The sequence below is a fragment of the Sphingobacterium sp. UBA7631 genome (assembly GCF_002483935.1).
Lineage (GTDB): Bacteria > Bacteroidota > Bacteroidia > Sphingobacteriales > Sphingobacteriaceae > Sphingobacterium > Sphingobacterium multivorum.
Genome location: NZ_DLIX01000003.1, coordinates 57672 through 115342, shown reverse-complemented (window position 1 = coordinate 115342; position 57671 = coordinate 57672). Strand labels below are relative to the sequence as shown.

Genomic DNA, 57671 nt, shown 5'->3' with positions numbered 1-57671 from the left:
TTTTTTCGTACCGCCTGACTAAAATATGGTGCAAGATATTTACTCAACGACAGACTGGAGGATTGATACTGCGCTGATTCTTTTATAATTGTTTCGTAAAAGTTCTTCTCTTCTATCGAGGAATTGGAATCCATTAAATCCATCCCATAGACCACATGACAAGGTATGATTGCTAGGAAAAGAAAAAATAGAAGATATCGAAACATATCGGCGCAGGCATTGAATTTCGCAATAAAAATAAAAAATAATTTTAATTAAATCAGCATGCGACAAAATCAACCAACTACTTATCAAAAAAATGATAAATATGATCTGGCGTAATGGCCTGCGTCAATTGGACATCGTATTCATTTTTATCCGCAATAACATCAATTGGATCAAAAAAAGATAGTCCAACACGCTGCACATCAACTTTACAGGACGAGAAAAAACGGTCGTAAAACCCTTTTCCGTAACCTACCCTGTAGCCCAAAAGATCAAAAATTAACAAAGGAACTATAATCATATCAATAAGCGATGAATTCACCTTAATGCCGGATACTGGCTCAGGAATACCCCAGTTGTTCGTCTCAAATAGGGTATGCTCATCCAATATGAAATGTTGCATCGAATAGTCCTCAAAATTAGATCGCGAAACGACGATCTTTATCTGTGGAAAAGATTCTTGAATATAGTTGATTATTAAATATGTATTGGGTTCGTGATATTTCCCTATGGGAATGAAAATATGCAAAAATTCGACCTCCGACAGATCAAGCTTTGTAAACTGCGAAAGTAGTCGTTCATTGAGCGTAGTTTCTGTCTCTACAGACAATTGACAACGCTTAGTTTTATACTCAAGTCGTAATTCTTGTTTTGATTTCATTTGTAAAATAGTTATTTCTAAATTTTATTTCCCTTCTTCACCAAAATCCCCATTTAAGTCTACCACTTATGCCACGATTAATCAAAAATAGCATTCCTCCCAATTCAATTTTTATTTGATCTTCAAAAGCCATTAGAAATTCTTATTCAGAATCGAAAACCATATGCTCAACTCAGTTGAAACTTTTGTAAAAAAAAACGGCCTTGTAGCGAGCGCTAACAAGACCGAATAATCAACCTAAACCTAAAATCTTTGTATTATTTTACGCGTTCGATATAATTACCTGTTTGCGTATCAACTCTTACTTTCTCACCTTGATTAATGAACAACGGCACCATAATTTCAACACCAGTCTCTACAGTTGCTTTTTTCAATGCATTTGTAGAAGTATCTCCTTTTACAGCCGGTTCAGTATATGTAATTTCCAACTCAACACTTTTTGGAGCTTCTGCCATGATAGGCTCATCACTTTCAAAAGCAATAATTACAGTCATTCCCTCTTTCAAGAAACGAGCTGAATCACCGAACAAAAATTTAGGAATATTGAATTGCTCGTAGGTATTGTTATCCATTACCACGAAGAAATCTCCATCCTCATACAAATACTGATAATCGCTAGTTTCTACACGCGCTATTTCTACAGATTCGTCAACTCTAAAACGGTATTCAACTAACTTACCAGTTTTAACATTACGCATTCTCGCTTGATAAAACGCGCGTAAATTACCTGGTGTGCGGTGTATATATTCTTCTACGGATACTAATTCTCCGTTAAATCTTAAGATATTTCCTGATTTTACCTCTGATGCCTTAGCCATTCTTTGAATTGAACTTTAAACGGTTATCTCATTATTGAGTCGTCAAAAGTACAAAAACTAATTGTGTTATTAAAATTTCATTCGCTACTTTTTTTCTGAACCTGTTTGTTTTTATTGGCCGGAGAGAACCTTCAGTTCACTTTTGTAGCTGCTCATGATGATACAGTCTTGACGGTTTTATTGAAAGTAACTATTTTTAATACAGGACAAGAACTTTTCGCCTATTTTCGATGTGATAGCAACAAATTGTCGATCTCCCTAAGACTTAAAATCGACTATAGAAATACTTTCATCGCAGAATTCATACTCTTTTTTTTGGTTCGAACAGACGATAAACAATCTAGACTCCAATTTTGTACGCTCAATTAAACGAAGATACCATTGTTCACCCGCACTATCCAAATTACTTGTAGGCTCATCCAACAAAACCAAGGCAGATGCAGAACAACAAGCTAGCGCTAGCTTGACACGTTGACGCATACCTGATGAAAAAAAACGGATCTCTCTGTCAAGCGCATGTTCCAATCCCAATAGCTTTACAACAGTTGCTTTATCAAAAGAAGGAAGATAATTTTTAAATTTAAAATGAAAATCAATCAGCTCGTTTAAGGTAAATTCCTCGATCAGTTCAACATAAGGAGCTGCGAGAGACAGCTGCTGATATATCGTATCCACACCCAGGACTTGGTCTCCATCGGTGTAGATCAGTTCACCCGCTGAGGGTGTCAAACTACTTGAAAGCACTTTTAAGAAAGTGGACTTCCCTGAACCATTATGGCCAAGGATGGCATAACTCTTGCCGGACTCGAAGGTATAGTTTATATGCCTAAAAATCCATTCATTGTTATACCTCCTACCAATATCTTTTAATGTAATTTTCAAATTCACTAGAATCGACAAAGCGACTACATCGCTCTATTATTGAATCCTTTCATGATACCCCGGCCTGAGTTTCGAATAAAATCCAAAATTTCATCACGGATTTCCGTTGCCTGATATTCAGCTTCTATAATTTCTATTGCTTTAGCCAGATTTCTGTTTTGAACAAAAAGAATGCGATAAAGATTCTGAATCTCGGCAATTTGCTCTTCCGAAAATCCTCTTCTTCTCAATCCAACAGAATTAATACCCGCATAAGAAATCGGTTCACGCGCGGCCTTAACAAAAGGTGGAATATCCTTACGTACCAATGAACCACCGGTAACAAATGCATGCGAACCAATTTTAACAAATTGGTGAACAGCGACCATCCCAGCAAGTACAACATAATCGCCCACTGTAATATGTCCAGCAAGTGTACTGTTGTTCGAAAAAACACAATTATCACCTACTTCACAATCATGTGCAACATGACTATACGCTTGGATCAAACAATTTTTTCCAATGACCGTTCTATACCTATCCTTAGTTCCTCTATTGATTGTTACACACTCACGAATGGTTGTATTGTCTCCAATTTCGGCTGTCGTAATCTCACCATCAAATTTTAAATCTTGAGGTTCGCCAGAGATTACTGCACCGGGATATATTTTACAGTTTTTTCCAATTCGAGCTCCATCCATGATCGTCACATTTGATCCTATCCAAGTGCCTTCGCCAATGACGACATCTTTATAAATGGTTACAAATGGCTCGATGACCACATTTTTTGCAATTTTTGCCTCCGGATGAATATAAGCTAATGGCTGTATCATCTATACTACTTTAGTTGTTATTTACTCTTACGATCTGTGCCATAAGCTCCGCTTCGCACACAATTTTCTCTCCTACCATAGCCACACCTTTCATTTTTGCGATACCTCTTCGGATCGGCTCCATCAAGTCGCATCTAAAAATAACAGAATCCCCTGGAGTTACCTGCGCTTTAAAACGTGCATTTTCAATTTTAAGGAATAAGGTCAGCCAATTCTCTGGATCAGGAACCGTCTTCAGCACTAAAATTCCCCCTGTCTGTGCCATAGCCTCTACCTGCAAAACCCCGGGAAATAATGGCGCACCAGGAAAATGTCCCATAAATAGATCTTCGTTCATGGTAACATTTTTCAAACCCACCACATGTGTTTCCGTCAACTCAAGAATTTTATCGACCATAAGCATGGGCTGACGATGCGGTAAAATCTTCATGATTTCTACTGTATCGTATAATGCAGGCATATTGGGATCGTAAACTTTAATTTTTTTACGTGTTTTATCTTTTTTGATCTGCTCCTTTATCTTTTTTGCAAAAGCCACATTCGCTGCATGACCTGGTCGTGCAGCCATAATATGCCCTTTCAAAGGTCTTCCGACAAGTGCCAAATCTCCAACCATGTCCAACAATTTATGTCGAGCAGGTTCATTTTGGTAACGCAATTGATTATTGTTTAATATTCCTTCCTTAGCAACTGCAACGGTTTCTTTATGAAAAAGATGCGCTAATTTCTGCAATTCCTCAGGAGAAGTCTCCTTGTCCACAATAACGATTGCATTACTCAAATCACCACCTTTAATTAGGCCATGATCAACCAACATTTCCAATTCGTGTAAAAAACAAAACGTACGTGAAGAGGCTATTTCTGATTTAAAGTCCTCAATCGATGTTATTGCGGCATGTTGGCTTCCCAACACCGGCGAATTAAAATCGATCATACAAGTCAAACGATACCCGTCCATCGGCATACCCAGTATTTCAACTTTGCGATCTGGCTCTGCATAATGGATATTATTGGATATCTCATAATAATCCCGGTCAGCATCTTGTTCTTCAAATCCCGCTTCCTCCAGCAACTTCACAAAAATAGCTGAGCTACCATCGAGTATGGGTATTTCAGGGCCATCAATATCAATCAGCACATTATCGATTTGTAAACCAATTAACGATGCCATCAAATGTTCAATTGTACTCACACTTGCTCCATTCTGCGTTATTGTCGTCCCTCTGGAGGTATCCGTCACATTATCCGCATCAACCAAAATTTCTGGTTGTCCCGCTAAATCTACACGTCTGAACTTAAACCAGTGATTTTCCGGAGCTGGCTTGATCGTCATCGATACAATTTTCCCTGTATGAAGACCTACCCCCGAAATTTCAACCTCGTTTTTGATGGTTCGCTGTTTTACATTCATTTCTAATAACATATTTTTAAATCAAAACTTCTTTTGACAAAACATTTATTCCTTAAGCTACATCGATGTTGCCATAGCCGTGCCTGGAATGCTTATTTCATCACCATTAAAGAACAGTTTATTTTCAATGAAAAATAATTATTTCAATTTTTTTTCTACTAACTTTTCTAACTCTTGGATTCGTTTTTCCAACTCAGGGAGGCGTGCAAAAATCACATTAGAACGCAATTGAGGCTGATAAGGCATCACTGGTGTACCGCCCCACTTTTTACCTTCTTCTTTAATCGATCTATTCACTCCTGATTGCGCCTGGATTTGAGAGCCCTTTGCAACAACAATATGACCAACAACCCCAACCTGGCCTCCTAAAACCACATGTTCTCCAATTTTTGAGCTACCAGAAATACCTGTTTGCGCTGCGATCACAGTATTCTTTCCAATATCAACATTATGTGCAATTTGAATCAAATTATCCAACTTAACACCATCACGCACGATTGTAGCACCCATTGTTGCTCTATCGATTACTGTATTGGCGCCGATCTCAACATTATCCTCCACTTGCACATAACCAATCTGAGGTACTTTTTTATATGTTCCGTCTTCTTGTGGTGCAAATCCAAATCCATCCGATCCAATCACAACACCAGAATGTACGACGACATTTTTCCCAATCTTACAATCATGATAAATCTTCACCCCTGGATAGAGTGTTGTATTATCTCCAATCGTTACTTTATCGCCAATATAGACCTGTGGGTAAATTTTCACGTTATCTCCAATGGAAGCTCCGCGTCCAATATATACAAATGCACCGATATAACCTCCTTGGCCGATCTCCGCTTCAGTATGTATAAAATGAGGCTCCTCACGTCCGCTTTTGTCAAGACGGAACTCATTATACATATTCAGAATAGTAGAGAAAGCAGCATATGCATTCTTCACCCGTATGATCGTTAAAGTCGGCTTAGTTGCTTGGGTCAATTGTAAATCTTCATTCACAATTACAATCGAGGCGTCAGTAGTATAAATAAAATGCTCATATTTTGGATTTGACAAAAAAGAAAGATCGCCTTTTTTACCTTCCTCAATTTTGGCAAGGTTACCTACAGTAACTTCTGGATTTCCTTCAATCCGTCCTTCTAATAATGTCCCTATTTGTTGAGCAGTAAATTGCATGGTACAAATCTATGTTTTTTTATTAAAAAATAACTACTTGATGGAAGTAATTGCAACATATCCCACCTCTTTTGGATAACATAAGGCGTATTTAGCCACATTTTTCGATAGTGCTTCTAAATTCCCTAGATCAGAGGCCTCTGTTATATCCACGAGCTCACCGGATTTCAATAATATTTTTATTTGATCCTTGGAAGAATTATAGGCACGGTTTTGAATTTCCTGCATAAATACATAATAATGAATATCCTCCTGAGCCACACCCAGCTCAGCTTGTACTTTCGATTTCACTAAATCTACATATGCTGGCGAGAATGGTTTATTGCTCATGACAGAGCGATATAGATTACGTTTCATAACGCGCTGGCACATTGTACTTAAAATAGAATCCTCATGATGTTCCCATGTTTTTATCGCAGACATAATATCCGTATCATCTAAACGAGTAAACCAATCCAAATGTAACGGGTCATCCAAAAAATTAGTTTTGTTGACCTGCTGGCTTAAAAACCAATGAAAAGCCGGGGTAGAAAAGAGCTTATGACCAGTAGCCGTTAAATATTTTGCCCGCTGCAGAATTTTAATCAATAATTGTTCAGCACCGATAACGGTCTTATGTAAATAGACTTGCCAATACATGAGCCGTCGTGCAATCAGGAATTTCTCCACAGAATACAGCCCTTTATATTCCACCACGATTTCATCCGCCACGACATTGAGCATTTTTATGATACGATCAAATGAGATCACGCCTTCCGATACACCGGTAAAAAAACTATCTCTATTGAGGTAATCCATTCGATCAACGTCCAATTGGCTCGACACCAATTGATGGAGAAATCTGCGTTCATATTTATTGTTAAAGATTGTAATTGCCAAGCTTAACCTTCCGTCCAAATCCTGGTTGATACGATCCATCAACAGGGAGGACAATAACTCATGTGAAACTCCTTCAATCAAACTATGCTCCAAAGAATGGGAAAAAGGACCATGACCGATATCATGCAGCAAAATTGCCGAAAGAACAGCCTCCTCTTCATCCGCAGAAATGATGACACCTTTACTCCGCAAAGTTTCCAAAGCCATTGACATCAAATGCATCGCCCCTATGGCGTGCTGAAAACGAGTATGTAAAGCTCCGGGATAGACAAGATGCGTCATGCTCACCTGCTTAATATAGCGGAGCCTTTGAAAATAAGGATGTTGCACTAAGTCGAAGACCAATCCTGTAGGAATAGCGACAAATCCATATACCGGATCATTAATAATTTTATTTTTGTTCAACGTGGCGACAAATTAATACGATCATCAACACTATAAATTATGAAACCGAGCGCTTTAATTACGAAGCCTTGGGTAACACTAGTATAAACTTAAAACAAAGATAGTTAGTTCACCGTTAAGAAATGTTAAAAATAAAATCTAAAGCACGATATTTGCTTATGTTAGCATGAGATCGAAAATCCGATCCTCCCCTCTACTAATAGACATATAATAACAAGATGCAAAAAACACATATCCTTTGGGCTGACGATGAGATTGACTTTCTAAAACCACACATATTATTTTTAGAAAGCAAAGGTTACAAAGTTGACACGGTCAACAATGGAAATGATGCCGTTGAAGCCTTTAAGAATGGTTTTTTCCACCTCGTTTTCCTAGACGAAAATATGCCTGGGCTAACCGGGCTCGAAACACTTGCTATACTCAAATCGATCAACCCTACTGTCCCTGTTGTTCTGGTTACAAAAAACGAAGAAGAACATGTCATGGAAGATGCCATCGGCTCCAAAATAGATGATTATCTGATCAAGCCGGTCAACCCCAAGCAGATCTTGATGACAATTAAAAAATTAACGGAGAACAAGCGTCTTGTCAATGAGAAAACATCCATGGCCTATCAACAAGACTTCCGCAATTTAGGGATGATTCTAAATGACAATTTGGATTTCAATCAATGGTCAGAAGTCTACAAAAAATTGGTCTACTGGGAATTGTCTCTCGAAAAGCTTGAAGATAACAATATGCATGAAATTCTGACGATGCAAAAATCCGAAGCAAACATGCAATTCTCAAAATTTATTGAAAACAACTATATACAATGGATTAATCGTCCCGAAAACGCGCCCATTCTATCCCACCAGCTATTTAAGAAGAAGGTATTTCCGACCATAGAAGATCATATACCGACATTTTTCTTTCTAATAGACAATTTGCGTTTCGATCAATGGAAAATTATCAATGAGGTCATTACCGATTATTTTAGACTTGAGGAGGAGATAACCTATTACAGTATTTTACCAACAGCAACACAATATGCTAGAAATGCCATCTTTAGTGGCTTAACTCCACTGGAAATGGAAAAACGCTTTCCGAAATTATGGCAAAACGATGAAGATGAAGGCGGCAAGAATTTATATGAGGATAAATTTTTGGAAGATCAGATCAAACGACTTTACCGCAAGTCCATAAAACACTCCTACACGAAAATTTTGACCCTGGAACAAGGAAAGGATGTGTTAGACAATCTTGGTAATTTGATGCACAATCAACTGAATGTATTGGTGTATAACTTTGTTGACATGCTTTCTCACGCACGTACAGACAGCTCTATGATTCGTGAATTAGCAAACGACGAAGCGGCATATCGCTCGCTTACATTGTCATGGTTTGAACACTCACCTTTATTAGAGGTTATAAAATGGCTCTCTCAAAAGAAAGTTCGTGTGATCATTACAACCGACCACGGCACGATCCGGGTAAAAAAACCAAGTAAAATAGTTGGTGACCGCAACACAAATACAAATTTGAGATATAAGCAAGGGAAAAACCTGAACTATATTGACAAAGATGTTTTTGCTATCAAAAATCCCCACGAGGCGCAGCTGCCTAAACTTCATGTAAGTTCAACATACGTTTTTGCCAAAGAAGATTCGTATTTTGTTTACCCCAACAACTACAATCAATTTGTCAATTACTTTAATGGAACATTCCAACATGGTGGAATATCGCTGGAAGAAATGATTATCCCCTTTGCGACATACCTACCGAAATAGTAATTTTGCAACATGGAAATTATTGTAAATACCACAGCAGATCTATCTCAAGCGGCTCAGACACTTTTAAATAGTTTTCCAAAGGACCGGATTTTTCTATTATATGGTTCCATGGGAGCAGGAAAGACAACTTTTGTAAAACACCTGTGTAAACAATTGAATGTACAAGATAGTACATCTAGTCCAACATTCTCCATTGTTAATGAATATGAGTCTCCAGCTGGCCCCGTATATCACTTTGATTTTTACCGCATTAAAGATGAACAGGAGGCATTCGATTTTGGTTATGAGGAATATTTCTATTCAGGTGCTTATTGCTTTGTTGAGTGGCCGGAGAAAATCCCCAACTTACTTCCTGAAGAAGCAAAAGAGATACATATTAGCATCCTAGATGCAACAACACGTCAAATTTCTATTCGTTAACTACCTTTTTTTCGACTCCCTACTATGGCTCATTCATCCTCTTGTCAATATATTCCAACTGATATCCATGTGCCCGGATTAGCGGCTATACATGCCGAACACTTGAGCTTTTCCTTTCATGAGAACAATATGCAGTTTGCTGTTGAAAATAGTTCTTTCGATATCGACGAAGGAAAAATAACAGCGATCATTGGTGAATCTGGTAGTGGAAAAAGTACCTTGCTTAGACTTATATACGGTCTTTTGGAACCAACTGGTGGCATTGTGCGCTATAAAGGTTGGCAGGTCCCGACGCGCAAGGACAAGCTGATCCCCGGACATGATGCCATGAAATTAGTCTCGCAAGGCTTTGACGATTTGAATACGTATGCCAATGTATGGGATAATGTTGCTTCCCAATTGCCAAACACAGATATCAAACGCAAACAAGACAAAACTGCGGAAATATTACAACGTCTACGGATTGATCACCTCGCTAAAAAAAGAGTAGCCGACATCAGTGGCGGAGAAAAACAACGCGTCGCAATCTGTCGTGCACTAATCAACGAGCCTGAAGTCTTACTTATGGATGAACCATTCAATCAGGTCGATGCCTCTTTTAGGGATACCTTACAACAGGACATCAAGGATATTGTTAAAGAAACCGGGCTAACCGTCATTTTAGTTTCACACGATCCGACGGAAGTACTTGCCCTGGCAGATAATCTTATTGTGATGAAATCTGGCAAAATCCTGGATCAAAACAACCCACATGTATTGTACAGCAATCCATCGCACCCTTATACTGCCCAATTATTGGCAAAAAGCAATATATTACAGGTTGAGCAAGCTCAAAATTTAGGCATAGCAAGCGAAAAACCAATCGCGATACATCAAGAATGGATCTCAATCAGTCCTGCCGAGCAGTCTACTTTTTTTGTGAAAGATGTCCGATTCAGAGGTTTTTATTATGAAATCGTCGTCAGCAATAATGAGATTAACTTACATGCGATTATTACATCGCAAATAATTCCACAAAAACAACAGGCTGTTGACCTAACAATATCTTACTGGATCTCTTTTGACCATTAATTGCATAGCTTAGTCCTGTGTATCAAGCCAAGATAAAAATGCGTCAAACCATAACTTATCCGAAGTTTTGTTAATTAATCCAAAACCGTGTCCCCCTTGCTCAAAGGTATAAAGCTTGTTGGGTACTTTTGACTTGTCCAGAGCAGCAATCATTCTATAACTGTTTTCTATCGGTACAGCTGTATCGTCTTTGGCATGTACAAAGAAAACCGGACAAACTTCAGGAGATACCTGCAAATTGGAAGAAAAAAGGTTGATTTGGTCTTCTGAAGGGTTTTCTCCGATGAGATTTATACGCGAACCTTTGTGTGTGATATCATTTTGCATAGAGATTACAGGATAAATTAATCCAGCAAAATCAGGTCTTAGGGATACATGTGAAGGATTCACTATATAGTCTTTCTTAAACTTCGTTATTAAAGTGGAAGCCAAATGTCCGCCTGCGGAAAATCCGATAACCCCCACCTTTCGAAGTCCGGGGTGCAGGGTTCTGATCAATTGCATTGCCCGCTGCGCATCCTGAAGAGGCCCTATAGATTTGTCACGCATGATATTCGGCGAAGGCAATCGATATTGCAAAACATATGCCGAATACCCATTTTTCACCAACTCTTTAGCAACGGCATGTCCCTCATGATCCATTGCGATATGAGCATACCCGCCCCCAGGAATAACCAGTACGGCGATATTTTTATCGACACTTTTATCTGCTGTATAGGCAAATAGCTTGGGGACGTTCTTTTCTAAATTTACCTGCTCTTTATCAGTCGCATTTGGAATAGAATCTGCATAAAGGTTGATTGCCTCCTGCGCTTTAACAAGCGAGATCAAGGAACATAAAATCATAAAAACTTTTTTCATTTAAATAACATTTAAAAAAGATCGCAAAATTATATTTACTAGAAATATCCTTCCATTTTACATGCAACATCTGCATGGAGTAGATCAAGAAGCAGCTGGATACGCTTAGAATTTATAACGAAGAGACGACTAATAAATCTAAATCCTTTGCTGTCATATTAAACCTGGAGGCCATATCTATATTCGTCAGATTACCTTGATACAAATAAATGGAACTTCGAATACCAGGGTTCTTCCAAATGGCATTTTTCAATCCCCCGAGTTCAGCGAAATCGAGCAAAATCGAAGTGAAGATATTGCTCATGGCATAGGTGGCTGTTCGCGCTACCCGAGACGCTATATTAGGAACACAATAGTGAATAACATCAAATTTCCGAAAGATAGGTTTATCGTGAGAGGTCACCTCCGAAGTCTCAAAATTACCACCTTGATCAATGCTTACATCTATAACAACGGAATTGGGTTTCATTTTAGAAACGGTCTCTTCCGAAATCACGCAAGCGGAACGTCCATTAAGCGCTCGTAAAGCACCGATAACAACGTCTGAACTGATCACGGCTTTGTTTAAAATAATAGGTTGTATAACAGATGTAAACACACGACTACCCAGGTTATTTTGTAGGCGTCTAAGTTTATAAATCGAATTATCAAATACTTTTACCTCTGCTCCTAGCGCCAAAGCCGTCCGAGCAGCTTGTTCACCAACGGTCCCTGCGCCGATAATAACAACTTCGGTCGAGGCTACCCCGGTAACGCCGCCGAGCATCAGTCCCTTGCCTCCAAATGCATTGCTCAGATACTCTCCAGCAATTAAAGTTGCCGTCGCCCCTACGATTTCACTCATAGCACGAACCACAGCTAGGCAACCGCCCTCATCTCTTAAATATTCGTAAGAAATTGCGGTAATTTTTTTATGCATTAATGCCTTTAAGACATCCAAGTTCATAAGTGAAGGTTGCTGAGAAGATAATAAAAGCTGTCTTTCTTTCATCAGCTTGACTTCACTAATTACAGGGCTGCCAACCTTGATGATCAGATCCGCTTGGTACACTTCTTCTCTTGAAGATACAATACGGGCTCCCTGCTCACTATAATGGTGATCCAAAAAATTGGCTCCTGCTCCTGCTCCCGTCTCAATGATTACTTCGTGCCCATTTTCTACCAATAATGCAACCGCTAATGGTGTCAGGCAAATTCGCTTTTCCTGAAGCGAGATTTCTTTTGGAATGCCAATAAATAAACTTTTTGCATTCTTTTTCTTCTCAAACAGCATCTCTTTTGGAGAAATCATAGCCTGACTCGCAAGCTTTCCTAACTCATTCATCTTGTAAAATTGATCGTTAGCTAAAATTACAACAAATAATCAATCTTATCAAACGAAGATAAATTTGGTTTGGCACAGCTTTGGAATGAAACAAATTTATCTACATTTGTTTTAAATTAATCAGATATAATACCATGCTCAGTAAAGTCAATATAGTGCCACGGTGGATCATTTTTTTATTGGACATCTTTAGTGTATCCGTCGCTTATCTCCTCGCAAATGTCATTTATTATGATTTTAATTTCGATTTTTTACTCGATATTGATTTTAGCATTCGTTACATTTTATTTATCGGTGTATGTTCTTTGTCGTTCTATCTCTTTAAAATGTATACTGGGATCGTTCGTTACACAAGCGCCATCGATTCCATACGTATATTATCAACGATAACATTCAGTGTGTTTGTTCTCCTCGTTATAAAACTAGTTATCCAAGCAAATGAAATCGAGCGCAACATTCCAACGGCACTCATTATCTTCTTTGCCCTATTCTCCTTTCTTATTTTAACTGTATATAGAACAATTATTAAGATTTTCTTTCTATACACCAAAAAAGTCAACGGTTCCAGAAAAAAAACACTGATCTACGGAGCTGGTGATTTGGGGATTGCTGTAAAAAGAACCTTAGACCATGATGTACGTTCCAAAAATGCTATTGTAGGATTCTTGGATGATAATGATCAAAAAATCAACAAAGTAATTGATGGGACCAAAATTTACTCTTCTCAAAAGTTTAGCCACCTCATCAACACACTAAATATTGAAGAGGTCATCATCGCGTCACACAACATCCCTTCGGACCGCAAAAATGAAATAACAGATGTCGCGCTCGAAAAAAACGTCAATATTTTAACACTTCCGCCCGTTAAAAAGATCATGAATGGCGACCTTAACCCCAATCAGATTCAGAAAATAAAAATTGAAGATTTGTTGGAAAGGGAGCCGATCAAGATTAACGACGACCACATCTTAAGCCAGACGAAGGGCAAAAGAATCCTTGTTACTGGAGCAGCCGGTTCTATCGGAAGTGAAATTGCAACCCAATTGGGAAGATACGAGCCCCAGATGATTATTCTTTGTGACCAAGCAGAGTCCCCCTTACATAATCTCCAGCTTGACCTTCAAGATGAATTCCCAAATCAAGTCTATCATACTTATATAGCAGACGTCCGAAGTACAAAAAGGATGCAATTGCTTTTTGACACGTTCAAGCCGCACTATGTTTATCATGCGGCAGCATACAAACATGTGCCAATGATGGAAAACCATCCTTTGGAAGCGGTACAGACCAATGTTATGGGAACAAAGAATTTGGCGGATTTAGCCGTAGAATTTCAGGTTGAAAAATTTGTCTTTGTCTCTACCGATAAAGCTGTAAATCCCACGAATATCATGGGGGCGACAAAACGTATCGCAGAAATCTATGTACAATCGTTAAACAATCATTTGGAAAATACATTGGGGGCAAGTGTTCACACCAAATTTATAACAACACGCTTTGGCAATGTCTTAGGCTCCAATGGATCTGTTATCCCCCGATTCAGGGACCAGATTCAGAAAGGTGGCCCTGTAACCGTTACTCATCCAGAAATTACACGGTATTTTATGACCATTCCCGAAGCATGCCGACTAGTCCTTGAAGCTGGAACAATGGGACAAGGTGGCGAAATTTTTGTCTTTGATATGGGTAAATCTGTAAAAATAGTAGAGCTAGCTAAAAAAATGATTCGCCTTTCGGGATTTAAACCGAATGAAGATATTGAAATAAAATTCACGGGATTAAGGCCTGGTGAAAAACTATATGAGGAATTACTAAATGATTTAGAGAATACCTTACCGACGCACCACGAGAAAATCATGATCGCCAAAGTCAGAGAAAATAATTATGATAGGGTGTGTATGAAAATCGGAGAATTGCAACAGCGTTTAGCGACACAGAACAAAAACGAAGTTGTCTATCAAATGAAAATTATTGTACCTGAATTTAAAAGTAAAAACTCCATCTACGAACAGCTAGATAAGGAAATTGAACTATCGAATGAGTCGGAAAACCAAAGTTAATTCACGTTAAAATTTGCAAAACACTTGCAAATTTGCTCGAAAAGTGTATTTTTGCAATCCATATTTTACTGATTAGTAATGTCTAAAAACACAAATAATACAAATCAAGGTTTCAAACCTTCAAAAGGATCTTTTTTTCAAGATAACCAAAAAAGTGTCGTGTTCATTTTAGGTGGTATCGTTGTATTGATCTTACTTTATTTTGGATATCAAAAGCTTTATCTAGATCCAAGAGCAGAAGAAGCTTCGAATCGTATGTACAAAGCAGAACAGCTTGCTACAATTGATTCGTTACAAAGTAAAGCAATCATGGGCGATGGTGCATTTCTTGGATTTAAACAAATTGCGGACGAATATTCCAATACAAAATCCGCAAATATTGCAAACGCATATTTAGGAGGTTTGTATTTGCGTCAAGGTAAATTCGATGAAGCTGCAAAAGCGCTTGAAAAATATGCTCCGACAGGAAGTCAAATTCTAGATCCACTCGTAATTGGTTTAACAGGTGATGCTTATTCAGAATTAAAAGACTACAAAAAAGCTGCAGACTACTATAAGCAGGCTTCTGAAAAATCAAGCAACTCGTATACAACTCCACTCTTTTTGAAAAAACTAGGACTTGTATATGAAGCCCAAAATGACTACAAAAGTGCAGAGACAGCTTACAAGAAGATTAAAACAGATTTTCCGGAGAGCCAAGAAGCTTCAACAATTGATGGTTTATTAGGCCGTGTACAAGCACATTTATAATAGAATAATTATAAAAATATACTAAAAAGAGGCTATTTGATAGCCTCTTTTTTTGTGACCATCTAAAATCACTATCTTTGTTCCTATTATGGCAAGTAGCATTAAAAATTTATCCGACTTTTCGCATATTCAGGTTGCGGATGCAAGTCCATTCAAATTTGCAATCGTTGTTGCACAATGGAATGCAGAAATCACAGGTGCATTATTGAATGGTGCAATTACAGGCTTAGAGAAGCATGGCGCTCAAGAAAAAAATATCCAAGTCATCGAGGTTCCTGGAAGTTTCGAATTAATTTCGGGAGCAGATCTTGTGTTCAGAAACCAGAATTTTGATGCTGTTATTTGTTTAGGCTGCGTCATTCAGGGTGAGACGAGACACTTTGATTTTATCTGCGATGCAGTTGCAAATGGCATTGCCAATGTAGGGCTCAAATACAATAAACCAGCCATTTTTGGTGTATTAACTACTGATAACCTTCAGCAAGCATTGGATCGTGCTGGTGGAAAACATGGCAACAAAGGCGAAGAAGCTGCTATTACAGCAATACAAATGGCTCATATTGCCAAAAAATTCTAGTTTGGTATTAATTTTGCCTACCATTCAATGATGAAAAGTATTACTGAGCACAGCTTATTACTCAGTTACTTATATTTTGGACAAATCGATTAATAACATATTCAGTTATCTTATTAATCGATTTTTATTTTTTCACTGGAATAAATTGTTATTGAATTGTTTTGATTGTATTGTAAATCAGATGTACAACAATCGATAGTTTTATAGACAATGACGCAATGATGAAGTTTATCCCGATCAATTTTGATACGGCTTACTTGATGATTGTTTCTTAAAAAAATAGGATTATGAAAACATTATCGAATGTACTCTTGGTCGTTATGCTGACGTTATTCTGTCAGCTGGATCTAGTGGCACAAGACGATAGTCTAAACAAGCAGATTTGGCAAAGTATTGGTGGCCAGGAAAAATGGGATTCTTTGCAATATTTGGCATTCTCAGCAAAGGGAAATACCATCTCCGACCAATTGTCAAAAGAAGAGCGAAAATTCTTGTTCAATCGCAGCACCGGAGCATGTCGATTTGACGGCTATAGCGGCACAGATCAGGTGACCTATCTGTTTAATTTTAAGAATCCAGGGGCCGATAAACTCTTTATTGGAGGGAATATAGCTGGAGATGGGCCAGAGCTAAAAAAGTCAATTAAAAACCAGCTATTTTCGGATCTCAATCTACTACTTTTACCCACCTTGATCGGACAGAAGAATGTGCAGCTAAAAAGTCAGAAGGAAAGTTTCAGCGCTGGACAAAAATTAACGATAGCAACTATCAGCTCGTCAGGCCCTATCTTTGGTTCAAAGATGGATGGTTTGCTTTACATTGATCAAAATACCGGTGAGATTGTACGTTACGAATACACAGATAAGGGCGAAAAAAACACTTATGAAGTGAGCAAATATAAGGAGATTGGCGATGGTATACGTTTACCTAGTTTCTTCAATTCGACAAGCAATGACCAAAAGAGTTGTATATTCTCCGCTATTTCGTCTTTTGTACAAGTAGAACAGAAAAAATTTACAGAACTATAATATGATTAACTGGATAGAATTAAATACAGAGGAACAGTTACAGGAGCTTTATCAATCTGATAAAGTTGCAGCCATCTTTAAACATAGCACGACTTGTGGTATCAGCAATATGGCTAAGCGCAGTCTTGAGCGTATGTCTGCGACTTCAGACCATGATTATGCAATCTATCTTTTAGATCTTTTGCGCTACCGTCCATTATCAAATGAGATTGCCCAACGTTGGAATGTAACACATCAATCCCCTCAGATACTGATTGTTGAAGGAAAAGAAAGTCTATATGATGCTTCCCATGGCGATATTCAATTTGATGAGATTGAACAATACCTGACGGCAATTTAAATAGTATAGGCCGTAATCGCTGTTCAATAAAAAATAGTTAACAAAATTTATCCCAAGGGGTTAATATGTTATATTGATCCCTTGGGATATATTATGATGATGAAAACAGCTGTGCTGGCTATTTATAAATTTCTACTGTTATCTTACCGTCTTTGGTCACGGTACCCCGGTACATCCCGGCAGTATTAAAAGGCATAGCAACATGTCCATTTTTATCCAGTGCGATCAGGCCGCCATTTCCGCCCATTTCACCAATCCGATCGATCACTTGCTGGCTCGCCTTATCAACACGCTCACCTTTGTATTCCATAAAAGCCGACACCGAATATGCAGCCACGGTGCGGATATAATATTCTCCCCATCCAGTACAGGAAACAGCACAGGTATTATTGTTCGCATACGTTCCAGCACCAATAATTGGCGAATCTCCGACACGTCCAAACTTCTTGTTTGTCATCCCTCCTGTAGATGTACCGGCGGCCAGGTTACCTGCTTTATCCAAAGCAACACAACCAACTGTACCAAATTTAGCATCCTTATTGATGATTCCTAAACGTGAGCTTTGTTTTTGATCGTGATCTAGTTGTGTTTGCGTACTGTCCTCCCTGTTCACTTTCTGCAAAGCATCCCAACGTGCTTTAGTCCAAAAATAAGAAGGATCGACGATGGTTAGCCCCACTTTTCTTGCAAATTGTTCGGCACCTTTCCCCACCATCATAACGTGCTCAGACTGTTCCATCACCGCTTTTGCTGCTGAGATTGGATTTTTGATCGTCGTCACTCCTGCAACTGCGCCCGCAGCCAAGGATTTACCATCCATAATGGAGGCATCCAGCTCGTTGCGTCCGTCATGTGTAAAAACCGCTCCTTTCCCTGCATTAAACAAAGGTGAGTCTTCCATCACATGGATAGCCGATTCGACGGCATCCAAACTGGATTTACCTTCTTGCAACTTTTGGTAGCCTATACGAAGTGCTTGCTCTAAGACAATCCGATAAGCTTGTTCCATCGAATCTGTCATATTCTTTTTCAAGATCGTCCCCGCTCCACCATGGATCGCCAAAACAAATCCGCCCTCTGTCACGTTTACAGATTTTTTATACGACTTACAGGAGATAGCCAACAGGGCTCCCGCAATTATCACAGCACTTATCTTGAGCTTATTCATCTTCTTTCTCCCACCATTCTGAAGATTGTAAATCATCTATCTCACGACGGTCTTTTTTCGTAGGACGCCCTGTACCGCGATCGCGTTTTAGGACAGGAGCATGAAATACGGATTTAAACCCTACCGTTTCTTCTACAGGCGTCTGATCTTCGTAGAATTGAACAGCAGTCTTGGCGTCAACACGACGGTCTAAAAGACCTGTCACCTGCACCACTTTTTTTTCAATTCCCTTTTGGATATGGTATACATCTCCGATCTTAACTTCATAAGAGGGTTTTATATTTTGGCCTTTGAGTTTTACTCGTCCAGCCTTACAGGCCTCTGTTGCCAAGGTTCTTGTCTTAAATAAGCGAATTGACCACAAATATTTATCAATTCTCAATTTTTCTGATGTTCCAGCCATATTTACAAAAATAATTATATTCAGAAACTATCGGGGCCCCTTCCAGGTAAATTAACATATTTCCGTTATAAATATATGCTTAAAGCACAAGGAGCCATGGATAAAGTTGCTTTTAACTGCAACTTTATCTAAGTTTGTACATCAAAATAAACTAATTCAAATAAGCAAACAAATAATATGGTAGAGCCACTTAAAAAATTGATTGAGGAAGCTTGGGAAGATAGACAATTATTGGAGTATAAAGAATATACAGAAGCGATCCGCGCTGTTATCATGAAGTTGGATAGCGGTGAAATCCGTGTGGCTGAGATGATCGGTACAAGATGGCATGTAAATGATTGGATAAAAAAAGCGGTCATCTTATATTTTCCAATCAATGATATGCGCGAAATGACTGCAGGTCCTTTTGTGTTTCATGATAAAATGAAATTAAAAACAGACTACAAGCACACAGGTGTACGTGTTGTACCTGGAGCTTCCGCTCGTTTAGGTGCATATTTGGCTAAAGGAGTGATTATGATGCCTTCTTACGTTAATATCGGTGCTTATGTAGACGAAGGTACCATGGTGGATACCTGGGCAACTGTTGGCTCTTGTGCGCAAATTGGGAAACATGTACACTTAAGTGGCGGCGTCGGAATTGGAGGTGTATTGGAGCCGGTACAAGCAGCCCCGGTTATTATTGAGGACAATGTTTTTATCGGTTCAAGAGCGATCGTAGTAGAAGGCATTCGTGTAGAAAAAGAGGCTGTATTAGGTGCCAATGTTGTATTGACAGCCTCAACAAAAATTATCGACGTTACGGGACCTGAACCTGTAGAATATAAAGGTTATGTACCTGCCCGCTCTGTTGTTATTCCGGGTTCTTACACCAAGAAATTTGCAGCGGGGGAATACCAAGTTCCTTGCGCTTTGATCATTGGTCAACGTAAAGAGTCTACAGACAAAAAGACTTCATTAAATGACGCACTACGTGATCATAATGTAGCTGTATAAAGTTAAAACTAGTATAAAGATAAGATGAGTGCATTCGTAGATCGTGAGGATTTGAATAAGGCCTTGGAGACGTTAAAAAACGGCGGATTAATTCTATACCCCACCGACACCATTTGGGGGATAGGCTGTGATGCCACCAATCCAGAAGCCGTGGAGAAAGTTTTCCAACTAAAAGGAAGAGATAAATCCAAAAGTCTGATCGTCCTTTTACACAACGACAATCAATTAGCGAGTTATGTCAATGAAATCCCGGATGTGGCTTATCAACTTATTGAATATACAGAAAAACCCTTGACAATTGTCTATTCGAATGCCAAAAATCTTGCGCCCAATGCAATTGCTGAGGACGGTTCAATTGGCATTCGAATTGTCAAACACCCTTTTTGTGAACAGCTTTTGCAACGGTTTCGCAAACCGATCATTTCAACTTCGGCAAATATCAGTGGTGAGCCAACGGCAAAAGATTTTGACGAAATATCGGATGCCATCAAGGATGGGGTAGACTATATTGTTACCTATGACAGAAACGTAACAACAGATGGGAAATCATCTACTGTCATGAAGCTGGACCCTAGTGGTAAATTTGAATTTATTAGAAAATAGCATGAAAAAGATCGTTTTATTTTTTGCATTAGCCTTTGCTGTTACCAATATATCTTTGGCACAGCAAAAGGATATTCCCGGCGCCAAACCTGGTGTAAAATATGGGAAAGAAATCTCTGCGTCCAATGCGATTTCAGTAGCAAAGCTTGAAAAAGAACTTACGCAAAAGAACGCATTCAACGGAAAGGTAGCCGGTAAGGTCGTTGAGGTATGTAAGAAAAAAGGCTGTTTCATGACGTTGCAACGGGAAGGTGAAGAGCCTATTACCGTTCGTTTTAAGGACTATGGTTTCTTCATGCCAGCAGACATTGTCGGTAAAACGGTTGTTGTCGAGGGTATTGCGAAGAAAAAAGAAGTTTCTGTAGCGTCGTTACAACATGCGGCAAAGGATCTGGGTAAATCACAGGCTGAAATAGATCAGATTACTCAACCTAAAAAAGATATTAGCATTATTGCCGACGGCGTTTTGGTTGTCAAATAAGCCCTTCTCACCAAGCCTAGCATTGTTCTGATGAAAATATTCCAGCCTTCACCCTGTCATTCCATACTGGTCGATGGTACCTTAATGGCTTTCGAAAAGCCCATTATTATGGGGATACTCAATGTGACTCCAGATTCATTTTATGATGGTGGCGACAATACAACCGTCGAACTTGCGGTAGAGAAAGCCAAGAAGCTATTGCTTGAAGGTGCTCAAATCCTTGATATTGGCGCCTATTCCTCACGTCCAGGTGCTCCATTGATTTCATCACAGGAGGAAATGGATCGAGCTCTTCCTGCTATTCGGGCGATTAAAACTGCATTTCCTGACGCAATTTTATCAATAGATACCTTTAGGGCAGACGTTGCCGCTGCGGCAATCGATGCGGGAGTGCACATCATAAATGATGTTTCGGGAGGTACACTCGACGATAACATGTTCGCCACGGTAGCAAAATATCAAGTTCCGTATATTCTCATGCATATGCGCGGTATTCCCGAAAATATGCAGGAAAAAACCGATTACAACGATATTGTAACTGACGTAGCCACCTTTTTAGGTGACCGCATTGCGACGCTAAGAAGTATGGGGGTGAAAGATATTATTCTTGATCCGGGATTTGGTTTTGCAAAGACAGTGGAACAAAACTATGAGTTACTCTATCGTGTCAATGAACTTCATTACTTTGAATTACCAATTTTGGGCGGAATATCCCGTAAATCCATGATTTATAAAAAAATCGGAATCACTGCCCAGGAAGCTTTAAACGGCACCACTGCTTTAAATACGCTACTTCTCGAAAGAGGTGTACAAATTCTCCGCGTACATGATGTAAAGGAAGCGAAGCAATTGGTTGATCTCTTCTATTCGTAAATCAGCATTATTTGCCTACAAATTTCGGATCACTTAATGTTTTAATAAAAGCGATGATCGCTTCCTTTTCTTCTTCTGTCATAGGAATTCTTTTTCCATTTTCTTTCAAAATCGGATCAAGGTTAGCTGCATCCAAAACACCCTTGTCGAAATAATCCAGCACAGATTTCAACGTTGGGAACTGCCCAAAACTTCCATAAGGCGCTGTATACTCCGCATTTCTTAAAGAAGGTACCCGAAAAGCCATATAGTCTGTATCAATACCTGTGATACGTGCTCGCCCGGCCTCATCTGGATGTTTGTTTAACGGAAACCCGACATTTCTAAAACTCTGATCGGTAAATAATTCTGATGCATGGCAGCTTTCACATTTCAATTTAAACAGCTGATACCCCCGTTCTTCCTCAATAGTGAATTGCTCCCCTTCACCTCGTTTTACCTTGTCATATTTACTGTCGGCTGAAATTAGGGTATACTCATATTGTCCAATGCTTTTATAAATTCGTTCAGGTGTAATATTCTCATCGCCAAAAGCCTTCTTGAACAATACTTTGTAGTCAAAATCCCCATTAATTTTGCCGATAACCTCCAAGATAGAAGAGTTCATCTCTTCATGCGTGATAATTGGAACTAAAGGTTGCTTTTCCAGTTCGAGTATATTGCCATCCCAATTATAAAATTTCATAAAAGCCAAATTCTGCAAAGGCGGCGTATTCCGAAATCCAACACGATCATCTATCCCTACCGCCTGCATTTTTCCATCGGAAAAAGCCAATGCGGGGTTATGGCAACTGGCACATGATATCGTATTATTTCCACTGAATCTTTTCTCATGAAACAGCTTTCCCCCCAATTCAACACCATATTTTGTTGGCTTATTGCTCTTAAACGCATTATTTAGACTCGGAAAATCCGCAGGAATGTTGAAAGTGACTATAGGGTTATCTTCCAGCTTAGAATCAACAATATCATCCCTACTACAGGATAAAGCAATCACTATAATGGTCAGGATTAAGATGACTTTTTTCATCCTATTAATTTTATCAAGGGTTGATGAATATTCAAAATGTACACAATAGTCTGATGCAGAAAGCATCCGTTCGCTTTTATGCCTAATGTGTTTTCCATAAATGGCTACAATCGCATTCCAGATCATAGCCATTTACATCATATTTAGTTAGAAACACCTTCAACAGTGAACATCCCTGCTGTATCGCTGCTTCCGTTGCCGCCAAGATTATCAACAAACTTCACCATTTCCACTGCTGAATGAATACTAGGTGTAGCATTATTGGCCCCCAAGGTGATGGTATTCGTTTTACCGCTTAGGAGCTTATCGAAATCTGCCCTGATGTTAATCTGTGGTATACTTTTTCCAACAGTAACTATGGAAGGTAAATTCAAGGTAATGTCCCGGTAAGCATCTACGCCCTGTTTATAAGTGGATTCATCGCCGTTTGTACCGTTGACCGTACTCCCTGTGTGAATAGACAACTCTTTATGATCAACACCATAAAAGCCCTCCAATTTCGTAAATCGGTAACCTGTCCCCCATTCCCAATGCATTTTAGTATCATTTGCTCCTGCTGTTGCATAGAAAACTGGGAATCTCAGTTGATCCAGAGTATTTATTTCCTGTTTTACCCCCAAACCGAATTTGATCTGTTTATACTCGCCAACAGGTATATTACTCAGTACATAATTTAAAGTTGCTGCTTTCGCCTGATCAATTACTGTAGCCCCTTTATCCAGGTCATTTACATTATAAGGGATCTCAGACCCGTCGGCTTTAATAAGTCTGATATTGCTAATTACATACTTTAGCTCAGAAAACTGATACAGTTGTCCGCTGGCGGATGTATTTGTCGTGGCAGCTGGGGAATCTGCACTACCCAGCACAATTGTTGTATTTTTAAATGTATTGTTGAAATGTAAGTTAACACTGTTAGCGACGTCTTCACTTTTGCTACAAGAAACCATAACCAAAGAGATCATCAGGAGTTTAATTGCATTGTTTTTCATTTTATTTTTAAGTTCTAAGGTATTTAAAAATTGATTTTTAAGGATGTAAAGATATTCCTACCCATGCGTGGTATATTTCCCCAATCCGCATAGGTACTATAGTATTCATTGAAAAGGTTCTCCGCACCGACCTGAAACGCGGCATTTAATTTCCCAATATTGAAGTTATAATCTGCCGAAACATTCCAAATCTTATAGGATGCAGTTTGGTCCTCTCCGTATTCAGGACTAAAATTGACTTGACTAAAGTCCCCGTTCATTGAAGTTTGCACGCCGATCATTTTGTATCGGTAATGCAGTGATGTTTGATAACTTAAGGGACGTATAAAGGGCAGGTTTCCGCCCATATTGTCTTGCCCTCTGGCATAGGTAAGTATAGCTTTCCAATCTAGACCTGGCAAAATTTGATATTGCGCATTGAGTGCCAGATTAAACAGCGTCGCATGATCTAAAGAGGTATAGCCTTTTACGCCTACCGATTGATAGTTCATGGGGCTACCCAAACTCAAAATCCGGCCAATAATGTAGTCTTGTATAAAGAAATAATTGGCCTTGGCCCCAATGCTTAGCTTTCCGGTCTTAAATCCGGCACTGGCATTGGCTTCATAAGAAACTTCATTTTTTAAATTTGGATTTCCGATATAGTCATAACGATCGAAACTGTTATAGATGTAGTAACCATACGCTTCCGAAACAGAAGGAGCACGATGCCCAAACCCTGTTCCTAGAGAAAAGTCAAACTGACCAATATTTAACTGATAGCTAGCATGTAGGCTCGGCAGAATTCTATTTTTCTTCTGTGGAGAACCCGGATGGAAGATCCAGTTGAATTCAACGTATTTCGAATAGTTATAGTTCAAACCCAATGAACCCCCAAAGACAAGTCTACTGATATCAGAAAGATCTAACGAGTTATTAATGGCTACACTCGCGAATCGTGTGGTCACCCATGGCCAGCTATAGGCAAACATGGTCTGTTTGGATCGATCTTGCGGATACATACGCATCTCAGCTATCGATAGATTATCGTAAGCATTTACCTGTATTTCCGAAGAATAACGATCTTTCTGCAGATTAATTTTAGATAAAAGACCGTAGGTCGTACTCCAGCCTGGCATATCCATATGGACCAAATTCTCCGGACGGGTTGTATCATCCATATAGTGCTCAACAGCATTAAAATAAACTTTGGTGTCCCATACTTTTACCAAGCCCTCTTCAAACAACTGTTTGTATGTAGCGGAAGTGATGATCGCTCTGGATAAGGATAGGTCCATTGGTAAAGCTGGAAATCCCACATCTTTTGCCCGATCAAAAATAGCATCCACCCTAACGGCAGAGAGCGGACTTGTTTTATAGGCCAAGCCCAAAGACGCATTGAATTTATTATATTGCGAATGCCGTACTTCATCGTCATTTCCATCATAATAATTTCCAGCCTTCCGGAAGGCAATACTTCCATCTGCCACAAATTTGTCGCTCGAGTAATATAAATTTCCAAGATTGAACGTCTGCTTATTATTGAATTCAAAACCTGTCTGATAGGCTCCGCCAATTTTTTTCTGCAGCCCAAACGAGGTATTCCTTCTTTTTAGATCTATACTGCCCGCGACCGTAGCGCCATGCAGATTACCCTCCTGCCCCGATTTAATATCGATGGCAGCAAGATTATTACTTTCTACATAAGAGGTTATCGGGTCCATTTTATCCGTACATGCTCCAAAGACATGCATCCCGTCGATCGTAATTATCGAACGCTCGCTACTCATATTATTGAGTAGGGGTTCCCAAGCGTAGGCACCACGTTTGATGAAGCTGATATTACTTGCAGAAGCCAAATATTCATCCACGGAGACTGTCATCTTTAGATCGTTTTCGATCCTCCTTTTAGTAGCTGCGGTGACTGTAACCTCCGCTAGACGTCTCGTGGTATCGCGCGTAATAGGATTGTTTTGTCCGTGTACGTTCCATCCCAAAGACAACATAAAGAGCATAACACTTATTTTCTTCATAGCCTCTAAAATAGAATGTCGATGTATAACTCACTTTTACGCCCTTCTACCCCAGGTGTAAAGTCTTTGGGTACCTCAGTTCCTGCTATTACCCTTCCATTTTGGTTGACCAAAATAAAATTCAACGTCCAGTTGCCTGTCATGGTGTAATTCACAACACCTTGGTACAATCCGTTGGCCTGTTGGACCAAGTCCTTATTATTGGGGGAAGAATGGTTACCCATCGAAGGTTCTGGCATACGCGGATCTAACTGCAAGGTGTATCCGTTGACTCTTGTATAAGACAATTGCGCAGTGTCTAATTTATAAATACCTGCGACCAGTTTATTTTCAGCAACATTTGGTTTCCAAGGAGCAATCAAGGCGATTAAATAGTGTTCGCCATCTTTCCCGGTAAAGGTGGTTATATTACGATTTTTATTGGTCTGCGGCATTACAGTTACATGCTGTGCAGCAGAGAAAGTCTGATCGCCAATTTTAAAATCGATTTCCAAACTCCAGTTTGCTGCTGCAGAACTTTCATCTGTAAACACACTGTAACCCGAAAAGTAGCTCCCATCCAACGTATGGTCCATTACGGACTGGTTTGGACAAACAATTTTCATTCCTTGCATATTGGTTTGGATGGGCAGCAATTTGACTGCGGAAACGGCTACAGATTCATTATTTTGCTGCTTATTGATTTTCACGCGGATATCATTATAACCGCGGTACAATACCCCTCCCGGGGCTTCAATATGAATATTGTACCCTGAAGAAATAAGGCTTGTAACCTCTTTAAACTCCATATTCTCTTCAACAGTATTTCCTCGTTCGGCCTCATAGTCTGTTTTCGCCTTGGTACAGCCGACTACAAGAAGACCTATAATCGCGATATAAAAACCCGCTTTTTTTATAAATAAATCTCTCATCTATAATATTTCATGTATAAGGAAGCTTTCCGATTTACTTCGTGAACTCGCAAGCCCGGTTTAAATAAATCATGCTGGCATCCTATATGACAAATGGATATATTTTTGTAGCGAAATGAAATCATCCTGTTGATTTTAAATAGATTACTAACCACGATCAACATTATAATGATTCAGAGCCACATCGCAATGTAGTCCAAATAACCATATTGGTTTCTTTGAAATAAATACTGAATAAGTAGTTTAATCGGAAGATTGATTACTTTGACAAGACATCGCTAAACGCATTTTGACAACGCAATTCTAAAGCGATGCTAGCGTTAGCATACACTGTAAATCATCATCAGCGATCGATTACTTATTCAAATAAATTACTAGCTGGATTTAAACCAAAGGGGGATGAAATATTGTAAAGATGGGATTATAGGAATAATCTTCTTTATATACTGGAAGTAGGCGCTCCACAGTGTCTTCATAAAGAGCCGTGTTTTTAAACGTAAAATCTTGCGTATTATTTATAAAAACAACATCAATGATACGTAATTCAAGATTTTTTTGTTCCTTTTCCTCATGTTCGCGCATTTTCTTCATCAAAATACACTGGCCTCGACAGGCAAGCGCATTATCGTTAAAACGATTGATACATTCGTAACGTGCGATATAATCTCGATTCAACTCGAAGACTGTCCATAGCCATACCGTTGAGAAGCTCTGCAGGAGCATCAAGGGTAATAGAATCCATATAAACAGTCTGATTTTCATTCGAATATTTTATTCTCAATAGCAGCTTACATCAGGAAGATTACTTCATTATCTTGTAAACTGGCCAACTCATGATAATCTGTGTGAGTTTGGGCAAATATAACAAATGAATCTTGGAATAAACAAATGCTATTTAAAAGAAAAAGTCCTAGGAAGACTACTACCTAGGACTTATAAGACTCAATTATAATTATTTTGTCGCAATCGTCAAGACAGCTTTCTTATTGCCTGCAGCTAAATCCAATGTAAAAACATAGGTTTTACCGGTCTCTAATACTTTAGCGGTTTTGATGCCAAGATTGCCCGAGTCGCGTCCATTCTTTCCATCCCCCACAAAAACGATATCACTTGTCGTTGTCAGGTCTGTGCCACCAAATTCACCGCCCCATCCTTTTTGATGGAAAAATTTGAAATTGATGTTATCAGAATTTATAGACTCTCCTGCCTTAACAGTTATCTGGTATTTCTTGTTGCCTAGCGGCACCAGACAAAGCGCTTTATCTGTGTTCCAGCCTACCTGATTACTGGATACCTTAGGTTTTCCGATTCCTTCACCAATAATCCAAACCGCCCCACTTCCGTCATCTTGTAATTTTGCTAAATCATTACCTGTCATCGCTTCAACCACAAAATATTTTAAGGTAAAGTCCGCAGTAACGCGATACTTACCGTTCATTCCGTTGAAAGCGATTGATCCGTCAGGAGCTTGTGTAAAATAGTCCGGATCAATCCACCAATTCTTCAGATCTTCTATTCCGTCAATAACCACCTTCTCGCCTTTTACCATATTCAACTCTGCCTTAAAGTGCTCATCATCAAGGCGACTGAATACCGTTCCATTAATGGCATAAGCAATAATAAACGGTGAAGCTTGATAAGTTGAGGTATTAAATGCGATGCTATAGGTTCCAGAAGTTGAATTTGAAAATGGGATTTCAGCCGTAGACCCTAGGTTTATAACATTATTGACCCAACCAAAATTCATCAGATTGCCTTGTGCGCCCACTTTTGGTGCTTGAATATAGCCCTTTACCGAAAATGGAAAATTCTCTTTTGCCGCATATTGATTACGCCCTACCCTTTCCATGCGATAGGACTTAGATGCTGTGACTAAAGTTAAATATGGAAAGTCGGGTCTGCTCAGATTAATATCAAAAGATTGTTCCGTTATTTTTTGGCTAATATTCTGTAAGACAAACTTAAGGGTTGCTTTTCCATCGGGAATATCTTTCAGGAACGGAACATAAATTTTTCCAGTATAATCTCCATTTTGTTTGGTACGAATGACGGTTTCTGTTACCTTGTCGTCTGTAAAATACAATTGTGCTTTAACCGTAGACAGCGCTACTTCACTATCCGACACGTGCAGCTGAAATTCGAGACTGTCCCCAAAGTTTGCGGCTGAAATAGGTGATTTCAATTCGATTTTAGGATCCCCTATTTGATAGGTATATTTTTCATCCTTTTTACAGGAACTGACTGCGGTAATTGCAGCAGTTCCCAATAGTATATTGATGAGATATCTTTTCATTTGTTCATAATTTATGCGCTATCCATGTGATAGCGCTTAAGGTTTATCATCCTCCAATTAATAGGTCCAGCGGTAAGAAACAACCGACTTAGCTGGTACATCATAGCTAAAATGATGTTTACCATCTGCCAAGGTAATTTTACGACTATCGCCCGATTCGTTTAACAGAACAACAGCATAGGTTCCGTCTGTATTTTGGAATGCAGTATAAACCAACCCTTCCGCTGTATATCCAGAAGCGCCAATCCGTGTGGCCCCTGATTTGACCACTGAGGAAAGATGACCAACAATATAATAGTGCGAATTACGTGTTATATTCTTATAATTTGCCTTACTAATATCCACGGCTCCATAACATGTCTGACAGCCTCCCTCGCGATTCGGTCCTTTATCGGTATCTAGCATCAGATTCCATACAATGACACCCTTACTCCAATTGTTCACTGTACCCAGAGCCACTTCACGCATGTCTTCCATCAAACGTTTTTCGAGATTCCGGCCATCATTCCATTCCCCAATAGATGTTTCTGTAAATACAAGCTCCTTATCTGGGCGTTGATTATGAATATCGATAAGTTCAGCCTTATCCCCACCATAATTATGGTACGCCGCTCCGGCGAAGAATGAAGCCGCTCCGGCATCGTTATAGATCTTTACAGGGTAATCAGCCTGATCAGCAATGTTATCATAGTTATAATTATGATCAAATGCATAGATCTTTGTTGATAAGTTAGCCGCTTTTAACTGTGGGCCCAAAGCTTGTTTGACAAAAGCTTGTTGCTCTTGCCATGACATATAAAGCGAAGCGGAATTTTTTCTGTTCAATGGTTCATTTTGAACAGTAATCGAATAAATATTAATGCCTTCTTTCTTCATTGCTTGGATCCATTGAACGAAATACCAACCATAGTCCTGATAATACTTTGGATTTAACTGACCACTGGTCCACGAATCAAAGGGCTTTAAATCAGTTAAGTTGTTAACTTTCATCCATTTCGGTGAAGTCCATGGAGAGCCCATGATTTTTATGGATGGATTGATGGCAAGTATTTCTTTCAGCACTGGAATGATATATTGTGTTTCTTCCGACTGTAGTCCAAAATTTTCCTTTCCTTCCTTATCCCAGCAGGTATATTCACTCAAAGAGAAGTCGGAACATCCAATAGCAATACGGATGTAATTCATTCCCATTCCATCTTTATCTGAGAAAGTCTCCGTAAGAAATTTTGTTCGATCTTCCTTACTCATCTTCATCAGATTATAGCAGGTAGAGCCTGTAACTGCTGCACCGAAGCCGTCCATTGTCTGAAATTTCTTAGCTGGATCTAGCGTAATTTTATTGGGCGACATGTTAAATTTGGAACTGAAATCAACAAAGCGTTTTCCAAAATCCAAAGACCGACTGCCTGTCGTCGTATAAATGGTAACGTCACCACTTTTTTTAATTTCATCACCTTGTGAAGGTGTATAGCTGTCACGGTTACAAGATGTTGCCGTCACTAGACAGGACAACAAGAATGTATATATCATAGTTTTTTTATTATTGCGTTTCATCTGTTAATAAATTTTTCGCCATCCATCAAATGAGGATTTCCGTTGTTAAATCAGTTAATACCCCGGATTCTGAACTAGATTAGGATTCTGATCAATTTTTGGTTGCGGAATCGGTAAACGGTAAGAGTTCTTCGTGAAGGGATACACCTGTGCCTTTCTTCCAGCATCTTTAGCATAAACAGCATTCATGACAGATTCCACCTTATCTAAGCGCACGAGATCAAACCATCTTTGTCCTTCGAAGGCCAATTCAAGACGACGTTCTTTCAAATAAGCGTCTAATAAAGCATCCTTATTTGAACGTACGGCAGCGGATATTTTAGGCAATTTAGCACGGGTGCGAATTTTGTCAATAATGTCTGCCGCTCCAGATAGATCTGATCCCTGCTGAATTAATGCTTCCGCTTTTAACAATAAAAGGTCTGCGTAACGAAGCTTGACAATACTATTAAATGCAGAACGTAATTTAAACATGAATGGATAATGGTTTGACGGATAATAGTTGCTCCAAGTAGTGGAATAATAAACAATAGATTGCCCCAAACGAACCTGGTCCCCTTCATTCGTATACGCTTGAATCAAGTCCCGAGATGGGGTTATCCATTTGGCCCATGTGAAGTTATTATCATAATTGGACAAATCCCTTCCAAACATCCAAGTCGCCCAATTACCTCCACCCGAAGTAAACTGTGCTTCCAAAATCGATTCTTTCGTATTCCGCTGTGCAAGATCTGTGTTGCTTGCATTCATTGCATATAGATCTGAGTAATTGGTATTCAGATCAAATCCATCCGCAGTCAATGCGTCAACATATTGGATAACTTTAGCGTAATCGCGAATTGGTTTTTCGGCATAGATCTTTGCCAGCATCGCTCGTGCGACGGATTTGGTAAATAAAGTCTTATTCCCATTATTGTTGGCTGGTGCATCAGCCAATCCGTCCATCAAGTCTTTTTCGATCTGCTTATAGGCTTCTTCTTCTGTGGCTTGTTTTGGAAAATATTGCGGATAAACTTCATTGACATTGTCACCAGTAATATCGGGTGCAATTGTGGTAATGACAGGGATAGATCCGAATATACGGACCATATCAAACATCGCCAATGCTCTGAATAGTTTAGCTTGTGCCTTATACGTTCTAATATCCGTATCGCTCAACGATTTATCAGCAACACTATCAACGTAAATGATCAATCGATTTGCACGTCCAACATCTTCCAGATATCTTCCCCAATCCCGGTCAACAACCGAATTAGACCCTTCAATAGAATTATTTTCAAAAGGTACAACTTCCGCTCCCGTCGTTCCCGCATAGGAATTATCGGCATGGGAATCTCCGATTAGGAGCAGATCGAGATACCAATGTTCCTGCCGATCTTTCATTTGCTGATAAATCCCCGCCAAATAGGTCTCAACCTCAGCTCTATTCTTAAAAACAATCTGCGTTCCTGTCTCGGTCTTCCCTTGACTCACATCCGAATAATCTGAAAGTGGATCACGGTTCAAAGAGCAAGAAAATAAAAACAAAGAGCCGGTTAGCAAAGAAAGAGCATTACTTATATATTTTTTCATGATACAGACAATTAAAACTCAATATTAAGACCTAAAACAAATGAACGATTCTGTGGATAGGTACCCCAATCTATACCTTGGATTCTGGAATCGGATCCGCCCGAATATTGGTTTACTTCCGGATCCATACCTGAATACTTAGTCAAGGTAAACAGATTGCTTACAGATAGATAAGGCTGAATTTTATGGATACCAATACGCTTCAGTCTCTCCGGAGAAATCGAATAGCCCAAGGACACATTTTTCATCCGCAAATAACTACCATCTTCAACAAAATAGGTTGAATTTTTCATGTCAAACCCAGCTTTAGGAACATGTGTAATCTGTCCCGGTACCCGCCAGCGATCCAATACAACTGTCGTTTGATTTCGACCATCATACATCCCCTCTGTTTCCATACGGCTGGCATTGAAGATGTCGTTTCCATAAGTTCCCTGAATGAATATGCTTAGATCGAAATTTTTCCAAGAGAAACTATTTGTCATACCATACACAAACTTTGGCAGGGGATTGCCGATATACGTACGGTCGCTTGACGAGATCTTGCCATCTCCGTTCAGGTCGCGATACATGAGCTCACCGGTTTCAGGGTTTACGCCATCTGAAATATAACCGAAGAATCCTGCAAGCGATCTTCCGGGCTCATTTTTCACCACAAAATCATTGACATAATCGTTCGTTTTGACATCATAATACACCTGTTGTAAGTCGAGCTGCTGAAGCTTATTTCTGTTGAAAGAGATATTAAAATCTGTATTCCAAGTCAAGTTTCCGGTCAGATTTTTCGAATTTACCGCAAATTCAAAACCATGATTATTCAACCTTCCACCATTTCTTTGGATTGTAGTTGCTTGCTGTCCTGCAGGCAAGCTCGCATTCATTAAAAGATTCTTGGTATCCTTGTTGTAGTAATCTGCGCTGATGCTGAGTCGATTATTCAACATCGTGATATCAAAACCGATACTGGTTGTGCTTGTCGTTTCCCAAGTTAAATCTTTCGCTCTTAAGATTGTTGGTTTATTGATATTTGGTACAGCATTGTCTTTTCCCTCAACAAACCATTGTTGACGTTGGATACCGCTCAATTGCAGGTAAGCATAATCGCCTAATCCGTATTGATTACCTGTCTGTCCCCATCCCCCCCGGATTTTTAAGTCGTTTATCCAGGTTACATCTTTCATAAAATCTTCAGCAGAGATTCTCCAAGCAACCGATACCGATGGAAAATAGCCCCAGCGTCGTTCTGGACTTAGCTTGGAAGAACCATCGGCACGCATATTTGCGGTCAATAAATACTTGCCATCATAATTGTACATTGCGCGTGCGAAATAGGACATAATCCCCCAATTGGATGCTGTAGATCCTGTTCTATCCCAAGAGATCTTATTTGCAGCATTAAGTGTCTCAATGATTCCATTAGCATAGTTTGAACCATAGATATAGCTTCTGGAGTACTTAGAATCCGTCCATGACGAACCGCCCATTACTTCCAAATTATGCTTTCCGAAGTTCTTCGTGTATGTCAAGAAATTGTCCCACGTTAACACGGTATTTGTATTACGAATATCTGAAGCTTCCCCGAATTGATTTCTTCCCCACGCTGTCGTCCAAGGATCCAAAAAAGTGGTCATCACCCCGGATCTTCGATCTAATGAAAACGAAGTTTTCCATGTTAAGTTAGGCATAAAGGAAATCAATGCACTTCCTGTGGCAACAAGACGGTTTTCGCGGTTATTGTTATTCCTTGTCCGGGCTAAGTTTTCCAATGGACTTGTAATGTTGTTGATCCCATAAAAATTATTATAGAATCGATCTGGATTTGTTGGATCCCATACAGGGGCGTAAGTAGGTGTTGTGATTACAGATGTAACTACTCCACCACGGTTAGAACCCAATCCGGAGGTAATTCCATTATCATTGTTATCGGAATAATTGATATTCGCATTCACCTTTAGCCATTTTCGAACTTGGTTATCAATATTAGCACGAAAATTATATCGTCTAAAAAAGGATCCTTGTAATGTTCCTTTTTCGTTCAAATACCCCCCACCTAAATAGTAACGAAGCTTCTCATTGCCATCCGAGATGGATATCTGATGATTTTGTTGAATACCTGTCTTGTAGGTTTCTTTGAACCAATCCGTTTGATCCAACAATCCCTCTGGCAGATTTATCATACCTATTTCATCCTGTAAGTCTTTGTATTGACTGGTATTTAAAACGTTGACAGTGTTATTGACAACATTGGCTGTCCACTGTGTTCCAAGCGTAATTTTTGCCTCGCCGGCTTTTCCTGATTTTGTCGTAACCAAGATGACACCGTTTGAACCACGCGAGCCGTAGATCGCTGCCGATGAGGCGTCCTTTAGAATTTGAATGTCCGTGATATCATTGGGAGACAAGAACTTAATATCTTCCACAGGAACTCCATCAACAACATATAAGGGAGTCGTATTGCTATTAAAAGACGTTATCCCCCGAATTTGTATCTGAGGTGCTGCACCTGGCTGACCACTCGGCTGAATAACAGTGACGCCGGCAGCCTTACCTTGAATGGCTTGTCCAAAATTGGTGACGGGCCTCTTTTCAAGGTCTTTCGTGGAAACAGAAGAGATTGCAGTCGTGACATCTTTTCTTTTGACGCTACCATAACCGATTACAATGACATCCTCCAGCATATTGGTTGATGAATTCAATTGGACGACCATGGTACTGTTGGCAGGCAATTCTTTGCTGTCGTAGCCAACAAACGTAAATTGGAGTATACTGCCGATGCTAGCAGAAATTTGAAAACGCCCATCTGCATTACTGGAGACTGCATTATTACTTCCTTTTTGTGTAATGGTTACTCCAGAGAGTGGTTTCTGATCTTGAGCATCCAAGATACGTCCACTGACTTGAACTCGGTCTTGGGCAAATACCAAATTCACCAAAGTAAACAAGAAAGCTAGCCCCATTGAAAAGGCAACTTTTCGTGTAAAGTAAATCATATGAAATAAAAAAATTGGTTATTGTTTAATCTTTTGGTTATTCCAAAATGGCAATGAGTTTCCCCTGCTTCATTGCTCAAAACAAAACTAAGATCACCAAGACGGAGAAAAAAGAGCTAGTACTGAAAAAGTACCAGAAAAAAAATGCAAACAGCTAACATAAAGATTATTACAAATTAAATACAGCATTAAAAAGTACCTACAGGAGCGTACAATCGTCTTTAAAACAGCCAATTTTCGGGTATTACCCTACATTTTAGGCCCGGTCGATCACCGCAATCTGACACACAGCAGCTTCAAAAGCATCGCGGTTTCCCGCAGCCTTATTACGCACTTTTGTTCTATAATTATAAACTGTCCGAAGAGAATATCGAAGGAAACTTGCAATCTTCACGGAATCATCGATTCCTAATCGAATCAATGCGAAAATCCGAAGTTCAGTATTTAACAATTCTGTTTTTTTTGGATAGATTTTCTCGTCCTCCTGAAGTAAGGCATTGAATTCATCAACAAAGGTTGGATATAGATTTAAAAAGATACGGTCAAAATTAACATAGAGTTGCTGCACCTCTCTTTCTTCCATTTGCGTTGACTTTAACTGTTCGCGTAAGGCATCCCACTGCTGATTCGTCGCTTTTTTCAACAGTGCTTTTCTGATATCTTCCATTTTATCGATATAACTCGAACACATATCAAAGAATTGCGCAATATATTCTTCTTTAATATGATTGGATTCAGATAATTTAAGGTTAGTCTGGTTTATTTCATCATTCAATGATCGAAGTTGTTGGTTTGTAGCCGATAATTCCGATCGTATCCTTCTCAAATGTTGCACTTGTCTATAAATAATGACAAGTCCAATGATTACACCAATCAATAAAATACTGACGATAATGACCAAGCCTACCAGTTGCCGATTTTGGCTACTGATTTTCTGCTGATAGGCGGCATTGATTATAGGATAAGAAGAGGTACCTTCAATAATGCGATACCGCACTTTACATAACATCGCATCGTCTATGGCTTTTTCAATAAACTGAAAAGCGCGATCGAAATCCTGTTGGTCGTAATACGTTAGCGCCAGATCATGAAAGGATGCGTTGTCGCGATTAGCCATTTCAATATCTGCACTGGCCGATATGGAAAGATAGTAAATTTGACTTTTCGTATCCTTTTCATATTTATAAATGAGCCCCATAAAATAGGCTATCAGCGCGCGCTGCTCAATATCCTTTTTGTTCTCATTCCAGAGGACCAACAATTGCTTTTTAGCATCCTCACGGTTACCATTAAAAAGTGTTTTTATAGCGATGGTTGTACGATACTCCAAGGAAGACTTTGGTAGTACCGTTAACAGAGAATCACGATACTTTTCACTTGCCTGGTAATATTCTGATCGATTATTGCTCTGACCGTAATGACTATAAAAGGAGCTGTAGGTATCGTAATATTTTGCCAGGAGATCCCGGCCAAGATGAGCGGGCTCAACTTGCTTTAACAATTGTGAAGCTTCTATATACCGTCCGACGGTGGAATACACCCAGGCCAAATCGAGATGAATAACCGCCTGTAAGGAGTCATTATTCGGTGGAGCGAGCTTTTGACACAGTAAAATATAAGTAAGCGCTGCGTCAGAATCAAACTTCTTATAATTTTCGAAGATTTCGTAGTTCTTCTTCAAAAATTGAACGGGATTACTTTCTAATGCTTTGGCCTCCTGTTTTAATTTCTCCAATTTATCTTCACGGTTCTTGATGTAAATTTTCTGATTTTCCATCAAATATTCCAATCGTTGCAAAACCCGGGTACTATCGGAATCTACTTGCGCAGATAGGTAAAGACTAAAATGAGCAAAAAGAATAAAAAGAAAAATGCGCTGCAACATAATAAACTCGGTTCAACATCGTGTAGACTAAACTACATAAAAATAACAACAAAAAAGAGGACGTCTCCCGACGGCCTCTTCCCCCGACCCAGTTAAGGGTCCAAGAATTAACAAGTTAATTCTTTATCGCATGAAAAATAGTTTTCTTTTTAATGTATGGCAACCTATTGCCAACCTCCTCCCAAGGCTTTGTATAGTAGAATCTGGTTTAACGTGTTTTCTTTCTCCAATTCTACTTTTCCGATTTGGGCTTCCAGCGACTCCTTCTGTGCTGTAACGACATCCAGAGAGGTCACCCGTCCAGCAATAAATAGTTCCTGTGCGGCCTCGATAGAGAGCTTTAATGCTTGAACATGCTCATCGACAAAACCACGCCGTCTGCCTATTGCCTCTTGTGTCATAATCACATTAGAAACCTCATTATAGGCATTCAGAACCATTTTTTCATAATCCAAAAAAGCAATCCCATAGTCCGCTTTTGCAATTTCGTACTGCGTTTTCAGTTGCCTTTGGTTAAATATCGGAAGCGTAATACCGCCAAATAAGTTATAAGCAATAGATTTATCCAAATTAAATAACTTGTTAAAGCTAAAGCTCTGCAATCCGATAAATGGACTTATTGCTACAGAAGGCAGAAAAGCCAAACGTGATGCTTCCTGATTATTCGAAGAGGCAATCACTTTCAAATAAGCGGCCTTGATATCGGGACGTTGGTTGACAAGATCATCCGGTGTACCAAAATGCATTGCATGATATAAATCCGCATTTTCAGCATATGTACTTCGTACAATAGGTTGATAAAAACGTCCTAATAAACCATTTATATGGTGTTCCCAAAGTGCTATCTCTTGGATCAATTGTTCTTTAGCAGCTTTAGAATTGGCCAAAAGCGCTTTAAACTGTTGTACAGAAAGCTCAGTCGCATAACCAGCATCTTTTTTTACTTCAACAACTTCCAGTGCATTCTTATGCAATTCAATATTCCGATTATATACTTTTATCTTTTGATCCAAAGCAATTAGTTCATAATAAGCTGTTGCAATATTAGAGACTAATTCCGTTTCCAAGAGACGCTTTCCCTCCTGCTCTGCTAGGAAGCTAAAATAAGCAGCTTGTTTTTGGCTCTTTAACTTTCCCCAAAGATCAATCTCCCAAGATGAACGAAGTCCGATAAAATAATCTGGGATAAATGGTTCGGGTAATTTTTCATCATTTTTCAAATTCTCCGAGAAATTTGAATCGTAATTACCGATCCCTGACTCAGTATAGTGGCCATACTTCCGTATTCCTCCTTCTACTGCGGCCTCGACCCTAGGACCTAAAGCGGCTTTCCGTTGCTTAAAATAAGCTTGCGCAGATTCCAAACGTAGGATGGATTGACGAATATCCAAATTGTTCTGCAACGCCGAATCAATTAAGGAAACCAACTGCGAATCTTTAAAAATTTCCTTCCAAGGTCGGCTTCCCACATTTAAACTATCTGGCGAAAGATGTTTAGAAAAGGAATTCGGTACGTTTACTTTCTCCGGTTGGAGAGCTTTTTTGGGAACCGAACAACTTCCAAATAAAATAAGTGCAGCAATAACTAAAGAAGCTTGTTTCACAACTTGTTTCTTATTCTCTTTTTTTGAAAATAAGATCACTAAGCCTGGGATGACAATTACCCCCAGAATGGTTCCGATAAGCATTCCGCCGACTGCAGCCGTACCGATACTTCGATTACCCAATGCACCGGCTCCGCTGGCCATCATCAAGGGTATCAGACCTGCAATAAAAGCAAACGAAGTCATTAATATGGGCCGTAACCGGGCAACAGCGCCTTCTATTGAAGCTGTCACGATATCCATTCCTTGCTTATATTTCAAATTGGCATATTCCACAATCAGAATCGCATTTTTGCCCAGCAAACCAATCAGCATGACCAATGCGACCTGCGCATAGATATTGTTTTCCAATCCAAAGACCTTCAGGAAAATGAAAGCACCAAAGATCCCCGCTGGAAGACAGAGCAGAACTGGTAACGGCAATAAGAAGCTTTCGTACTGTGCACATAACAACAGATAAACAAACAGAAGACAAAGCGCGAAGATATACAAAGCCTGATTTCCCGAGATTTTCTGTTCCCGAGTCATACCAGACCATTCGATACTATAACCTTGAGGAAGAGATGACGCTATTTTTTCCACTTCTTCGATCGCTTGTCCAGAACTAAAGCCTGCCGAGGATTGTCCTGTAATCATGGCCGAACTAAACATATTGTAACGGGTAATTTGTTCAGGACCATAAATTCTTTCCATCGAAATAAAGGCATTGTATGGTACCATCTCACCCGTCTCATTCTTCACATATAAGCGTAATACATCTTCTGGTCTTTGGCGATATTCGGGACCAGCCTGTACCATGACCTTATACATCTGTCCGTAACGGATGAAATTTGTCGCGTAAAGACTTCCCATTAAGGTCTGCAGCGTATTCATGGCATTCTCCACCGATATTCCTTTTTTTGCAGCCATATCGTAGTCCACCTTCAGCATATACTGTGGAAAGTTCACATCAAAACTGGAGTTGATATCCTGAAGAACTTCACTTTTCTCCATATCATCCATAAAGTTCTGCAGCACTTCGGCCGTCTTATTGAGATCTTCATTACCACTACGGTCCAATAGACGTAGTTCAAAACCTGATGAGTTACCAAAGCCTGGAACTGTTGGTGGAGGAAAGAAATCAATTTCCGCATCGGCAAAGTCCTTGGTTTTTTCGCGTAAATCTTTAATGACATCATCTACTGTCTGATCTCGCTCTTTCCAGGGTTTCAGATTGATCATCCCCATCCCGTAGGAAGCGCCGGACACTTCGGTAATGATACTATATCCCGATAATGTAGAAACGGTTTCCACAATATCAAGCTGACGTGATACAGAGTCAATTTTATCCAAAACACGTTCGGTACGGTCCACCGTTGCTCCCGGAGGTGTGGTTACAGCGACATAAATCATTCCCTGATCCTCGGTTGGAATAAAGCCCGAAGGTAAGATCGCGCTACTTCCCCAGGTGGCGACAAAGAAAACGCCAAGTAAAAGCAAGGTCAATCCGCGCCGTGCACTTGTTTTTACCAAAATCCCCTTGTAACCAAAGGCTGTCTTATCATAAACTGCGTTGAATTTTTTAAAGAAACGATCGAGCCAATTATTCGATGGTTTGCGATCGTGAGGCGATTTCAAGAAAAGCGCACATAAAGCGGGTGTCAATGTCAACGCGTTAATCCCAGAAATAACAATTGCTGCGGCCAACGTCAACGAAAACTGTCGGTAAAAAATCCCTACTGGCCCCGATAGAAAGGCAACAGGAACAAACACGGCAGACATTACCAACGTAATGGCCACAACAGCGCCACCGACTTCTTTCATTGCCTCCAATGTCGCTTCCATAGGTTGAAGATGTTCTTCTTCCATTTTGGCATATACGGCCTCGACGACGACAATCCCATTATCCACCACAATACCTATAGCCAGTACCAATGCAAACAAGGTCAGCAGGTTGATGGAAAAACCTAGCATCTGCATAAAAAATAAGGCTCCAATCAAACATACTGGTACGGCCAAAATCGGTATAACAGTCGCCCTAAAGTCCTGCAAAAAGATAAACACAACAATAAAAACCAAGAGGAAGGCCTCCAATAACGTTTTGATCACCGAGGAAATCGAGGCATCCAAAAACCGCGACACATCGTAACCCATGGTATAAGTCATGCCGGTAGGGAACTGGGTTTGTTTTAATTCGGCCATGCGATCTTTTACACGCTGAATTACCTCCTGTGCATTTGATCCTGGCAATTGCTTCAACATGATGGAGGCAGATGGTCGGCCATCCGTCTTGGATACCATTTCATAATCCAATGAGCCAAATTCAACATCGGCGACATCTTTTATACGGATAATGGAACCATTTGAAGTCGCTCGGATGGGGACATTCGCATACTCTTCAATTTCAGTGAACTTACCCGGATAACGTAACACATATTGTTGCATGTTGCGCATTTTATCCGAACTGATACCTGTTTGTCCTGGCGCGGCCTCGATATTCTGCTTTCGCAATGCAGCTACCACTTCCTCTGCAGAAATATTATAGGCTGCCATACGATCAGGTTTAACCCAAACCCGCATCGCATAGTCGCGCATACCCATAATCTGCGCAAGCCCGACCCCCTCTATGCGTTTCAGCTCTTTCAGAATATTGATATCCGCGAAATTGTAAATGAATCTTTCATCTGCAGTTTCATCATCGGTAAAAACATTCAGATACATCAACATGGAGTTAACCTCCTTTTCGGTGGTTACCCCAGCTTTAATAACTTCTTCGGGTAGTTCATCCAATACCGTAGTGACTCTATTCTGCACATTTACAGCTGCGATATCGGGGTCTGTACCCACTTCAAAGAAGATCTGAATCACAGTGCTTCCGTTGTTGGTAGACACTGAATTCATGTAGGTCATCCCAGCTACACCGTTGATTGCTTTCTCTAAGGGAATAGCTACCGCATTTGTACTTACTTCAGCATTGGCACCCGTATAGTTGGCATTTACAACGACCGAAGGTGGTACGATATCCGGGAATTGTGTTATAGGCAATGTAAATAAAGCCAAAAGTCCCAAAAGTGTGATAAACACTGAAATAACCAACGACAATATAGGTCGTTTTATAAATGTTTCAAACATAATTTATCCTCCCCTACAGTTTCCTCAATTTTGGATTAATTTTCATTCCGCTGCGTAAACTTTGTACACCCTCATACACCACTTTGGCATTGGGATCCAACCCGCCATCGACAATGTAATAGTGTCCCACACGAGGGCCGGCAGTAAAAGGCATCATTTTAACCGTACTATCTGCCTGTAATGTATACACATAGGTCTTATCCTGAATTTCAAATACTGATTTCTGGTGCACAAAAGTATGTTCACCGGTCTCCATAGGCACGGCAATCTTGCCCGTTGCTCCATGTTTTAAGATGTGTTCGGCGTTGGGAAACTGGACCCGTAGTGCAATGGACCCGGTATTGGCTTCAAATTCACTTTCCACAAGATGAGCAATTCCCTCATGTGGATACAGTTCGCCATTGGCTAAAATTAATTTAACTGATTTTTGCGTTTCCTTACCATTCAGCTTGTCACGCATAAGTGCCAGATATTCCCGTTCGGAAATATCAAAATAAACATTCACCTTGCTGAGGTCGGAAATTGTTGTAATCAAACTTCCCTCGGTTAATAAGGAGCCTTCTCGCAACAATATGCGATCTATACGTCCGTCAAATGGCGCTTGTATAACGGTATAATCCAATCTCGTTTGCGCCTGATTGACTAAAGCACGTGCTTCTTCAATTTTCGAATTGGCAGCTTTTAACTGAATTTTCAATAAATTATACTCAGAGGAGCTTACAATATTCTTGTCTACTAATTTTTGAGTCCGTTCCATCTCAAGCTTGATCTTTTGTGCTTCAGCGATGGCATTGTCATACTGTGCTTTGGCCTTAGCTAATTCCGAACGATATTCCTCATTATTATATTTAAATAAAATCTGTCCTTTCTTTACCCAAGCACCTTCATCGACATAAATTTTATCCAGAAAACCATTTAATTTCGAGCGAATCTCGACGTTTTTCAACGCTTGGACATCCGCAATATATTCTTGATAAACAGTTGTGTCCATCACCATCAAAGAGGCGACGGGTATATTTTTGAGTTCTTCTTTTTGGTCAGCATTAGCATTTGTGGAGCGGCATGAGGCCAACATCCCGACCGCGCCAAGCAAAAGGCACAGTATTCGTAATTTGTTCATATGGGAATAATCTTTTTTTAAAGGTCATATGGAATACCCAGTTGTTTTTCATCCACGTTGGTGTTTGCCAAACATTGGTATTTCATAAACGATAAAAAATGTAAAATGTTAAACCCTCCTACGGCATTTTAAAGTCAGTCGTTAGGAGAATGTATTAGATAGGAGCTACAGCAATTTTATAGGGCAAAGAGCGGCCTAAGGCCTTCCATACCATATACAGAAATAAAATAAAACTATTGCAGCCTCCGATCGAAAATTATTGGAGGTAACTAGAATGGCCTAAAGCGGGATAGGAATCGATAATACCCTGGTAAGCATAGGGTTTTAGATCGATAAAAAGGATGTTCATCATCTTTTGCAAAACATAATGCGGTAAAGACGATTCCAAAAACAAAAATAAAAATTGGTAATACTTGACTATTGAGCGAAAATATACGATAATCATCCTGCAATAGTACGCTTTCTTCTTGGGAAGAATGAATGGGCTCCAAATTCAATACATCATCCAAAAAATACTCCACAATGGTCTCACCTGCATGCAGGACCTGCCCAGTTGCCGAGGAGAAAGACTCATAGGTCAACAGATTAAGGTATGCAAAGAGTGTTAAAAAATGAAATATTTTACCTAACATATCGAAATTTCGAATCACAAAGGTATAACTTTAAATAGCTAAGATTATTTGATTCGTGTAAAAAAACCATGACAGCCTAAAATTAGCAGTCATGGTTTTCAATAAAGAATTCTATCTTTATTTTCCTTTAATTTTTTCGTTACTAAAGGAATATGGAGCATCCTCTTTTTTTGTTCCCCTATTTTTATTCGGTGTGTCACTCATTTTAAATTCAAGGTTAGCGCCCTGCAATAAATCACTATACCGGATATAATTGCGATTATAAGGCTTTCCATTCCAAGATAACTGATCTATGTAAACCTGATTCGACTCCTGTTGTTTGGCTTGAATCAAGATTTCTTTCCCGTTTTCAAGTCGGAGTATCACTTTATTGAATTGTGGTGAACCAATCACGTATTCGCCCGATCCGGGTGAAACAGGATAAAATCCCAACGAAGAAAAGACATACCAGGCTGACGTCTGGCCATTGTCTTCATCACCACAATAGCCATCTGGTGTCGGCAAATAAAGTTTATCCATTATTTTGCGTACCCAATATTGTGCTTTCCAAGGCTCTGCAGCGTAATTATACAGATATGGCATATGTTGGATGGGCTGATTTCCATGCGCATACTGCCCCATATTCATTACCTGCATTTCACGCATTTCGTGGATCATCCCGCGACTCTTCATTCCTTCATAGCTCGGAATGACAAACACCGTATCCAACATGGACACAAATGATTTATTACCACCCATCAAATTAATTAAACCCTGAGGGTCATGGAAGACACAAAAACTCCAATGCCAAGCATTCCCTTCCGTATATTCTCTTGACCAAGCACTTGGATCAAAATTCGCCACGAAAGATCCGTCGGCTTTTTTTTTCCCACGCATCAGTTTGGTACTTGGATCAAACAGGTTTTTATAGTTCATCGCACGTGTTGCATAAATAGCTGTTTCAGCTTCTGGCTTGCCCAGTGCCTTACCAAATTCATAAATACACCAGTCATTGTAAGCATACTCCAATGAGCGCGCTACATTTTGGTCCACTTTTACATCTGCAGGTATATAGCCCAATTTATTATAATATTCATAACCGAAGCGTCCCGTCGAAGAATGTTTCGGATAAGCACTATTGGCCCCATGCTTAAGTGCTTCCCATAACAGCTCTTTATCATAGCCTTTCCGATCAGTAATCAAGGCATCTGCTACAATAGACGCGGAATTGTTTCCAATCATCGATGCACGATGTCCTGGCGAAGCCCACTCCGGAAGGTAACCACTCTCTTTATACGCATTCACCAAGCCTTCCTGCATCCGATCATTCATCGACGGATACAATAGGTTCAACAGGGGAAATAAGCTTCTAAAAGTGTCCCAAAAACCTGTATCTGTAAACATTTCGCCAGGCAGCACCTGCCCATTGTAGGGGCTATAGTGAATACGCTTACCATTTCCATCAATTTCAGAAAAGTCTCTCGGAAAAAGTGTTGAACGATAGAGGCTAGAATAAAATGTACGTAATCGGTCAATATTATGATCTTCAACCTGTACACGCCCAAGGACTTCATTCCATTGTGCCTTACCCTCGTCAACAACTTGTTGAAATGTTTTGGATTTAACCTCCTTGAGATTAATTTCGGCCTGTTCAAAACTTATAAAAGAAGAAGCAATCCGAGCGATGACTTTCTCCCCTCTTTTCAAGGAAGAGAAACCCACAACTGCTCCGGCATGATTATCCTGAATTTCCAGTTTATCTTTACTTATCGCTCCGTTTTCCACAGCAGCTTTGTAAGAGAATGGTCTATCGAAAGTAATGACAAAATAATTCTTAAAATTCTCTGGAACACCGCCGCTATTTTTTGTTGAATACCCGATAATCTTATTCTCCTGCGGAATTACTTTAATATATGACCCCTTATCAAAAGCATCAATAATAACATAAGCACTATCGGTTTTGGGAAATGTGAACTGAAAGATTGCTGCACGTTGTGAAGGCGACAGTTCTGTTGTCACATCATGATCCGCAAGATAAACGCTATAATAATAAGGTTTGGCAATTTCCGCCTTATGTGAAAACCAGCTCGCACGTTTTTCCTGATCAAATTGAGGTGTACCTGTAACGGGCATAATTGAAAACTGTCCATAATCATTGTTCCAAGGACTTGGCTGATGCGTTTGCTTAAACCCCTTTATTTTATCCGCCGTGTAAGTATATACCCAACCATCGCCCATGTTTCCTGTTTGGGGTGTCCAAAAATTCATCCCCCAAGGACGAGCTATTGCTGGATAAGTATTCCCATTGGACAATTCATACTTCGATTCTGTACCAATCAGTGGATTAACAAAATCAACAGGTGAAGCCTGCTGTGCCATCCCCCCATGGATCGCGAATAGAAAAAGAATACTACCTGTTAGTTTTTTAATATTAAACATAAATTACGTATTTGTTTGATCGTACTAGCAAAAAAAGCTAAACCGTATTAGTAAATATAAGTAAGATAATTAAATAGAGAAGATGGTCAGGTGTTTTTCACAAGATGGTTACAAAAAAATCCGCAATCAAATGATTGCGGATTTTATATCACAGAAATACTACCAGCCGGGATTCTGCCCTAATGAGGGCGATTTTTGAATCTCTGAGTTTAAAATAGGAAATAAATAATGAGTTGGAGCGGTAAAAACTCTACTTTCAACAAAGAAGCGTTCCATTCTATAACGTTTATCGCCGATTTGAATTTTACCATTTACGTCCTCAACGGCTCTCATGCCATTAATCATATTTTGAAGTTTCGGATACGCTGTATTACTATTTTTCCAGTAGTTTATACTTCGTTCATTATTTGTACCACCTGATGCAGTAAAAGTCTGAAATTTGGTTTTCTCTACCGAACTACTTGGTTCTAGATATAGGCGACTATCAAAAGCTCTCTTATTCTCATAAAAGAATTCGACTCTTCGTTCGCGATAAATATACTCACGCATCACATTTTTATCAGAAAGTGTTGTCAAAGGCATTGGCGCCATAAAGGATCTTGATCTTACCTGATTAATTAAATCATAGATCTCTTGTGTTGGTCCATCGATTTCATTAACTGCCTCAGCATAAATGTAAATAAAGTCCGGCAAACGCCATACTGGAGGTGCGCTGATGATAACACTTCCATTTTTATTCCAAGCTTCCTGCAAAAATTTCCTCAGGTAATATCCCGTGCGCGTTGCATTATTCGCTCCGATCTGATCGGCACCACTCGCAATATTTGTCTGGGATGGATTATTGTTACCGCCGCGGAATGCTGCACCGTGAAATATAATGTCGCGATAAAAACGTGGATCCCTTTTTACTGAAGTATAAGGATTTGCGTCATCATACCCGTCCTGTTTAGCCTTGGTACTATAAATCGGGTAACCAAAGCCATCTGGCGACAAGTACTCATACTCATCTACTTGTTCTTGAACGGGCATCTGACGAGCTCCACCACCGCGGCTTGGCGGATATACATCACCAAACCACCCTTCACCCTTATAGCGTGTAAAAAACAAAACATACTCATTTTTGAACGCCTCCATATCATAAAACATCTGCCATAAGCGTGTATAAACTGTTGAGTTACTCGTGTTTTGACCGCCACTATCTCCAAAATCGGTATTTGAGTATTTCTGATACAGACTATAACGTTTTCCACCTGCAACCTTACTTTCAAGAACTGCCTTAGCCGCCTCTTTAGCTTTCACCCAACGCTGAGGGTCGTACGTAGCGTATTCGGACTCAAACTTACGCGTCCCATTATAGCCTTTTGCAGCAGCTCCATTCCAAAGTGGTGTAGCGGCCATCCACCGCGCTTCTGCAATCAGCCCAAGACATGCACCTTTATCGATACGTCCAAAATTCTGACCCTCCCATTTTTCTGGGACGGCATTATATGCTGTTATTGCATCAGCCACAATTTTATCAATAACTTTGTGAACTGACTCACGCTCGAAGTTCATGTTCTCTGTTGCCGTAACAACATGATCTATGTAAGGTATCTCACCATATATACGAACAGCCATTAAATGAAAGTAAGCTCTTAAAAAGTAGACCTCACCCACGCGCATAGGCAGTGAACCTGGTTCTAAGATATCATCTGGTGTACTATATTTTTTAATTCCTTCCAAAATAACGTTTGTTCTACGGATCCCGTCAAACATACTATTCCAGAATTGCCCATTGTCTCCGGGTAGTTCATTGATATTCCAATCACCTGTATTATATCTATTTGTAATATTTCCTTCTACTGTAGAGCCTTCGGCCTCATCGGTTATCGCAGCACTCGAAAAATGATAGAACCACGAGATAGGCTGATTGACACCCTTCGCTTTAGCATACACATCCGTAACGAGCTGATTTACTTTTTCATAACGAGTAAAAACCTCATCTTCCCGGATCTGATCGTCGGGTAATTTGTCCAAATATTTGTTGCAACTTGCGATCATAAAAGCAACCACACCTGCCATAAAAAAAAGTATTTTTTTCATCTTCAATACATTCATAAGGTTAGAAATTAAGATTTATTCCAAAATTGTAGACTTTTAGAATCGGGTACCAATAACCGCTCGTATTTCCCATCTCAGGATCTATACTTAAATCCTTCAAACCTGACCAGGTAAATAGGTTCATTCCTTGCGCATAAATGCGTAATTGATTTAAACCAATTCTTTTAATAAGATCTTTCGGCAAATTATAACCAATCTCTATATTTTTAAGTCTTAAATATTTAGCATCGTATAAAAACAAACTACTATTGCTATTTTTATTATTTTCAGAATTACCTATATGTAGAGCGGGGTAAGTTGCAGTTTCGGCCGTTTCTGGTGTCCAACGCCCCATATGAATTGGTCTAACCGAGCCGAGTTTATCTTGATCGAAAGTTGGGAAATCCCATACAGCCGCATCTTTCAACAAAATTGAAGAATTTAACGCTCCTTGAAATAAAAGACTAAAATCAAAGCCTTTATATTGCAGTGATATTGGTAAGCCAAATTGAATCTCTGGACTTCTAGGATTTCCCATAACTGTACGATCGCCTAAGTCCGTAATTCTACCATCGCCATTCAAATCCTTATAAACGACATCACCTGGTCCTACTGTTCCCCAAGGTTGAAAATTAGCCTGATTTAACTTGTCCGCCTCGGCTTGATCCCTAACGAAGTGATCGAAAACATAGACAAAATTTTCATAAAGTCGTTTACCTGTTGCTTGCCTGTATTCATATTGTCGCGGAACCTCTTGTCGGTAGATCAACTTATTTCTGGAAAAGGTGAAATTAGGTTTCAGAGAGAATCTGAAATTATCCCCGATCATATCTGAATAACTCATTTCAATATCGATACCACGGTTGCGGACCTTTCCAATATTGATCAGCGGAGAACCTTTACCAACTACGCCTGGAAAACCAATGTCATCCGCCCCAAGTTCGGTAATAATGTCATAACGATAATCCTCAAAAACATCGATGCTAAAGTTCATCTTGTTCTTTAAAAAACCCATATCGAGACCTATATTAGTTTTTCTAGATTTCTCCCATGTTATATTTTCATTTGCTAGGCGCCCTTCACGAAGGCCACTTAGTCCATTGTTAAAATTCTGTTCGCCGAAACTATAACCGTCTCCTCCCTGAAAAAATGCTAGATATCCGAATCGAGCATCACCTGGCATTTTATCATTGCCCACAAGGCCCATCGAAGCTCTAAGCTTCAAAAAGCTCAGCCAATCTTTGGTATTCGACATAAATTTCTCCTTGCTAACCACCCAACCCAATGCTCCAGCCGGGAAAAATCCGTAACGTTTTCCCTCTATAAAATTTTCGGATCCATTGTAACCAAAGTTAAATTCCGCCAAATATTTTTCTAGATAATTATAGGTAAACTGTCCTGTCATACCTTGATAACGGATATCAACACTGGCTCTTGAATTCGCCGCATCATAAACAGACTGGCTCGAGCGATTGAAAAGCAACATTCCAGTAACATTGTGTTTATCTTTAAATAGCCGGTTATAGTTTATTTTTCCTTGAATGAAGGTTCTATTAAAAGGACTACTTTGTGTAAATGAATTTCCAACAGTTTGATCTACCGTATATTTGTTCCCATTTCTATAAGTACCCTCATAGTATTGTGGATTCATAAATAAATCTATACCATCTGTAGGCTGAAAAGTCGCATAATTGGGATATACCCTATATCCTTCACTATAGGTGCCCAGCTCGCGTCTGACCCATTGTTGCTCTCTTGCATCATAGGAAAATATTCCATCAACAGAAAGTCCCTTCGTAATAAAATCCATATTCCAACCGGCGGCAAAACTCCCTTCCAGATAGGTGTTTTTTTCTGTATGATATCCTGATCTAGTCAATTCTCCAAGAACATTAAATCGGTAAATTTGATTACCAAACAACAGTCCTGATGGATTATTTAGCAGATAACCTTGAGTCGAAGGTTGGCTATTGGGTTCGAGAATGATGGGCAAATACGGCGGCTGTGTCATCGCCAATGTCATCAATCTACTGGCGGAAGTTCCAGGCGAGGTTCGATTGGTAATACGGGCACCTAAATTGAGCTTAACCCACAAGTTTTTTGTAATGTTGACATCAATATTGGATCTAAAGTTATAGCGTTGAAATTTAGGAGAAACATTATATTTAGATAAATCAACATGATCATAATTATTGTCTTGCCCCATATAACCGCCCATCACAAAATATTTCGCAATATCATTGCCTCCCCGTATAGAAAGATTGTATTCATGTTGAGGTGCAGTTCTAAAAATATAATCAAAATAGTCCCAGTTATAGCCTAGCCCATCCGAATTATCTCCCTTTGCCCGTCTAAATTTATCTATAGCATCCTGACTAAACAATTTTAAGTTATCGGTATTTCCTCCAGACAGCTTCCCATCATTCGTTAACGCTTCATTGTAGAGAGTTGCATAATCTGCAGATCCCAAAAGCATCGGCAATTGTGCGGGTGTATTTAGGCCATAAGACGCTTTGAAATCCACCGTTGCCTTATCTGCGGATTGCCCCCGTTTTGTTGTAACAACGATAACACCGTTTGCTCCCCGAATTCCATATGGCGCTGTAGCTGCTGCATCTTTCAAAATGGAAACCGTTTCAATTTCGTCTGGGGCCAAATAGCTCATATCACGCTCAATTCCATCTACAATTACAATGGGTGATTGATTGCCATAAGTTGACTTACCACGAATAAATAATTCTGAACGATCTACCCCTGGTTCTCCTCCAGCATATTGGTTGACGACCAGTCCTGGCAATCTCCCAGCGAGCATGTTATTAATATTTGCAGCAGGGCTCTGCACCAGGTCCTTAGTCGTAATTGTTGCTACCGCACCTACTACATTTCTTTTCTTCTGTGTTGTATATCCAACAACAACAACATCCTCTAATGCTTTTACATCTTCTATCAGACTAACCTGTAGCGCCGATCTTCCAGCGGCAACAATTTGTTGAGGCTGAAAGCCAATATACGAGAAAGTCAACACCGCATCCTTATAGGGAATTTCTATTCGATATCGGCCTGATGCATCTGTTTTCGTTGATTTTCCACTTGCTTTAACGACAATGGTAACACCTTGCAAAACTTTACCTGTCGAACTGTTTAAAACTGTTCCCTCTACAATAATACCTTCTTGTTGGAAACTGAAGTGGCTAGACGCAGCTTTCAATTCGGTCCACAAATTGAATGTGCTACACACCGAAAGCGTAAAAAATAATGGAATTACCTTTCTTTTCATAAATAATAATTAATGATTGGTTTACTAATACAAAAATTGGTCGTTAATTAGTTATTTCTTTGGAATGAACACCTCCAAAGAAATCAACCTTAAGCTGATAAACTAATTCGTTTTAGTAAAATTAAAAAGAAAGAAAAGAGAAAGTTGTTAATCGATTGTTAATGACAATTATTGAAATCGACCTCTAAAATAAATCCCACCTTATAAACAGTTTTAATAGCAACATACCGCGATCTTTTCAGCATTTTTCTAATCTTGCATATAAAAACATCAAGACTTCGTCCTAAAAAATAATCGTTATCTCCCCAAAGAGCAAGTAAGATCTCTTCTCTTTTCAATACAATATTCGGTTTGCTGGCTAAGAAAGTCCAAAGTTCAAATTCACGTGGTGATACAACCTGCCGAGATTTATCATTAAATTCTATTGCAAGTAAATTACGGTCAAGTTTAATGTCACCAATATTGAGTTGCAATTGAGAAACAACAGGCTGCTTAACAATATAATTTTGAAGTTTAAGAGACAATTCTTCAACATCAAACGGTTTTGTTATGTAATCATTACCCCCTAGACGGAGTCCCTTTAATCGATCTGTTTTAGACAGTCTGGCTGTGAGAAAAAGTACAAATTGGTTTTTATTTAACTGTGAAATATATTCAACAAATTGAAATCCGTCCCAAGTAGGAAGTTGTATATCTACTATAAGGATATCATATTTATTAATCTCATAATAGGATATCCCCTCTTCAGCAGACATAGCATGACTAACATCAAATCCAAAATTTGATAGATAATCTATGAGCATTGTCGCTAAATCAAGATCATCTTCAATCAGCAATATATGTCCATATTTTAGTATCATCTATTGTATTATTGGTATGGAAACCGAAAACGTTGTTCCAGACTGGGTTCCTGATTTAACGTCTATTTTCCATCGATGAATCCGCATAACTTCCTTTACGAAAAAAAGTCCCAAACCTAGCCCATTTGAAGAAGCTTCTTGCTTACCCCGATATCCCTTCGTAAAAATATACGGCAGTTGGTTATGTGAAATACCTATTCCGTTATCGTGTACAGTCATCATCACAGTATTTACTCCACCCATACCCAAGCGAATATGGATACGTTTTATTGGCTCTTTATTATACTTCAGCCCATTATCGACCAAATTGTTTACAGCAGTGACGAACATAAATGGATTGACAAGCGCCTTTACGTCTTTAACGTTTTCATCCATTAAAATTTGAATTACTGTACTTTCTGATACCAAAATCGCTAGGTCTTGTTCTAATTGGTCCAAAAGTTCTGCCAGAAAGTGTTCTTCGAGAACCACCTCTTCCTGATTAAACACGCTCAAATCAATAGCCTTGTTAACTAATCGATCCAAACGGTTTACCTGACGCATCAACGTATCCAAAGTTGTTGCCATTTTTAGTCTATCTTCTTTAGAAACCTTTACCACCAAGTTAGTTAAACCAATTCGTATGGTTGTCAATGGTGTATTGAATTCATGGGTGACATTGTTAATAAAGTCAGAAGCCATTTCCGCCATTCTTTTCTGCTTTATCCAGCTACCATATGTCACCAAATACAACCAAACAATACCAATTATACAGCAGCCCGACAGTAATAATAATGGTAAAATGGCTTTTAATACAGAAAAATTTGTATCAATATTCCCAACATACAACGTAAAAGCCACACGGTTTGACATCTTACTATTTGCGGTTATTGCAATCGACGATACGATATTGTCTTTGTCAATAAACCGAAATTCACCCCCAATAGGAGTATGCTTATCTATGCCAAAGTCTAGGATTGGTATAAAAGTGTTCGCATCAAAAGTCACCGAAATATCTTTCAACACAATGGCATAACCAAAACCTTCGCCCAAATTGACTTCGGATCTGATCTTATGAAATAGGCTGTCCATGGCTGGATGATTTCGAAGCCTCGTTACCAACGTTTTTGCGATGCTATCTTTCAGATTATTGAAAGCATTACTATCGTCTTGGTAATAAGCTTTCAGACGAACTAAATGAGGCATTAAGGTTGAATCGATAAGTTTCTGCCCGCCCGGAAATATCTTATCGTTCGAGATATGCTTATCGTAAACAACTTTAATTGCCTTTTTTTCTTTCTGAAATAGTTCGCTTCTTTTAATCTCATATGATCGTGCGATCATGAGATACTGTAATATCAGAAACAAAACTAAGCAACAGATAGCTATCCATTTGTACACACCTGATCGTCTCATCTTTGTGAGCAGGCTTTTATTTATTTGGTTTATTGCTCATCTCGAAGATTAATTCACCACCATTTATAATGCTACTATAGGGTAATAGAAAATTATCCAATTTCCGCCCATTTAAAGAAACGGATTTAACGTAAACATTCTTTTCAGACTGGTTACGGGCAACTATGGAAAGACTGCGTCCATTTTCAAGGTTAACCTTTGCCGATTTTACCAAAGGACTACCAATCCAATAACTATCTTCCCCAGGTGCCACTGGATAAAAACCCAATGCAGTAAATAAATACCAGGCAGACATTTGTCCACAGTCATCATTTCCCCCTAAACCCGCATGGCCATTGTGATACTGATTCCGTATGATCTGTCTGACGCGGGCCTGAGTTTTCCAGGGGCTCTTGGTTATATTGTACAAGTATGCCACATGATGTGAAGGCTCATTTCCATGCACGTAATTTCCGATAATGCCGTCGCGGGTAATGTCCTCCGTATGTTCAAAATATTTATCCGGTAATTCCATATTAAACAGGGAATCCAAATAAGACTCTAAACGTTGCTTACCTCCCATTAATGCCATCATTTCAGTAGGTTGATGCGGTACATACAGGCTGTAATTCCATGAATTACCTTCAATAAATCCTTGTCCATGTGTATCCAAAACATCAAATTTCTCCTGAAATTTACCCGCAGAATTCTTGGGACGCATAAATCCAATCGAGGAATCATAGAGTGATTTCCAACTTTCAGCTCTTTTGGAAAAAGTCGTGTAAATATCCTCTTTTCCCAATTTTTTCGCCAATTGCGCTATGCACCAATCGTCATACGCATATTCCAATGTATTAGAAACAGATGTTCCCGATACATCTGCAGGAACATACCCCTTATCAATGTAAGCGCCGATTCCCTCATACTGACGTGTATTTGCCGTTTGTACGCAAGCCGCTAGTGCGGCTCCTGCATCGCCTTTGTAAATGCCCTTAAGTATTGCATCAACAATAACAGACACCGAATGATAGCCGCTCATGCACCAATTATCATTCGCATAATGCGACCAAATCGGCAACATCTTCAATACACTCTGGTCATAATGAGCCATCATGGATGCTACAATATCAGCATTACGAGAAGGGTTAATTAAATTCAACAGCGGATGAAAAGCCCGATAAGTATCCCACAGCGAAAATGAAGTATAATTCGTAAAACCTTTGGCGCGGTGCACCTCCTGATCCAAGCCTTTATATTCACCATTCGTATCCATATAGACTGTCGGCATTAAGCTTGCATGGTACATGGCTGTATAAAAATTGACCAGGTCTTCCTTGTTCAACATTTCAGCTTCTATCTTATGCAGCTCCTTTTCCCAAGCTTCTTGGCCTTTCTTAACGTAGCCATCAAAATTCCAGTCCGGAGCCTCAGCCTCCATATTGGCCAATGCATTCTTCATGCTTACTGGACTTAAAGCTACTTTCAGAAGGATGGATTCTTGTGCTTTTGTATCAAAATCCAAGTGTAGCTTAATATTGTGCGCTGCAAGGTCGGGGAAATTATTTTGTTGATCAAACTTACGCCAGAAACCATTATACACAGATTTTCCATCTTCATACTTGGCGCCATAATTCTTAAAAGCTTTTGAGGTCTTTATTGCAAAGTATACGGTGCGCGTTCTCGACCAACCGTTTGTTTGACGGTAACCTACCAGTGTTGAATCGTTCAATACCTTGACAACGGTCCAAACATTCTTGCCATCATAATTATAAATCCCAGCAGTTAGATCTACGATAAGATGTGAAGCGTCAGACTCTTTGAATGTATAACGGTGGAGCCCTACACGTGTTGTAGTCGTTAATTCAGCCTTAATCTGATGTTTATCCAGTAGAACACTGTAATAATTGGCCTCAGCTCGCTCATTGGCATGTGAGTAGGATGATCGATAACCATCTTGTGGTCGATCAGCTGTTCCCGGGTTTAATTGAACTTTTCCTTGTGTCGGCATGATCTGTATATCACCAAGATCGGAGTGACCTGTGCCACTAAAATGTGTATGACTAAACCCGACAATCGTCGAATCATCATACTGATAACCAGCACAATATTTATAAACATCACCGTTGTACCGTCCATTGACAGCATAAGATAATGTATCCGTATCAGGACTTAATTGTACAGCACCGAATGGAACTGTCGCCCCCGGAAAAGTATGTCCCATTTTCGCCGTTCCGATGAGTGGTTTGACATACTGAACTAATTTAGTTTCTTGTGCCTTTAATAGATATGGGACACTAATTAATCCCAAAAAGACTAAACTTCTGATATTCATCGCTTATGAATTATAGTGTGGGATTTTGGCTATAATCGGCCCATAGCTCATCAATAGTTTTACCCGTCTCCACTTTCCAAAAAGCATCACTATAGCTTTTGCTACGCATCGCTGCATCCAATTTTTTGACAAAATCCTTCTTTACATGTAGATTGATCCAGTACAAAAAGCGCGCTGTAATACGATAAGAATCGGTGTATTTCTGCTTTTCGTTATATTCTGGCAGCTTCCAGTTTGCCCCCGCATTATCTAGGCCATCATCAAATCGAACAAAATCGGCTATCCCCTCCGTAATCCACCACGGGCCCGCCCCATCGGGGTATGCTTGAACAATATGCATGACCTCATGGGTAACCACGTCAATATCCCCTGGATTTTTGGCAAACCAGGCTGGACTATAACGGACAATCCCACCCGCTGTCGCTGCCACACCTTTATAGTCCGGATCAATAACAAAAGAGACCTTTTTTATAGTCTTTTTATTATATTTCTTGGCTAGTTTAGGATAGTTGGTAAAATATGCCGCTACCAGCCTTTCTTTTAAAGAAGCACTAAAATCTTTGTCTTTATTAATCCAAATTAGGGTATAACCACCTTTACTGATACTATCAATATCCACAGCAACCTTGCGATCATTTTCGGTATGTTTCCAGTTGTCCTGCGCAAAAAGTGAACAAGAGTATGCCAAGCCAAATACAGTAACAACGATTTTTAAGTTTTTAAAGTTTATCATAACCTAATGATTATTTCTTTTTGTTCGATTTCAACTTGATATTTGTTTGCAAATCTGTTGTCATTGAATAAGGTGCTGAATTTTTGGACGCTCCTCTCGTATAATTAGGCTTTGCCGCCATGTCAAAATTAAGTGTCCCACCTTCATGCAATGCTTTGTGACTTAACCAGTTCTTACCATAGTCCTTACCGTTCATTTGCAATGTATTTACATATACATTTTCAGTAGAATTCTTTGGAGCATCAATGGTCAACGTCTTACCATTTTCAAATGTTAAGGTCGCTTTTTTAAATAATGGCGCTCCGAGCACATATTCATCCGTTGCCGGACAAACAGGATAGAATCCCAGTGCTGAAAAAACATACCATGCAGAAGTTTGACCATTATCTTCGTCACCACAATAGCCATCAGGTGTAGGCTTATACATGCGATCCATCACTTGACGCACCCAATATTGTGTTTTCCAAGGTTGGCCAGCGTAATTGTACAAATATGGCATATGCTGAATTGGCTGATTACCATGTGCATATTGCCCCATATTCGCAACTTGCATTTCGCGTATTTCATGGATAATACCGCCATAATAGCTATCGTCGAAATCTGGAGACTGGACAAACACCGAATCCAACATGCTCACAAATGTCTTTTCTCCTCCCATTAGGTCGATCAGCCCCTGAACATCGTGAAATACGCTCCACGAATAATGCCAGCTATTTCCTTCGGTGAATGCGTCACCCCATTTTAATGGATTAAAAGGAGCCTGGAATTTTCCATCTTTATTCTTTCCACGCATAAGATTGGTCGATGGATCAAATAAATTCTTATAGTTCTGCGCACGCTTAGCATACAAATCAATTTCAGCCTTCGGACGGTTCAACGCTTTTGCCAATTGGTAGATCGTGAAATCGTCA

At 39.5% G+C, this 57671-nt stretch carries 45 protein-coding genes (2 of these 45 cut by a window edge); 12 read left to right on the top strand and 33 right to left on the bottom strand.

Translation table 11 applies throughout. From position 1 onward, the window contains the following. From B3P16_RS03695 to B3P16_RS03660, 8 genes are all read right to left on the bottom strand, one after another. Positions 1-206, bottom strand: the start of a protein-coding gene (locus B3P16_RS03695; RefSeq protein ID WP_147281992.1) for a helix-turn-helix transcriptional regulator. 1537 nt of this gene lie to the left of the window's left edge; only the first 206 of its 1743 coding nucleotides appear in the window; its start codon is at positions 204-206; its stop codon lies off the left edge, out of view. Between the two features lie 77 nt (positions 207-283). Further along, positions 284-865 carry a 5-formyltetrahydrofolate cyclo-ligase gene (locus B3P16_RS03690; RefSeq protein WP_286754763.1) on the bottom strand — a complete coding sequence of 194 codons (582 nt, stop codon included), beginning with the start codon at positions 863-865 and terminating at the stop codon, positions 284-286. 257 nt (positions 866-1122) lie between these two features. Beyond that, positions 1123-1683, bottom strand: coding sequence for an elongation factor P (gene efp / locus B3P16_RS03685; RefSeq protein ID WP_046674772.1), 561 nt, complete (start codon positions 1681-1683; stop codon positions 1123-1125). A 258-nt stretch (positions 1684-1941) separates the two neighbouring features. Next, complete coding sequence (locus tag B3P16_RS03680; protein WP_312524535.1) at positions 1942-2571, bottom strand: ABC transporter ATP-binding protein; 630 nt, start codon at positions 2569-2571, stop codon at positions 1942-1944. Between the two features lie 17 nt (positions 2572-2588). Beyond that, on the bottom strand, positions 2589-3377 hold the full coding sequence (gene lpxA, locus B3P16_RS03675; protein ID WP_286754761.1) for an acyl-ACP--UDP-N-acetylglucosamine O-acyltransferase: 789 nt from the start codon (positions 3375-3377) through the stop codon (positions 2589-2591). A 10-nt stretch (positions 3378-3387) separates the two neighbouring features. Next, on the bottom strand, positions 3388-4788 hold the full coding sequence (locus tag B3P16_RS03670; RefSeq protein WP_175441947.1) for a bifunctional UDP-3-O-[3-hydroxymyristoyl] N-acetylglucosamine deacetylase/3-hydroxyacyl-ACP dehydratase: 1401 nt from the start codon (positions 4786-4788) through the stop codon (positions 3388-3390). A gap of 138 nt (positions 4789-4926) precedes the next feature. Further along, a complete protein-coding gene (gene lpxD, locus B3P16_RS03665; protein ID WP_046674769.1) occupies positions 4927-5967 on the bottom strand; it encodes a UDP-3-O-(3-hydroxymyristoyl)glucosamine N-acyltransferase in 1041 nt (346 codons plus the stop codon). Positions 5968-6000: 33 nt separating this feature from the next. Continuing rightward, entirely contained in the window at positions 6001-7251 is a 1251-nt protein-coding gene (locus tag B3P16_RS03660) for an HD domain-containing protein (RefSeq protein WP_070561694.1), read from the bottom strand. Between the two features lie 218 nt (positions 7252-7469). On the opposite strand from B3P16_RS03660, the gene B3P16_RS03655 reads away from it, so the two are divergent. From B3P16_RS03655 to B3P16_RS03645, 3 genes are read left to right on the top strand one after another with little or no spacing between them, the layout of a single operon-like run. Continuing rightward, a complete protein-coding gene (locus B3P16_RS03655; RefSeq protein WP_070561696.1) occupies positions 7470-9023 on the top strand; it encodes a bifunctional response regulator/alkaline phosphatase family protein in 1554 nt (517 codons plus the stop codon). 12 nt (positions 9024-9035) lie between these two features. Next, positions 9036-9446 (top strand): tRNA (adenosine(37)-N6)-threonylcarbamoyltransferase complex ATPase subunit type 1 TsaE, encoded by a 411-nt coding sequence (gene tsaE, locus B3P16_RS03650; RefSeq protein ID WP_070561699.1) that lies wholly within the window; start codon positions 9036-9038, stop codon positions 9444-9446. Positions 9447-9470: 24 nt separating this feature from the next. After that, a complete protein-coding gene (locus tag B3P16_RS03645; protein WP_286841475.1) occupies positions 9471-10517 on the top strand; it encodes an ABC transporter ATP-binding protein in 1047 nt (348 codons plus the stop codon). Positions 10518-10526: 9 nt separating this feature from the next. Here B3P16_RS03645 and B3P16_RS03640 read toward each other — a convergent pair whose 3' ends face one another. Further along, positions 10527-11378: an alpha/beta hydrolase gene (locus B3P16_RS03640; protein WP_070561704.1), complete on the bottom strand. Its 852-nt coding sequence runs from the start codon at positions 11376-11378 to the stop codon at positions 10527-10529. Positions 11379-11490: 112 nt separating this feature from the next. Beyond that, a complete protein-coding gene (locus B3P16_RS03635; protein ID WP_070561706.1) occupies positions 11491-12702 on the bottom strand; it encodes an alanine dehydrogenase in 1212 nt (403 codons plus the stop codon). A 134-nt stretch (positions 12703-12836) separates the two neighbouring features. On the opposite strand from B3P16_RS03635, the gene B3P16_RS03630 reads away from it, so the two are divergent. The 5 genes from B3P16_RS03630 to ytxJ all read left to right on the top strand — a co-directional run bounded on the left by B3P16_RS03630 (position 12837) and on the right by ytxJ (position 17457). Next, entirely contained in the window at positions 12837-14762 is a 1926-nt protein-coding gene (locus B3P16_RS03630) for a polysaccharide biosynthesis protein (RefSeq protein ID WP_070561708.1), read from the top strand. Between the two features lie 78 nt (positions 14763-14840). Then, on the top strand, positions 14841-15512 hold the full coding sequence (locus tag B3P16_RS03625; protein WP_046674761.1) for a tetratricopeptide repeat protein: 672 nt from the start codon (positions 14841-14843) through the stop codon (positions 15510-15512). Between the two features lie 88 nt (positions 15513-15600). Next, on the top strand, positions 15601-16089 hold the full coding sequence (ribH, locus tag B3P16_RS03620; RefSeq protein WP_070561710.1) for a 6,7-dimethyl-8-ribityllumazine synthase: 489 nt from the start codon (positions 15601-15603) through the stop codon (positions 16087-16089). A 287-nt stretch (positions 16090-16376) separates the two neighbouring features. After that, entirely contained in the window at positions 16377-17117 is a 741-nt protein-coding gene (locus tag B3P16_RS03615; protein ID WP_115046923.1) for a hypothetical protein, read from the top strand. A gap of 1 nt (position 17118) precedes the next feature. Then, positions 17119-17457 (top strand): bacillithiol system redox-active protein YtxJ, encoded by a 339-nt coding sequence (ytxJ, locus tag B3P16_RS03610; RefSeq protein ID WP_197084070.1) that lies wholly within the window; start codon positions 17119-17121, stop codon positions 17455-17457. A gap of 118 nt (positions 17458-17575) precedes the next feature. On the opposite strand, the gene B3P16_RS03605 is transcribed toward ytxJ, so the two are convergent. Both B3P16_RS03605 and B3P16_RS03600 read right to left on the bottom strand, forming a co-directional pair. Beyond that, a complete protein-coding gene (locus B3P16_RS03605) occupies positions 17576-18625 on the bottom strand; it encodes an isoaspartyl peptidase/L-asparaginase family protein (RefSeq protein WP_115046921.1) in 1050 nt (349 codons plus the stop codon). Then, entirely contained in the window at positions 18618-19028 is a 411-nt protein-coding gene (locus B3P16_RS03600; RefSeq protein ID WP_070561714.1) for an RNA-binding S4 domain-containing protein, read from the bottom strand. The genes B3P16_RS03605 and B3P16_RS03600 overlap by 8 nt, the downstream gene beginning before the upstream one ends. Positions 19029-19205: 177 nt before the next feature. Between B3P16_RS03600 and B3P16_RS03595 the strand changes: the two genes are divergently transcribed. The 4 genes from B3P16_RS03595 to folP are packed head-to-tail and all read left to right on the top strand — an operon-like array spanning position 19206 to position 21981. Beyond that, complete coding sequence (locus B3P16_RS03595; protein ID WP_070561716.1) at positions 19206-20024, top strand: 2,3,4,5-tetrahydropyridine-2,6-dicarboxylate N-succinyltransferase; 819 nt, start codon at positions 19206-19208, stop codon at positions 20022-20024. Positions 20025-20048: 24 nt separating this feature from the next. Beyond that, the gene (locus B3P16_RS03590) at positions 20049-20627 is read left to right on the top strand and encodes an L-threonylcarbamoyladenylate synthase (protein ID WP_070561718.1); all 579 of its coding nucleotides are present in this window, start codon (positions 20049-20051) and stop codon (positions 20625-20627) included. Position 20628: 1 nt separating this feature from the next. Continuing rightward, on the top strand, positions 20629-21108 hold the full coding sequence (locus B3P16_RS03585) for a DUF4920 domain-containing protein (RefSeq protein WP_070561720.1): 480 nt from the start codon (positions 20629-20631) through the stop codon (positions 21106-21108). Between the two features lie 30 nt (positions 21109-21138). Continuing rightward, positions 21139-21981: a dihydropteroate synthase gene (gene folP, locus B3P16_RS03580; RefSeq protein WP_112373988.1), complete on the top strand. Its 843-nt coding sequence runs from the start codon at positions 21139-21141 to the stop codon at positions 21979-21981. 7 nt (positions 21982-21988) lie between these two features. Here folP and B3P16_RS03575 read toward each other — a convergent pair whose 3' ends face one another. From B3P16_RS03575 to B3P16_RS03475, 21 genes are all read right to left on the bottom strand, one after another. Continuing rightward, positions 21989-23011, bottom strand: a complete 1023-nt coding sequence (locus B3P16_RS03575; protein ID WP_070561808.1) for a cytochrome-c peroxidase — start codon at positions 23009-23011, stop codon at positions 21989-21991. 143 nt (positions 23012-23154) lie between these two features. After that, positions 23155-24003: an MbnP family protein gene (locus tag B3P16_RS03570; RefSeq protein WP_070561724.1), complete on the bottom strand. Its 849-nt coding sequence runs from the start codon at positions 24001-24003 to the stop codon at positions 23155-23157. A 23-nt stretch (positions 24004-24026) separates the two neighbouring features. Continuing rightward, complete coding sequence (locus tag B3P16_RS03565; RefSeq protein WP_112373990.1) at positions 24027-26015, bottom strand: TonB-dependent receptor plug domain-containing protein; 1989 nt, start codon at positions 26013-26015, stop codon at positions 24027-24029. A gap of 5 nt (positions 26016-26020) precedes the next feature. Beyond that, a complete protein-coding gene (locus tag B3P16_RS03560; RefSeq protein ID WP_236560103.1) occupies positions 26021-26926 on the bottom strand; it encodes a FixH family protein in 906 nt (301 codons plus the stop codon). A 384-nt stretch (positions 26927-27310) separates the two neighbouring features. Further along, positions 27311-27688, bottom strand: a complete 378-nt coding sequence (locus B3P16_RS03555; protein WP_075990767.1) for a hypothetical protein — start codon at positions 27686-27688, stop codon at positions 27311-27313. Between the two features lie 190 nt (positions 27689-27878). Beyond that, entirely contained in the window at positions 27879-29219 is a 1341-nt protein-coding gene (locus tag B3P16_RS03550) for a DUF5125 domain-containing protein (protein ID WP_070561730.1), read from the bottom strand. Between the two features lie 57 nt (positions 29220-29276). Further along, positions 29277-30749, bottom strand: a complete 1473-nt coding sequence (locus B3P16_RS03545) for a glycoside hydrolase family 30 protein (protein WP_286841473.1) — start codon at positions 30747-30749, stop codon at positions 29277-29279. Between the two features lie 78 nt (positions 30750-30827). Beyond that, positions 30828-32345 (bottom strand): RagB/SusD family nutrient uptake outer membrane protein, encoded by a 1518-nt coding sequence (locus B3P16_RS03540; protein ID WP_286754751.1) that lies wholly within the window; start codon positions 32343-32345, stop codon positions 30828-30830. Between the two features lie 11 nt (positions 32346-32356). Further along, entirely contained in the window at positions 32357-35335 is a 2979-nt protein-coding gene (locus B3P16_RS03535) for a SusC/RagA family TonB-linked outer membrane protein (RefSeq protein ID WP_286841471.1), read from the bottom strand. Between the two features lie 256 nt (positions 35336-35591). Further along, complete coding sequence (locus tag B3P16_RS03530; RefSeq protein WP_286754749.1) at positions 35592-37220, bottom strand: DUF6377 domain-containing protein; 1629 nt, start codon at positions 37218-37220, stop codon at positions 35592-35594. 164 nt (positions 37221-37384) lie between these two features. Continuing rightward, on the bottom strand, positions 37385-41935 hold the full coding sequence (locus B3P16_RS03525; RefSeq protein WP_286841469.1) for an efflux RND transporter permease subunit: 4551 nt from the start codon (positions 41933-41935) through the stop codon (positions 37385-37387). Between the two features lie 13 nt (positions 41936-41948). Then, entirely contained in the window at positions 41949-43055 is a 1107-nt protein-coding gene (locus B3P16_RS03520) for an efflux RND transporter periplasmic adaptor subunit (protein WP_286841467.1), read from the bottom strand. A gap of 269 nt (positions 43056-43324) precedes the next feature. After that, positions 43325-43687, bottom strand: a complete 363-nt coding sequence (locus tag B3P16_RS03515) for a hypothetical protein (RefSeq protein ID WP_286841465.1) — start codon at positions 43685-43687, stop codon at positions 43325-43327. A gap of 117 nt (positions 43688-43804) precedes the next feature. Then, positions 43805-46105, bottom strand: coding sequence for a GH92 family glycosyl hydrolase (locus B3P16_RS03510; protein ID WP_286841463.1), 2301 nt, complete (start codon positions 46103-46105; stop codon positions 43805-43807). Between the two features lie 159 nt (positions 46106-46264). Further along, positions 46265-48187, bottom strand: a complete 1923-nt coding sequence (locus tag B3P16_RS03505) for a RagB/SusD family nutrient uptake outer membrane protein (RefSeq protein WP_286841461.1) — start codon at positions 48185-48187, stop codon at positions 46265-46267. A 19-nt stretch (positions 48188-48206) separates the two neighbouring features. Beyond that, positions 48207-51461, bottom strand: a complete 3255-nt coding sequence (locus B3P16_RS03500; protein WP_286841459.1) for a SusC/RagA family TonB-linked outer membrane protein — start codon at positions 51459-51461, stop codon at positions 48207-48209. 158 nt (positions 51462-51619) lie between these two features. Then, positions 51620-52321 carry a response regulator transcription factor gene (locus tag B3P16_RS03495; protein WP_112374000.1) on the bottom strand — a complete coding sequence of 234 codons (702 nt, stop codon included), beginning with the start codon at positions 52319-52321 and terminating at the stop codon, positions 51620-51622. Further along, entirely contained in the window at positions 52322-53644 is a 1323-nt protein-coding gene (locus B3P16_RS03490; RefSeq protein ID WP_286841457.1) for a sensor histidine kinase, read from the bottom strand. An 88-nt stretch (positions 53645-53732) separates the two neighbouring features. After that, a complete protein-coding gene (locus tag B3P16_RS03485) occupies positions 53733-56027 on the bottom strand; it encodes a GH92 family glycosyl hydrolase (RefSeq protein WP_286841455.1) in 2295 nt (764 codons plus the stop codon). A gap of 10 nt (positions 56028-56037) precedes the next feature. After that, complete coding sequence (locus B3P16_RS03480) at positions 56038-56760, bottom strand: basic secretory protein-like protein (protein ID WP_286754740.1); 723 nt, start codon at positions 56758-56760, stop codon at positions 56038-56040. A gap of 10 nt (positions 56761-56770) precedes the next feature. Continuing rightward, on the bottom strand, positions 56771-57671 hold the end of the coding sequence (locus B3P16_RS03475; protein ID WP_286841453.1) for a GH92 family glycosyl hydrolase. 1448 nt of this gene lie beyond the right edge of the window; the window shows 901 of its 2349 coding nt (coding positions 1449-2349); its start codon lies off the right edge, out of view; its stop codon occupies positions 56771-56773.

Bases quoted from the DNA above. Each gene is read 5' to 3' on its own strand.
- B3P16_RS03690 (WP_286754763.1), bottom strand. From the start codon at position 865: ATGAAATCAAAACAAGAATTACGACTTGAGTATAAAACTAAGCGTTGT.
- B3P16_RS03505 (WP_286841461.1), bottom strand. From the start codon at position 48,187: ATGAAAAAAATACTTTTTTTTATGGCAGGTGTGGTTGCTTTTATGATC.
- B3P16_RS03520 (WP_286841467.1), bottom strand. From the start codon at position 43,055: ATGAACAAATTACGAATACTGTGCCTTTTGCTTGGCGCGGTCGGGATG.
- B3P16_RS03525 (WP_286841469.1), bottom strand. From the start codon at position 41,935: ATGTTTGAAACATTTATAAAACGACCTATATTGTCGTTGGTTATTTCA.
- B3P16_RS03570 (WP_070561724.1), bottom strand. From the start codon at position 24,003: ATGAAAAACAATGCAATTAAACTCCTGATGATCTCTTTGGTTATGGTT.
- ribH (WP_070561710.1), top strand. From the start codon at position 15,601: ATGGCAAGTAGCATTAAAAATTTATCCGACTTTTCGCATATTCAGGTT.
- efp (WP_046674772.1), bottom strand. From the start codon at position 1,683: ATGGCTAAGGCATCAGAGGTAAAATCAGGAAATATCTTAAGATTTAAC.
- tsaE (WP_070561699.1), top strand. From the start codon at position 9,036: ATGGAAATTATTGTAAATACCACAGCAGATCTATCTCAAGCGGCTCAG.
- B3P16_RS03585 (WP_070561720.1), top strand. From the start codon at position 20,629: ATGAAAAAGATCGTTTTATTTTTTGCATTAGCCTTTGCTGTTACCAAT.
- B3P16_RS03670 (WP_175441947.1), bottom strand. From the start codon at position 4,788: ATGAATGTAAAACAGCGAACCATCAAAAACGAGGTTGAAATTTCGGGG.
- B3P16_RS03480 (WP_286754740.1), bottom strand. From the start codon at position 56,760: ATGATAAACTTTAAAAACTTAAAAATCGTTGTTACTGTATTTGGCTTG.
- B3P16_RS03590 (WP_070561718.1), top strand. From the start codon at position 20,049: ATGAGTGCATTCGTAGATCGTGAGGATTTGAATAAGGCCTTGGAGACG.
- ytxJ (WP_197084070.1), top strand. From the start codon at position 17,119: ATGATTAACTGGATAGAATTAAATACAGAGGAACAGTTACAGGAGCTT.
- B3P16_RS03510 (WP_286841463.1), bottom strand. From the start codon at position 46,105: ATGTTTAATATTAAAAAACTAACAGGTAGTATTCTTTTTCTATTCGCG.
- B3P16_RS03515 (WP_286841465.1), bottom strand. From the start codon at position 43,687: ATGTTAGGTAAAATATTTCATTTTTTAACACTCTTTGCATACCTTAAT.
- B3P16_RS03495 (WP_112374000.1), bottom strand. From the start codon at position 52,321: ATGATACTAAAATATGGACATATATTGCTGATTGAAGATGATCTTGAT.
- lpxD (WP_046674769.1), bottom strand. From the start codon at position 5,967: ATGCAATTTACTGCTCAACAAATAGGGACATTATTAGAAGGACGGATT.
- B3P16_RS03555 (WP_075990767.1), bottom strand. From the start codon at position 27,688: ATGAAAATCAGACTGTTTATATGGATTCTATTACCCTTGATGCTCCTG.
- B3P16_RS03530 (WP_286754749.1), bottom strand. From the start codon at position 37,220: ATGTTGCAGCGCATTTTTCTTTTTATTCTTTTTGCTCATTTTAGTCTT.
- folP (WP_112373988.1), top strand. From the start codon at position 21,139: ATGAAAATATTCCAGCCTTCACCCTGTCATTCCATACTGGTCGATGGT.
- B3P16_RS03640 (WP_070561704.1), bottom strand. From the start codon at position 11,378: ATGAAAAAAGTTTTTATGATTTTATGTTCCTTGATCTCGCTTGTTAAA.
- B3P16_RS03485 (WP_286841455.1), bottom strand. From the start codon at position 56,027: ATGAATATCAGAAGTTTAGTCTTTTTGGGATTAATTAGTGTCCCATAT.
- B3P16_RS03635 (WP_070561706.1), bottom strand. From the start codon at position 12,702: ATGAATGAGTTAGGAAAGCTTGCGAGTCAGGCTATGATTTCTCCAAAA.
- B3P16_RS03630 (WP_070561708.1), top strand. From the start codon at position 12,837: ATGCTCAGTAAAGTCAATATAGTGCCACGGTGGATCATTTTTTTATTG.
- B3P16_RS03565 (WP_112373990.1), bottom strand. From the start codon at position 26,015: ATGAAGAAAATAAGTGTTATGCTCTTTATGTTGTCTTTGGGATGGAAC.
- B3P16_RS03595 (WP_070561716.1), top strand. From the start codon at position 19,206: ATGGTAGAGCCACTTAAAAAATTGATTGAGGAAGCTTGGGAAGATAGA.
- B3P16_RS03550 (WP_070561730.1), bottom strand. From the start codon at position 29,219: ATGAAAAGATATCTCATCAATATACTATTGGGAACTGCTGCAATTACC.
- B3P16_RS03500 (WP_286841459.1), bottom strand. From the start codon at position 51,461: ATGAAAAGAAAGGTAATTCCATTATTTTTTACGCTTTCGGTGTGTAGC.
- lpxA (WP_286754761.1), bottom strand. From the start codon at position 3,377: ATGATACAGCCATTAGCTTATATTCATCCGGAGGCAAAAATTGCAAAA.
- B3P16_RS03490 (WP_286841457.1), bottom strand. From the start codon at position 53,644: ATGATCGCACGATCATATGAGATTAAAAGAAGCGAACTATTTCAGAAA.
- B3P16_RS03540 (WP_286754751.1), bottom strand. From the start codon at position 32,345: ATGAAAAAATATATAAGTAATGCTCTTTCTTTGCTAACCGGCTCTTTG.
- B3P16_RS03545 (WP_286841473.1), bottom strand. From the start codon at position 30,749: ATGATATATACATTCTTGTTGTCCTGTCTAGTGACGGCAACATCTTGT.
- B3P16_RS03605 (WP_115046921.1), bottom strand. From the start codon at position 18,625: ATGAATAAGCTCAAGATAAGTGCTGTGATAATTGCGGGAGCCCTGTTG.
- B3P16_RS03600 (WP_070561714.1), bottom strand. From the start codon at position 19,028: ATGGCTGGAACATCAGAAAAATTGAGAATTGATAAATATTTGTGGTCA.
- B3P16_RS03625 (WP_046674761.1), top strand. From the start codon at position 14,841: ATGTCTAAAAACACAAATAATACAAATCAAGGTTTCAAACCTTCAAAA.
- B3P16_RS03560 (WP_236560103.1), bottom strand. From the start codon at position 26,926: ATGAGAGATTTATTTATAAAAAAAGCGGGTTTTTATATCGCGATTATA.
- B3P16_RS03535 (WP_286841471.1), bottom strand. From the start codon at position 35,335: ATGATTTACTTTACACGAAAAGTTGCCTTTTCAATGGGGCTAGCTTTC.
- B3P16_RS03575 (WP_070561808.1), bottom strand. From the start codon at position 23,011: ATGAAAAAAGTCATCTTAATCCTGACCATTATAGTGATTGCTTTATCC.
- B3P16_RS03655 (WP_070561696.1), top strand. From the start codon at position 7,470: ATGCAAAAAACACATATCCTTTGGGCTGACGATGAGATTGACTTTCTA.
- B3P16_RS03645 (WP_286841475.1), top strand. From the start codon at position 9,471: ATGGCTCATTCATCCTCTTGTCAATATATTCCAACTGATATCCATGTG.
- B3P16_RS03615 (WP_115046923.1), top strand. From the start codon at position 16,377: ATGAAAACATTATCGAATGTACTCTTGGTCGTTATGCTGACGTTATTC.